General features: G+C 71.8%; 49 protein-coding genes (1 of these 49 running past the window's edge). 35 read left to right on the top strand and 14 right to left on the bottom strand.

Going from position 1 to position 57,671, the window contains the following annotated elements; all coding sequences use genetic code 11:
• The 3 genes from OG519_RS05815 (at nt 1) to mshC (ending at nt 2,804) form a co-directional block, all read left to right on the top strand.
• Nucleotides 1–591: a DUF3090 domain-containing protein gene (locus OG519_RS05815; protein ID WP_405579515.1), complete on the top strand. Its 591-nt coding sequence runs from the start codon at nt 1–3 to the stop codon at nt 589–591.
• Nucleotides 555–1,457, top strand: a complete 903-nt coding sequence (locus OG519_RS05810) for an SCO1664 family protein (protein WP_405579512.1) — start codon at nt 555–557, stop codon at nt 1,455–1,457. Before OG519_RS05815 ends, OG519_RS05810 begins: the two co-directional genes overlap by 37 nt.
• A gap of 117 nt (nt 1,458–1,574) precedes the next feature.
• Complete coding sequence (mshC, locus tag OG519_RS05805) at nt 1,575–2,804, top strand: cysteine--1-D-myo-inosityl 2-amino-2-deoxy-alpha-D-glucopyranoside ligase (RefSeq protein WP_405579510.1); 1,230 nt, start codon at nt 1,575–1,577, stop codon at nt 2,802–2,804.
• A gap of 110 nt (nt 2,805–2,914) precedes the next feature.
• On the opposite strand, the gene OG519_RS05800 is transcribed toward mshC, so the two are convergent.
• Nucleotides 2,915–3,757, bottom strand: coding sequence for a helix-turn-helix transcriptional regulator (locus tag OG519_RS05800; protein WP_405579508.1), 843 nt, complete (start codon nt 3,755–3,757; stop codon nt 2,915–2,917).
• 180 nt (nt 3,758–3,937) lie between these two features.
• Here OG519_RS05800 and OG519_RS05795 point away from each other — a divergent pair, with 180 nt between their 5' ends.
• Complete coding sequence (locus OG519_RS05795) at nt 3,938–4,960, top strand: aldo/keto reductase (RefSeq protein WP_405579506.1); 1,023 nt, start codon at nt 3,938–3,940, stop codon at nt 4,958–4,960.
• A 102-nt stretch (nt 4,961–5,062) separates the two neighbouring features.
• Here OG519_RS05795 and OG519_RS05790 read toward each other — a convergent pair whose 3' ends face one another.
• On the bottom strand, nt 5,063–6,172 hold the full coding sequence (locus OG519_RS05790; protein WP_405579503.1) for a PAC2 family protein: 1,110 nt from the start codon (nt 6,170–6,172) through the stop codon (nt 5,063–5,065).
• Nucleotides 6,173–6,553: 381 nt separating this feature from the next.
• Between OG519_RS05790 and OG519_RS05785 the strand changes: the two genes are divergently transcribed.
• The 7 genes from OG519_RS05785 (at nt 6,554) to OG519_RS05755 (ending at nt 14,486) form a co-directional block, all read left to right on the top strand.
• Nucleotides 6,554–7,870 (top strand): L-fuconate dehydratase, encoded by a 1,317-nt coding sequence (locus OG519_RS05785; protein WP_405579500.1) that lies wholly within the window; start codon nt 6,554–6,556, stop codon nt 7,868–7,870.
• The gene (locus OG519_RS05780) at nt 7,867–8,682 is read left to right on the top strand and encodes an SDR family NAD(P)-dependent oxidoreductase (RefSeq protein WP_405579497.1); all 816 of its coding nucleotides are present in this window, start codon (nt 7,867–7,869) and stop codon (nt 8,680–8,682) included. The genes OG519_RS05785 and OG519_RS05780 overlap by 4 nt, the downstream gene beginning before the upstream one ends.
• A 126-nt stretch (nt 8,683–8,808) precedes the next feature.
• Nucleotides 8,809–9,846, top strand: a complete 1,038-nt coding sequence (locus OG519_RS05775) for a sugar ABC transporter substrate-binding protein (RefSeq protein ID WP_405579495.1) — start codon at nt 8,809–8,811, stop codon at nt 9,844–9,846.
• 3 nt (nt 9,847–9,849) lie between these two features.
• Entirely contained in the window at nt 9,850–11,397 is a 1,548-nt protein-coding gene (locus OG519_RS05770; RefSeq protein WP_405579493.1) for a sugar ABC transporter ATP-binding protein, read from the top strand.
• Nucleotides 11,394–12,431: an ABC transporter permease gene (locus OG519_RS05765; RefSeq protein ID WP_405579491.1), complete on the top strand. Its 1,038-nt coding sequence runs from the start codon at nt 11,394–11,396 to the stop codon at nt 12,429–12,431. The genes OG519_RS05770 and OG519_RS05765 overlap by 4 nt, the downstream gene beginning before the upstream one ends.
• 142 nt (nt 12,432–12,573) lie before the next feature.
• Complete coding sequence (locus tag OG519_RS05760) at nt 12,574–13,644, top strand: aldo/keto reductase (RefSeq protein ID WP_405579488.1); 1,071 nt, start codon at nt 12,574–12,576, stop codon at nt 13,642–13,644.
• Nucleotides 13,641–14,486, top strand: coding sequence for an amidohydrolase family protein (locus tag OG519_RS05755; RefSeq protein WP_405579486.1), 846 nt, complete (start codon nt 13,641–13,643; stop codon nt 14,484–14,486). The genes OG519_RS05760 and OG519_RS05755 overlap by 4 nt, the downstream gene beginning before the upstream one ends.
• Nucleotides 14,487–14,512: 26 nt before the next feature.
• Here the strand turns inward: OG519_RS05755 and OG519_RS05750 are convergent, their stop codons facing one another.
• A complete protein-coding gene (locus OG519_RS05750) occupies nt 14,513–15,184 on the bottom strand; it encodes a FadR/GntR family transcriptional regulator (protein ID WP_405579484.1) in 672 nt (223 codons plus the stop codon).
• Nucleotides 15,185–15,405: 221 nt separating this feature from the next.
• On the opposite strand from OG519_RS05750, the gene OG519_RS05745 reads away from it, so the two are divergent.
• Entirely contained in the window at nt 15,406–16,167 is a 762-nt protein-coding gene (locus OG519_RS05745) for a hypothetical protein (RefSeq protein ID WP_405579482.1), read from the top strand.
• A 50-nt stretch (nt 16,168–16,217) separates the two neighbouring features.
• Here the strand turns inward: OG519_RS05745 and OG519_RS05740 are convergent, their stop codons facing one another.
• The 4 genes from OG519_RS05740 to OG519_RS05725 all read right to left on the bottom strand — a co-directional run bounded on the left by OG519_RS05740 (nt 16,218) and on the right by OG519_RS05725 (nt 21,428).
• Nucleotides 16,218–17,828 (bottom strand): FAD-dependent oxidoreductase, encoded by a 1,611-nt coding sequence (locus OG519_RS05740; RefSeq protein WP_405579479.1) that lies wholly within the window; start codon nt 17,826–17,828, stop codon nt 16,218–16,220.
• A gap of 8 nt (nt 17,829–17,836) precedes the next feature.
• The gene (gene glpK, locus OG519_RS05735) at nt 17,837–19,375 is read right to left on the bottom strand and encodes a glycerol kinase GlpK (protein WP_405592492.1); all 1,539 of its coding nucleotides are present in this window, start codon (nt 19,373–19,375) and stop codon (nt 17,837–17,839) included.
• Between the two features lie 140 nt (nt 19,376–19,515).
• Nucleotides 19,516–20,349: an MIP/aquaporin family protein gene (locus tag OG519_RS05730; RefSeq protein ID WP_405579477.1), complete on the bottom strand. Its 834-nt coding sequence runs from the start codon at nt 20,347–20,349 to the stop codon at nt 19,516–19,518.
• A 314-nt stretch (nt 20,350–20,663) separates the two neighbouring features.
• Nucleotides 20,664–21,428, bottom strand: coding sequence for an IclR family transcriptional regulator (locus tag OG519_RS05725; RefSeq protein WP_405579474.1), 765 nt, complete (start codon nt 21,426–21,428; stop codon nt 20,664–20,666).
• Nucleotides 21,429–21,657: 229 nt separating this feature from the next.
• On the opposite strand from OG519_RS05725, the gene metH reads away from it, so the two are divergent.
• The 3 genes from metH to OG519_RS05710 all read left to right on the top strand — a co-directional run bounded on the left by metH (nt 21,658) and on the right by OG519_RS05710 (nt 28,006).
• Nucleotides 21,658–25,209: a methionine synthase gene (metH, locus tag OG519_RS05720; RefSeq protein ID WP_405579471.1), complete on the top strand. Its 3,552-nt coding sequence runs from the start codon at nt 21,658–21,660 to the stop codon at nt 25,207–25,209.
• A 213-nt stretch (nt 25,210–25,422) separates the two neighbouring features.
• Complete coding sequence (locus tag OG519_RS05715) at nt 25,423–26,124, top strand: HAD family hydrolase (RefSeq protein WP_405579468.1); 702 nt, start codon at nt 25,423–25,425, stop codon at nt 26,122–26,124.
• A 283-nt stretch (nt 26,125–26,407) separates the two neighbouring features.
• Nucleotides 26,408–28,006 carry an ABC transporter substrate-binding protein gene (locus OG519_RS05710; protein WP_405579465.1) on the top strand — a complete coding sequence of 533 codons (1,599 nt, stop codon included), beginning with the start codon at nt 26,408–26,410 and terminating at the stop codon, nt 28,004–28,006.
• Nucleotides 28,007–28,141: 135 nt separating this feature from the next.
• Here OG519_RS05710 and OG519_RS05705 read toward each other — a convergent pair whose 3' ends face one another.
• Both OG519_RS05705 and OG519_RS05700 read right to left on the bottom strand, forming a co-directional pair.
• On the bottom strand, nt 28,142–28,813 hold the full coding sequence (locus OG519_RS05705) for a response regulator (RefSeq protein ID WP_405579462.1): 672 nt from the start codon (nt 28,811–28,813) through the stop codon (nt 28,142–28,144).
• Between the two features lie 13 nt (nt 28,814–28,826).
• The gene (locus tag OG519_RS05700) at nt 28,827–29,753 is read right to left on the bottom strand and encodes a RecB family exonuclease (RefSeq protein ID WP_405579460.1); all 927 of its coding nucleotides are present in this window, start codon (nt 29,751–29,753) and stop codon (nt 28,827–28,829) included.
• A gap of 181 nt (nt 29,754–29,934) precedes the next feature.
• On the opposite strand from OG519_RS05700, the gene OG519_RS05695 reads away from it, so the two are divergent.
• The 3 genes from OG519_RS05695 (at nt 29,935) to OG519_RS05685 (ending at nt 33,141) form a co-directional block, all read left to right on the top strand.
• The gene (locus OG519_RS05695; RefSeq protein ID WP_405579458.1) at nt 29,935–31,224 is read left to right on the top strand and encodes a site-2 protease family protein; all 1,290 of its coding nucleotides are present in this window, start codon (nt 29,935–29,937) and stop codon (nt 31,222–31,224) included.
• Between the two features lie 61 nt (nt 31,225–31,285).
• Complete coding sequence (locus OG519_RS05690; protein ID WP_405579455.1) at nt 31,286–32,197, top strand: tRNA (adenine-N1)-methyltransferase; 912 nt, start codon at nt 31,286–31,288, stop codon at nt 32,195–32,197.
• Between the two features lie 341 nt (nt 32,198–32,538).
• Entirely contained in the window at nt 32,539–33,141 is a 603-nt protein-coding gene (locus OG519_RS05685; protein WP_405579453.1) for a hypothetical protein, read from the top strand.
• Nucleotides 33,142–33,255: 114 nt separating this feature from the next.
• On the opposite strand, the gene OG519_RS05680 is transcribed toward OG519_RS05685, so the two are convergent.
• Complete coding sequence (locus OG519_RS05680; protein ID WP_405579452.1) at nt 33,256–33,546, bottom strand: ferredoxin; 291 nt, start codon at nt 33,544–33,546, stop codon at nt 33,256–33,258.
• A 240-nt stretch (nt 33,547–33,786) separates the two neighbouring features.
• Between OG519_RS05680 and arc the strand changes: the two genes are divergently transcribed.
• The 6 genes from arc (at nt 33,787) to prcA (ending at nt 39,438) form a co-directional block, all read left to right on the top strand.
• The gene (gene arc, locus OG519_RS05675) at nt 33,787–35,553 is read left to right on the top strand and encodes a proteasome ATPase (RefSeq protein WP_405579449.1); all 1,767 of its coding nucleotides are present in this window, start codon (nt 33,787–33,789) and stop codon (nt 35,551–35,553) included.
• Between the two features lie 105 nt (nt 35,554–35,658).
• Nucleotides 35,659–37,170, top strand: a complete 1,512-nt coding sequence (gene dop, locus OG519_RS05670; RefSeq protein ID WP_405579447.1) for a depupylase/deamidase Dop — start codon at nt 35,659–35,661, stop codon at nt 37,168–37,170.
• Nucleotides 37,171–37,302: 132 nt separating this feature from the next.
• Nucleotides 37,303–37,521, top strand: a complete 219-nt coding sequence (locus OG519_RS05665; RefSeq protein WP_405579444.1) for a ubiquitin-like protein Pup — start codon at nt 37,303–37,305, stop codon at nt 37,519–37,521.
• A gap of 119 nt (nt 37,522–37,640) precedes the next feature.
• A complete protein-coding gene (locus OG519_RS05660) occupies nt 37,641–37,817 on the top strand; it encodes an endonuclease domain-containing protein (RefSeq protein WP_405579441.1) in 177 nt (58 codons plus the stop codon).
• The gene (gene prcB, locus OG519_RS05655) at nt 37,769–38,614 is read left to right on the top strand and encodes a proteasome subunit beta (RefSeq protein ID WP_405579438.1); all 846 of its coding nucleotides are present in this window, start codon (nt 37,769–37,771) and stop codon (nt 38,612–38,614) included. The genes OG519_RS05660 and prcB overlap by 49 nt, the downstream gene beginning before the upstream one ends.
• A gap of 80 nt (nt 38,615–38,694) precedes the next feature.
• On the top strand, nt 38,695–39,438 hold the full coding sequence (prcA, locus tag OG519_RS05650; RefSeq protein WP_405579435.1) for a proteasome subunit alpha: 744 nt from the start codon (nt 38,695–38,697) through the stop codon (nt 39,436–39,438).
• 341 nt (nt 39,439–39,779) lie between these two features.
• On the opposite strand, the gene OG519_RS05645 is transcribed toward prcA, so the two are convergent.
• Nucleotides 39,780–40,781, bottom strand: coding sequence for a LacI family DNA-binding transcriptional regulator (locus tag OG519_RS05645; protein ID WP_405592490.1), 1,002 nt, complete (start codon nt 40,779–40,781; stop codon nt 39,780–39,782).
• A gap of 133 nt (nt 40,782–40,914) precedes the next feature.
• Here OG519_RS05645 and OG519_RS05640 point away from each other — a divergent pair, with 133 nt between their 5' ends.
• The 11 genes from OG519_RS05640 to OG519_RS05590 all read left to right on the top strand — a co-directional run bounded on the left by OG519_RS05640 (nt 40,915) and on the right by OG519_RS05590 (nt 52,061).
• A complete protein-coding gene (locus OG519_RS05640; protein ID WP_405579432.1) occupies nt 40,915–42,165 on the top strand; it encodes an MFS transporter in 1,251 nt (416 codons plus the stop codon).
• Nucleotides 42,166–42,174: 9 nt separating this feature from the next.
• Nucleotides 42,175–43,536, top strand: coding sequence for a Pup--protein ligase (gene pafA, locus OG519_RS05635; protein ID WP_405579430.1), 1,362 nt, complete (start codon nt 42,175–42,177; stop codon nt 43,534–43,536).
• A gap of 93 nt (nt 43,537–43,629) precedes the next feature.
• Entirely contained in the window at nt 43,630–44,649 is a 1,020-nt protein-coding gene (locus OG519_RS05630; RefSeq protein ID WP_405579428.1) for an FKBP-type peptidyl-prolyl cis-trans isomerase, read from the top strand.
• A 49-nt stretch (nt 44,650–44,698) separates the two neighbouring features.
• Nucleotides 44,699–45,070 carry an FKBP-type peptidyl-prolyl cis-trans isomerase gene (locus tag OG519_RS05625; protein ID WP_405579426.1) on the top strand — a complete coding sequence of 124 codons (372 nt, stop codon included), beginning with the start codon at nt 44,699–44,701 and terminating at the stop codon, nt 45,068–45,070.
• 192 nt (nt 45,071–45,262) lie between these two features.
• Entirely contained in the window at nt 45,263–46,204 is a 942-nt protein-coding gene (locus OG519_RS05620) for a helix-turn-helix transcriptional regulator (protein WP_405579423.1), read from the top strand.
• A gap of 13 nt (nt 46,205–46,217) precedes the next feature.
• Nucleotides 46,218–47,174 carry a helix-turn-helix transcriptional regulator gene (locus OG519_RS05615; protein WP_405579421.1) on the top strand — a complete coding sequence of 319 codons (957 nt, stop codon included), beginning with the start codon at nt 46,218–46,220 and terminating at the stop codon, nt 47,172–47,174.
• Between the two features lie 11 nt (nt 47,175–47,185).
• Entirely contained in the window at nt 47,186–47,440 is a 255-nt protein-coding gene (locus OG519_RS05610; protein WP_405579418.1) for a hypothetical protein, read from the top strand.
• A 36-nt stretch (nt 47,441–47,476) separates the two neighbouring features.
• The gene (locus OG519_RS05605) at nt 47,477–47,680 is read left to right on the top strand and encodes a hypothetical protein (RefSeq protein ID WP_405579416.1); all 204 of its coding nucleotides are present in this window, start codon (nt 47,477–47,479) and stop codon (nt 47,678–47,680) included.
• A 208-nt stretch (nt 47,681–47,888) separates the two neighbouring features.
• Complete coding sequence (gene tatA / locus OG519_RS05600) at nt 47,889–48,176, top strand: Sec-independent protein translocase subunit TatA (protein ID WP_405579414.1); 288 nt, start codon at nt 47,889–47,891, stop codon at nt 48,174–48,176.
• A 65-nt stretch (nt 48,177–48,241) separates the two neighbouring features.
• The gene (gene tatC, locus OG519_RS05595; RefSeq protein ID WP_405579412.1) at nt 48,242–49,174 is read left to right on the top strand and encodes a twin-arginine translocase subunit TatC; all 933 of its coding nucleotides are present in this window, start codon (nt 48,242–48,244) and stop codon (nt 49,172–49,174) included.
• A 64-nt stretch (nt 49,175–49,238) separates the two neighbouring features.
• Nucleotides 49,239–52,061, top strand: coding sequence for a DEAD/DEAH box helicase (locus tag OG519_RS05590; RefSeq protein ID WP_405592488.1), 2,823 nt, complete (start codon nt 49,239–49,241; stop codon nt 52,059–52,061).
• Nucleotides 52,062–52,158: 97 nt separating this feature from the next.
• Here the strand turns inward: OG519_RS05590 and OG519_RS05585 are convergent, their stop codons facing one another.
• The 3 genes from OG519_RS05585 to OG519_RS05575 all read right to left on the bottom strand — a co-directional run.
• Nucleotides 52,159–53,796: an allophanate hydrolase gene (locus tag OG519_RS05585; protein WP_405579409.1), complete on the bottom strand. Its 1,638-nt coding sequence runs from the start codon at nt 53,794–53,796 to the stop codon at nt 52,159–52,161.
• Between the two features lie 119 nt (nt 53,797–53,915).
• Entirely contained in the window at nt 53,916–57,620 is a 3,705-nt protein-coding gene (gene uca / locus OG519_RS05580) for an urea carboxylase (protein WP_405579406.1), read from the bottom strand.
• Nucleotides 57,617–57,671, bottom strand: the end of a protein-coding gene (locus OG519_RS05575; protein WP_405579404.1) for an urea amidolyase associated protein UAAP2. The gene runs 635 nt beyond the window's last position; only the last 55 of its 690 coding nucleotides appear in the window; the start codon falls outside the window, past its right edge; it ends in the stop codon at nt 57,617–57,619. The genes uca and OG519_RS05575 overlap by 4 nt, the downstream gene beginning before the upstream one ends.

Raw genomic sequence — 57,671 nt, 5'->3', positions numbered from 1 at the left:
GTGCCCCGTCAGGTCTTCTTCTACGAACAACCCGACCGTTTCGTGGCCGGCACGGTCGGCCAACCCGGTCAGCGGACGTTCTTCCTCCAGGCCACCGCGGCCGGCCGGACCACCAGCGTGGCGCTGGAGAAGACCCAGGTGGCAGCCCTCGCCGAGCGGGTCGACGAACTGCTGGACGAGGTGGTGCGCCGGACCGGCGGCAGCGCCCCGGTGCCGGCCGTCGCCCCCACCGAACTCTCCGACAGCGGGCCCCTGGAGGTGCCGGTCGAGGAGGAGTTCCGGGTCGGCACCATGGCGCTGGCCTGGGACGGCGCCCATGAGCGGATGGTCATCGAGGCGCAGGCACTGGTCGAACTCGCCGGTGAGGACGAGGAGGGCCTGGAGGCCGCCGAGGAAGAGCTGCTCCAGGACGACGAGAACGGCCCGCCGCTGCTGCGGGTGGTGCTCACCGGCGCCCAGGCCCGCTCCTTCGCCAAACGCGCCCTCGACGTGGTGTCGGCCGGCCGGCCGCCCTGTCCGCTGTGCAGTCTGCCCCTGGACCCGGAAGGACACGTATGCCCGCGTCAGAACGGGTACCGGAGGTCGGCCTGAACCCCGGGCCCGCCGCGGCCGGGCCCGGTGACCCGCTGGACACCGAGGCGCTGGCGCACGGCGAGCTGACCGTCAAGGGCCGGGTCCGGGACGCCTCCAACGCGGTGCTCTACTGCGAGAGCGTCCACCAGGGCCGTACGGTCGTCTGCGTCTACAAGCCGGTCGCCGGGGAGCGCCCGCTGTGGGACTTCCCCGACGGCACCCTGGCCCAGCGCGAGGTCGCCGCCTACCTGGTCTCGGAAGCCACCGGCTGGGGTCTCATCCCGCCCACCGTGCTGCGCGAGGGCCCGTACGGCCAGGGCATGGTCCAGCGCTGGATCGACCCGCCCGCGGTCCCCGGCGAGGGCGCCGAGGAAGGTTCCGGGACGCCGGACGGGGCCGGGGAACCGCCCCAACTGCTCGCGCTCACCGAGGAGATGGAGCCGGCCCCGGGCTGGAAGGCGGTGGTCGAGGCCGAGCTGGAGGAGGGCAGGACCGCCCTGTTGGTGCACGCCGACGACATCCGGCTGCGGCGGATAGCCGTACTCGACGCGGTGATCAACAACGCCGACCGCAAGGGCGGCCATCTGCTGCCCGCGGCCGACGGCCGGATCTACGGGATCGACCACGGAGTGACCTTCCACACCGAGGACAAGCTGCGCACCCTGCTGTGGGGGTGGGCGGGCGAGCCGCTGCCCGCCGAGGCGCTGACCGTGCTGGACAAGCTCGCCGCCGAACTGGACGGCGCGCTCGGCGACCGGCTGGCCACCCTGCTGACCACGGCGGAGACCGCCGCGCTGCGGGCCCGGGTGCGCAGGCTTCAGGCCACCGGCGCCCATCCGGCGCCCGGCGGGGAGTGGCCGTCCATCCCCTGGCCACCGGTCTGAGCCGCCGCCCCGCGCGGACGGGAGCGGCTACGCACGCGGGTACGCAAAGAGTACGAAAACGACGTTCGCCCTGCTCCCGCTCGTTTTGACGGTGACCGGCCCGGTTAATCTCATGACATGCATGCCTGGCCAGCTTCCGACGTCCCCGCCCTTCCCGGCACGGGACGCGTCCTCCGTCTCCACGACACCTCGACCGATGGCCTGGTGACCATCGACCCGGGTCCCGTCGCCCGCCTCTACGTCTGCGGAATCACCCCGTACGACGCCACCCACTTGGGGCACGCGGCCACCTACAACGCGTTCGACCTCGTGCAGCGCGTATGGCTCGACACGAAGCGCCAGGTGCACTACGTACAGAACGTGACCGACGTCGACGATCCGCTGCTGGAGCGGGCCGCGGCGAAAGGGGAGGACTGGGCGGCCCTCGCCGAGCGGGAGATCGCGCTGTTCCGCGAGGACATGACCGCGCTCCGGCTGCTGCCGCCGGCCCAGTACGTGGGGGTCGTCGAGGCCATACCGGGGATCGTGCCGGTCGTCGAGCGGCTCAGGGACGCCGGCGCCGCCTACGAACTCGATGGTGACATCTACTTCTCGGTGGAGTCCGACCCGCGCTTCGGCGAGGTCGCCCGGCTCGACGCGGAGACCATGCGGGCGCTGTCCGCCGAGCGCGGCGGCGACCCCGACCGCGAGGGCAAGAAGAACCCGCTGGACCCCAAGCTGTGGCTGGCCGCGCGGCCCGGCGAACCGAGCTGGGACGGCGGGTCGCTGGGCCGCGGCCGGCCCGGCTGGCACATCGAGTGCGTGGCCATCGCGCTCGACCACCTCGGTATGGGCTTCGACGTCCAGGGCGGCGGCTCCGACCTGGCCTTCCCGCACCACGAGATGGGCGCCTCGCACGCCCAGGTGCTGACCGGCGAACACCCGTACGCCAAGGCGTATGTGCACGCCGGGATGGTCGCGCTGGACGGCGAGAAGATGTCCAAGTCCAAGGGCAACCTGGTCTTCGTCTCCGAACTGCGCCGCGCCGGGGCCGACCCGGCGGCGATCCGGCTGGCGCTGCTCGCCCACCACTACCGGGCCGACTGGGAGTGGACCGACGCCGTACTGGAGGCGGCGGTGGAGCGGCTGGCCCGCTGGCGCGCCGCGGTGTCCCGGCCGGACGGGCCGTCGGCGGACGCACTGGTCGAGACGGTCCGCGAGGCGCTCGCCGACGACCTGGACGCCCCGCGCGCGCTGGCCGCGGTCGACGCGTGGGCGGTAGCCCAACAGGCGGCGGGCGGTACGGATCCGGGCGCGCCGGGACTCGTCTCCCGGATGGTGGACGCGCTGCTCGGCGTGGCGCTGTGAGCCGAGCCTGAGCTGACCGCGCCCCGCGGGCTCCCCGTGTGCGACGCGGCAGGGAGCCCGCGGGCCGCCGCCTGTGGCGCCGGTGAGGAGAGGCCGCCCGGCTGGGCGGCTCAGCCGCGGGTCAGATCCTGGAGGCCGACCACGCGCAGCAGTTCGAGCCGCTCCTGGGAGCTGCTGCCCGGACGGGCGGTGTGGATCACCAGCCGCTGGTCGTGCTCCGGGGTGAGCAGCACCTCGCAGTCCAGCTCCAACAGGCCGACGACCGGGTGCAGAAAGCGTTTGACGTCGGCGCGGCGGACGCCGACCCGGTGGGTGTCCCACAGCGCGGCGAACTCCTCGCTGCGGGCGCGGAGCCCGCGCACCAGCCCGGCCAGCCGCGCGTCGTCCGGGCGGCGGGCCAGGGTGGCGCGCAGATCCGCCACCGCCACCAGGGCGGCGCGGTCACGGTCCTCGGCCGGGAACAGTTCCCGCGCCGACGGGTCGGTGAAGTAGCGCCACACGATGTTGCGCTCCGCCTCGGGGCGGGCGGACGCGTCGCCGTGGAGCGCCTTGCCCATCGCGTTCTGCGCCAGGATGTCGCCGCGGTCGCTCAGCACCTGGGCGGGGGTGTCGGTCAGCCGGTCGAGGACGAGCAGCAGGCCGGGGCGGACGTGCTCCGTGGCCGGCCGGCCGCGCGGCGGCGCCTCGCCGGCCAGGTGGAAGAGGTGGTCCCGCTCGTCGCCGGTCAGCCGCAGCGCGCGGGCGACGGCGGCGAGCATCTGACGGGACGGGTACGACCCCCTGGCCTGCTCCAGCCGGGTGTAGTGGTCGGTGGACATGCCCGCGAGCTGCGCCACCTCCTCACGGCGCAGTCCCGGGGTACGGCGCCGCGGGCCCTGCGACAGCCCCACGTCCGCCGGAGTGACCCGGGCACGGCAGCGGCGCAGGAAGTCGGCAAGTCCGGTTCTGTCCACCCTCCCACCATGCTCCGGGCCGGCGGGCGCAGCCAGGGACAGCGCGTCCCCGGATAAGGACGTCTCTCCCGCCGGTGCCCGTACCGGCACACGCTGGAGACCGGCCCGACGGACCGGCGGCGCCCCGCCGGGGCGACCGTCCGGGCACCGGAGAGACCCCACAGGACAGGACGATCGCCCATGCGATACCGCACGCTCGGCCGGACCGGAATCAAGGTCAGCCCCTACGCGCTCGGCGCGCTGATGTTCGCCACGTCTGTCGGCAACCCCGACCCCGACGACTCCGCCCGCGTCATCCACAAGGCGCTGGACGCGGGGATCAACCTCATCGACACCGCCGACGTCTACGGCGACTCCGAAGAGGTCGTCGGCAGGGCGCTCAAGGGGCGGCGGGACGATGTCGTCCTGGCGACGAAGGTCGGCCGCCCCATGGGGGAGGACCCGAATCAGCAGGGCGGCTCGCGGCGCTGGATCGTGACCGCGGTCGAGAACTCGCTGCGCCGGCTGCGGACCGACCACCTCGACCTCTACCAGATCCACCGGCCGGACCCGGCCACCGACATGGAGGAGACGCTCTCGGCGCTCTCCGACCTGCTGCGCGCCGGAAAGGTCCGCGCGATCGGGACATCCGGGATGCCGGCGTCCGACATCGTCGACGCCCAATGGCTCGCCGAGCGGCGCGCTCTGGCCCGCTTCCACACCGAGCAGCCGCCGTACTCGCTGCTCAACCGAGGCGTCGAACGCGAGGTGCTGCCGGTCGCCCAGCGCTACGGGATGGGCACGCTGGTGTGGGGCCCGCTCGGGCAGGGACTGCTCACCGGCCGCGTCCGCAGGGGCGAACAGAACGAACTGCGCCGGGCCGGCCTCTTCAGGCACCTGCGCGACGAGCGCCGGCTCGACGTCGTCGAGCGGCTCATCGCGCTCGCCGGTGAGGCGGGCCTGCCGCTGACCCACCTGGCGCTGGCGTTCGCCATCGCCCATCCCGGCGTGACCAGCGCGCTCGTCGGGGTGCGCACGATGAGCCACCTCGATGACCTGCTCGCCGGCATGGACGTCGAGCTCACCGACGACCTGCTGGACCGGATCGACGAGATCGTCCCGCCGGGCACCGACGTCGGCACGCTCGACCAGGTGTACGTGCCGCCGGCGCTCCAGCAGGCGGGCCCGCGGCGCCGGCCGGCCGGGGAGCGCACCGCCGCCTGACGGGGGCCCGGGACCGGCGGGAGGGCCGCCGCGGGCTCCGGCGTACGCGTCGGGTGGCCGCGGCGGGTGGCCACGGAGGCCCCGAGCGGTTCCCGGGGCCGCTTACGTGACGGCGCCGTCGTCTCCCGGCTCGTCCCCTGCGTCGGGTGCGTCGGGCGCGTCGGGCTTTTTCTCGGCGGGCCCGGCTGGGCCGTCCGGGTCCTTGCCGCCGATCGCCTCCACACCGTCCCGGGTCCCGGGGGCGTCCCCGGCGTCCTTCGGGTCCGCGGCCTCCGGCGGATTCCGCCCGTCGTCCTCCCGCGCCTGCTGGGCGCGGTCCCGGAACTGGGGTACGCCGTCGCCGCCTTCGCTGGTGGCGTACCCGCCGAGCTGGGGGTCGCGGCGCCGCAGATACCGCTCGAACTCCTTGGCGATGGCCTCGCCGGACGCCTCGGGCAGCTCGACGGTGTCCCGGGCCTCCTCCAGAGTCTGGACGTACTCGGCGACCTCGGTGTCCTCGGCGGCGAGCTGGTCCACGCCGACCTGCCAGGCGCGGGCGTCCTCGGGCAGCTCGCCCTGCGGGATGCGCAGGTCGAGCAGGTCCTCAAGGCGGTTCAGCAGCGCCAGGGTGGCCTTGGGGTTGGGCGGCTGCGAGACGTAGTGCGGCACCGCCGCCCAGAGGCTCACCGCCGGGATGCCGGCGTGCGCGCACGCCTCCTGGAGGATGCCGACGATGCCGGTCGGGCCCTCGTAGCTGGACTCCTCCAGATTGAGCGCGGCGGCCAGGCCGGCGTCCGAGGTGACACCGGTGACCGGGACCGGCCGGGTGTGCGGGGTGTCGCCGAGCAGCGCGCCCAGCACCACGACCATCTCGACGCCCAGTTCGTGCGCGAAGCCGAGGATCTCGTTGCAGAACGAGCGCCAGCGCATGCTGGGTTCGATGCCGCGGACCAGGACCAGGTCGCGGGGCTTGGGCGAGGAGATACGGACCACGGACAACTGGGTGGTCGGCCAGGTGATCTTGCGCACACCGGCGTCCATCCACACGGTGGGCCGGTTGACCTGGAAGTCGTAGTAGTCCTCCGCGTCGAGCGTGGCGAAGACCTCTCCCTTGAACTCCCGGTCCATATGGCCGACCGCGGTGGACGCGGCGTCCCCGGCGTCGTTCCAGCCCTCGAACGCGGCCACCATGACCGGGTCGATCAGCTCGGGAACTCCCTCGAGCTCGATCACCCAGCGCCTCCTTCCGGCCGGACGGGGTGGTGCGGTCCCCCGGCCGGCTGCCGTTCCTTCTCGGTGCGGGACCAGCCTACGGCGTAGTGGGGGCGAGGGGGCGCCCCAGCCGGTCCGGTCGGCCACCTGGGGCATGTCCGCCGCCGGACCCGGTTCTGGCCGCCGCTGGACCGGATGGCCGACGCGGCCGACGCGGCCGCCCCGGCCGACCGGGCCATCTCGGCCACCCCGGGCCACCGCGGCAGGCCCTGGACCTGGGCGCGATGAGACATCCGATCTGTTATCCCGCAAATTCTGCCCAGCCTCTGGACGAATCCCATCCCCCGCCGCTATACATCGGATCATCGAAAAAAGATCCGATGTCTTCCGACGGGAGTGTGCATGAGTCCGACCATTACCGAGGTCGACGTCTACGACATTCGCTTTCCGACCTCGGAGCAGCTCGACGGCTCGGACGCCATGAACCCCGACCCCGACTACTCCGCCGCCTACCTCGTGCTCCGTACGGACGCGCCCGACGGCCTCGCGGGGTACGGCTTCTGCTTCACCATCGGACGCGGCAACGACGTGGTCGCCGCCGCCATCAAGACCCTGCGACCTTATGTGGTCGGCCGCCCGGTGGACAGCGTCACCGGCGATCTCGGTGCTTTCTACCGACTCCTCACCCATGACTCGCAGTTGCGGTGGCTCGGCCCGGAGAAGGGCGTGATGCACATGGCGGCCGGCGCGGTCGTCAACGCCGCCTGGGACCTGGCCGCCCGCCAGGCCGGCCTGCCGGTGTGGGAGCTGCTGGCCGCCATGGCGCCGGAGCAACTCGTCGACCTGGTCGACTTCCGCTACCTCAGCGACGCCCTCACCCGCGACGAGGCGCTGGAGATCCTGCGCCGCGCCGAGCCCGGCCGGGCCGAACGCGCCGCACGGCTGCGCCGCGAGGGATACCCCGCGTACACCACCGAGCCCGGCTGGCTCGGCTACGACGACGAGAAGCTGACCCGGCTCGCCAAGGAGGCCGTCGCGGCCGGCTTCGGGCAGATCAAGCTCAAGGTCGGCGCCGACCTCGACGACGACCTGCGCCGGATGCGGCTGGCCCGGCAGGCCGTCGGCCCCGACATCCGGATCGCGGTGGACGCCAACCAGCGCTGGGACGTCGCCGAGGCCATCGAGTGGATGCGCGCGCTCGCGCCCTTCGACCCCTACTGGATCGAGGAACCCACCAGCCCGGACGACGTGTTGGCGCACGCCGCCGTCCGCGCCGGGCAGCCCGTCCCGGTCGCCACCGGCGAACACGTCGCCAACCGGGTGGTGTTCAAGCAGCTCCTCCAGGCCGGCGCGGTGGACTTCGTGCAGATCGACGCGGCCCGGGTGGCCGGTGTCAACGAGAACATCGCCATCCTGCTGCTGGCCGCCAAGTTCGGCGTACCGGTCTGTCCGCACGCCGGCGGCGTCGGCCTGTGCGAACTGGTGCAACACCTGTCGATGTTCGACTACGTTGCCGTCTCCGGCCGTCTGGACGACCGGGTGATCGAGTACGTACCCCATCTGCATGAGCACTTCACCGACCCGGTGGTGATGAAGAACGGCCGTTACCAGGTGCCCGACGCACCCGGCTTCTCCGCCCGTATGGTCCCCGAGACCCTTGCCGACTACCGCTACCCCGACGGGCCGGTCTGGACCGCCCGACAGGAGCTCACCCGATGACCCGCACCCCCGAAGCCGCCGCTTCCCCCGTGGTCCAGCACCCGCGGGACTTCGCCGGACTGACCGCCCTGGTCACCGGCGGTGCCTCCGGGATCGGCGCGGCCACCGCGGCGCTGCTCACCGCCCGCGGCGCCCGGGTGGCCGTCCTCGACCGCGACCCGTCCGGTGCCCCCGAGGGCACCGTGCCGGTGCTCGCCGACGTCACCTCCGACGAGGCCGTACGGGCCGCCGTCGCCGAAGCCGTGGGCGAACTCGGCGGCCTGCACATTCTGGTGAGCAACGCGGGCATCGGCGCCGTCGGCAGCGTCGAGGACAACAGCGACGAAGAGTGGCTGCGGGTGCTGGACATCAACCTGCTCGGCATGGTCCGCACCGCCCGGGCCGCCCTGCCGCACCTGCGCAAGGCCGCCGCCGAGCGACCCGGCAGCGCCTCCATCACCCAGACCGGTTCCATCGCCGCCACCGCCGGGCTGCCCCAACGCGCCCTGTACAGCGCGAGCAAGGGCGCCGTGCTCGCGCTCACCCTGGCGATGGCCGCCGACCACGTACGCGAGGGCGTCCGGGTCAACTGCGTCAACCCCGGCACCGCGGACACCCCGTGGATCGGGCGGCTCCTCGATCAGGCCGACGACCCGGCCGCCGAGCGGGCCGCGCTCAACGCCCGCCAGCCGATCGGCCGGCTGGTCACCGCGGACGAGGTCGCGGCCGCGATCGTCTACCTCGCGGGACCCTCCGCCTCAAGCGTGACCGGCACCGCGCTCGCCGTCGACGGCGGCGTGCAGGGACTGCGCCTGCGCCCCGCCGCCGACTGACCGCACGACAGCAAGACTTCACCGGCAGCACCAGCGCCGGCACCACCCGGCAGCACCAGCGCCACCACAGAGCCTCGAACTCACCCGTACCGCCCACACTCACCACTGGAAGGGCAGGACTCGACGATGAGACTGCGTACGACGACCGTGGCCGCCTGCGCCGCACTCCTCGCGGTCACCGCGCTCGCGGGCTGCAACAGAGGAAGCGACAGCAAGGCCGGAAGCTCCGGCAAGGTCGGCATCGACCTGCCCCGCGCGGACAGCGACTTCTGGAACTCCTACAACGACTACATAGAGAAGGGTGTCAAGGCCGGCGACGTCTCCGCGCTGCCCCGCACCAACTCGCAGAACGACATCGGCAAGCTCGTCGCCAATGTGCAGAACTTCGCAAACCAGGGCGCCAAGGCGATCGTGATGGCGCCCCAGGACACCGGCGCCATCGCCTCCACCCTCGACCAGATGGCCAAGAAGCACATCCCGGTGATCAGCGTCGACACCCGTCCGGACAAGGGGCAGGTGTACATGGTCGTCCGCGCCGACAACAAGGCGTACGGCGAGAAGGCGTGCGAATACCTCGGCCAGCAGCTGGGGGGCAAGGGCAAGGTCGCCGAGTTCGAGGGCGCCCTCGACTCCATCAACGGCCGTGACCGCTCCGAAGCGTTCGCGTCCTGTATGAAGACCAAGTTCCCCGCCATCAAGGTGATCGCGCTCGCCACCAACTGGGAAGGCGACGTCGCCTCAGCCAAGTTGCAGACCACGCTCGCCTCCGACCCCGACCTGAACGGCATCTACATGCAGGCCGGCGGTGTCTTCCTCCAGCCCACGCTGGCGCTGCTCCAGCAGAAGGGGCTGCTCAAGCCGGCCGGCTCTCCCGGCCACATCACCATCATCTCCAACGACGGCATCCCCGAGGAGTTCAAGGCGATCAAGGCCGGCCAGATCGACGCCACCATCTCGCAGCCGGCCGATCTTTATGCCAAGTACGCGCTGTACTACGCGAAGGAGGCGCTGGCCGGGAAGAAGTTCGCGCCCGGGCCCACCGACCACGGCTCCAACATCATCGCCATCCCGAACGGCCTTGAGGACCAGCTCCCCGCACCGCTGGTCACCAAGGCCAATGTGGACGACGCGAGCCTGTGGGCCAACCAGCTCGGGAAGAGCTGACCCATGGGCGAGGCCGTACCGCCTGCCGCGGTCCACGCGGAGGGCATCGTCAAACGGTTCGGGGCCACCGTGGCCCTGGACCGGGTGGGCATCACCGTCGCGGCCGGCGACTCGCACGCGCTCGTCGGCCGCAACGGTGCCGGAAAGTCCACCCTGGTCTCCGTGTTGACCGGGCTGCACACGCCCGACGCCGGCCGGGTCTCCTTCCAGGGGGAGCCCGCGCCGGCCGCCGGCGACACCGCCGCCTGGCAGACCAAGGTGGCGTGCGTCTACCAGAAGTCCATGGTGGTCCCCGATCTGACGGTCGCCGAGAACCTGTTCCTCAACCGGTTCGACCAGGGCCGGATCCGCTGGTCCGCGCTGCGCCGGCGGGCCGCCGGCCTGCTCGCCGAGTACGGGGTGGACGTCGACCCCACCGCGCGCGCCGGTGACCTCACGGTCGAGCAGGGGCAGTTCGTGGAGATCGCCCGGGCGCTGTCCTTCGGCGCCCGGTTCATCATCCTCGACGAGCCCACCGCCCAGCTCGACGCGGCCGGCATCGAGCGGCTCTTCACCAAGCTGCGCGAACTCCAGGGGCAGGGCGTCGCCTTCCTCTTCATCTCGCACCATCTCCAGGAGGTCTACGACCTCTGCACCACCGTCACGGTCTACCGCGACGCCCGCCATGTGCTCACCGCGCCCGTCGCGGAACTCGGCAAGGCGGCGCTCGTGGAGGCCATGACCGGTGAGGCGGCGCAGGGCGAAGTGGCCTGGCACGCCAAGGGCGCCGGCCCGGTGGACGGCGCTGGGCCGGTGGCCGGCGGCGAGCCGGTACTGCGGGCCGACGGGCTGGCGCTCGACGGCGCCTTCGAGACCATCGACTTCGCCGTCGCCCCCGGCGAGGTGCTGGGGCTCGCCGGAGCCACCGCCAGCGGCAACACCGCGCTCGGCGAGACGCTGGTGGGCCTGCGCCGGGCCACCGGCGGCCGGACCCTGGTGGCCGGGAAGCCGGTGAAGCCCGGCAGTGTCCCGCACGCCCTCGGCGCCGGCATCGGCTACGTCCCCGAGGACCGGCACCGGCAGGGCCTGGTGCTCGGCCGCAGCGTCGCGGAGAACGCCACCCTCACCGTGACCGACCAGCTCGGCCCGTACGGCACCGTGCTGCCGTCCAGGACCCGGGCCTTCGCCCAACGCATGATCAGCTCGCTGGACATCAAGACCTCGGGGCCCGCGCAGCCGGTCGCCGACCTGTCCGGCGGCAATCAGCAGAAGGTGGTGATCGCCCGCGCGCTGGCCCGCGAACCGCGGGTGCTGGTGGCCATCAGGCCCACCGCGGGGGTGGACGTGAAGTCCAAGGACGCGCTGCTCGGCGTGGTCAGAGGAGTGGCCGACCACGGGAACGCGGCCGTCATCGTCTCCGACGAACTGGACGACCTGCGGGTCTGCGACCGGGTGATCGCGCTCTTCCACGGGCGGGTCGTCGCGGAGTTCGGCAGCGGATGGAACGACCGGGACCTGGTCTCGGCCATGGAGGGGCTGCCCACGGGTGGCGACGAGGGAGCCGAGGAATGAGCGACACCAGCCAGTTGACCACCGACCTGGCGATACCCGAGAACAGCCGGGGGGCGGCGCCGCGGCTGCGGCTCACCCGCTACCGGGACCTGTCCCTGCTGCCGGTGATCCTGCTGCTCGGGGTCATCGGCTTCATCGTGTCGCCGACCTTCCTCACCTCGGACAACCTGATCGGTGTCCTCCAGCAGTGCAGCGAGCTCAGCCTGCTGGTCCTCGGCGAGGCGATGATCCTCATCTGCGGCCGGATGGACCTGTCGCTCGAGTCCACCATCGGGGTGGCCCCGGTGATCGCCATGTGGCTGGTGATGCCGAGCAGCGGCTCCGCCACCTACCACGGCATCGGCCTGCTGCCCGGCTGGTCCTCGATCCCGCTGTGTCTGCTGGCCGGTCTGCTGATCGGCGGGTTCAACGGGTTCCTGATCCTGAAACTGAGGGTGAACGGCTTCATCGCCACCCTCGGCATGCTGACGATGCTCCGCGGCCTCCAGGACGGCATCTCGCAGGGCAAGTCCATCGTCGAGGTGCCCAAGTCCTTCTCCTACCTCGGCGGCGCGTCCTGGATCGGCGCGCCGGCCGCGGTCTGGATCTGCCTGGTGCTCTTCGTCCTCGGCGGCCTGGCCCTCGGTTATCTGCGGCACGGCCGGGCGCTCTACGCGATCGGCGGCAACAAGGAGGCGGCCCGCGCGGCCGGCATCCGGGTGGACCTGATCACCTGGAGCGTGCTGGCGATCGCCTCGCTGCTCGCCGCCTTCGCCGGTGTGCTCTACGTCGGCCACTATGGGGCGATCTCCTCCACCCAGGGAAACGGCTGGATCTTCCAGGTCTTCGCCGCCACCGTGATCGGCGGGGTCAGCCTCAACGGCGGCCGGGGCACTCTCTTCGGCGCCCTCACCGGTGTCGTGGCGCTGCAACTGGTGGTCAACGTCACCACTCTCGGCGGTGTACCGCCGCTGTGGGACAAGTTCCTCTACGGTGCGATCATCATCGTGGCGCTGATCATCTCCCGCTTCGCCAGCGGCGAGAAGCAGGACTAGCGCGTGACGGCGGCCTGGTCGGCCGGGCGGGGCACCCGGTGCCCCGCCCGGCCGACCAGGCCGCCCCGCACGGCGGTTGAAGCAACAAAAGCAGTGACGCAGTGACGCAGTGATGTATGAAGCAACGAGACAGGGACCCTCCATGCCCGTTCCGGCACTGCCCAGGCTCGGCCTCGGCTGCGCTCCGCTGGCCAACCTCTACCGCGCCATCACCGACGAGGAGGCCGAGGCCACCGTGGCGGCCGCGTTCGACACGGGCGCCACCTATCTGGACACCGCGCCGCACTACGGCCTCGGCCGTTCCGAGGAGCGTCTCGGCCGGGCCTTGGCCGGCCGGGACCGCGCCTCCTATGTGCTGTCCACCAAGGTCGGCCGGCGGCTGCGCGACCTCGACCCCGGCGAGTCGCCGGACGGGCAGGGGTTCACCGACACCCCGGCCAGGGCCCGGGTCTGGGACTTCTCGGCCGGCGGCATCCGGGCCACCCTGGAGGGGTCGCTGCGGCGGCTCGGGGTGGACGCCGTCGACATCGTCTATCTGCACGACGTCGAGGACCACCTGCGGGAGGTCTACGCCTCGGGCTTCCCCGCGCTCGCCGAACTCCGCGACCAGGGCGTGGTCAAGGCCATCGGCTTCGGGATGAACATCAGCGGCGCGATGGCCAAACTCGTCGCCGACCTCGATGTGGACGTGGTGCTCTGCGCCGGCCGCTGGACCCTGCTGGAGCGCACCGCCCTCGACGACCTGCTGCCCGAGTGCGAGCGGCGGGGCACCAAGGTCGTGGTCGGCGGGGTCTACAACTCCGGGCTGCTCGCCGACCCCAGGCCCGGCGCCCCCTACGACTACGCCGCCGCGCCCGAGGACCTGCTGCGCCGGGCCCTGGACATGGCGCGGGTCTGCGCCGAGTTCGGGGTGCCGCTGCGGGCCGCCGCGCTGCGCTTCCCGTTCGCCCACCCGGCGGTGGTCTCCGCCGTGGTCGGCGCCGCGAGCGCGGACGAGACCCGGGACAACGCGGCGATGTTCGGCTACGACATCCCCGACGACCTGTGGCACGCCCTGGTGGACCGCGGCCTGCTCGACGAGGACCTGCCGCTGCCGCTCGCGGCGACCGTGGCACGGAACGCCGCCGCCAACGCGGCCGCCGCTCCCGCCCGTCCGGCCGCCAACGCGGCCGCCGGCCGGACGACGGACGCCGTCCGGAGGACGGGGGAGTGACCATCCGCGTCGACGCCCACCACCACCTCTGGGACCTCGACCGGCGACCCCAGCCCTGGCTCACCGGCGAGGCGCTCGAACCCATCAACCGGACCTTCGGGCTAGCCGAGCTCGAACCGCTGCTCGCCGCGCACGACATCGACGCCACCGTGGTGGTGCAGTCGAGTTCCTCACTGGACGAGACCCGCGAACTGCTCGGCATCGCGGCCGGCTCCGGCGGCCGGATCGCCGGGGTCGTCGGCTGGGCGGACCTCACCGACCCCGGACTCGCGGACGTGCTGGCCGTACTGGCCGCGTCGCCGGGCCCGCTGGTCGGCATCCGCCACCAGGTCCAGGACGAACCCGACCCCTGGTGGCTGGGCCGCCCGTCGGTTCGCGCGGGGCTGCGCGCGGTGGCCGCGGCCGGGCTCGGCTACGACCTGCTGGTCACCCCGAGGGAGCTGACCGCGGCGGTGGCGACCGTACAGGCGCTGCCCGAGGTGGAGTTCGTGCTCGACCACGGGGGCAAGCCGCCGATCGCCGCCGGCCAGTGGGAGCCCTGGGCCGGACAGCTCGCCGCACTGGCCGCGCTGCCCAACGTGAGCTGCAAGCTCTCCGGGCTGATCACCGAGGCGGACCGGGAGGGCTGGCGCCCGCGGGAGGTGCTGCCGTACGCCCGGCACCTCCTGGACGCCTTCGGCCCCGACCGGGTGCTCTTCGGCTCCGACTGGCCGGTGTGCACCCTGGCCGGCCGCTACGCCGATGTGTACGCGCTCGCCGAGCAGGCCGTGGCGGCGCTCGACCCGGCCGAACGGGCCGCGGTGCTCGGCGGCAACGCGGCCCGGATCTACCGGCTGGGCTGAGCGCCGCCCGGGCCGCTCGCGGCGCCTCAGAGGGTGGAGCGCAGCCACTGCTCCACGCTGGCCACATGCACGGTCGCCCAGGAGCGCGCCGCCTCCGGGTCCCGGTCGCGCAGCGCGGTCAGGATCGCCCGGTGCTCGTGCAGGGTGCGGCTGACCGCGTCCTCCTGGGTCAGCCCGCGCCACACCCGGGCCCGGGTGGTCGGCCCGGACAGCCCGTCGAGCAGCGAGCAGAGCACCGAGTTGCCCGAGCTCTGCACGATGCCGCGGTGGAACTCCAGGTCGGAGGCGACCAGCTCCTCCACCGACGGCTCGGGACCGAGCGCGTCCAGCTTGCCGGAGAGGACGTCCAGGTCCGCCAGCGGGATGCGCAGTGCCGCCATCGCGGTCGCGGCCGGCTCCAGGATCCGCCGCACGGCGAGGAACTCCAGCACGGTGTCGTCGCGGTGGAAGTCCACCACGAAACTCAGCGCCTCCAGCAGAAGCTGCGGATCGAGGCTGGTCACGTAGGTGCCGTCGCCCTGGCGCACATCCAGGATGCGGATCAGGGACAGCGCCCGCACCGCCTCGCGCAGCGAGTTGCGGGACAGACCGAGCTCGGCGGCGAGCTCGCTCTCCTTCGGCAACCGGTCGCCGGGCCGGAGCGCCCCCGAGACGATCATCTCCTTGATCTTCTCGATGGCCTCGTCGGTGACCGCCATCAGCGCCCTCCCCATGCTCGGATGTGCTCGGATGTGCCTGGGTTCTTCGGTCGGCTCGGACCCTGCGGCCGCGATCGGGTGCCGCGGTGCGCGTGAGCACCGGTGCGCCGGCCAGACCTCCGATGTCTTGCGTTCATTATGGGCCAGATCGCGCGCGGCGCCCAAAAGTCCCGGAAACCCGCCCTGACCCGCCGCGTTCGGCCCGCCGCATACTGGGGCGCATGATCCAGCACCAACTCATCGTCCGGGTACGGGAGATGTGCGCCGCTGACGACCGGCTCGACGCGGCTTTGATGTACGGCTCCTTCGCGGCGGGGGAGGGCGACGAGCACAGCGACGTCGAGTTCTGGCTGTTCTTCCGCCCGGAGCGGTACGGCACGGTGGATCCGGCCGCCTGGTGCGCGGCCGTCGCCCCGGTCAACCTGGTGCTGCGCAATGAGTTCGGCACCCATGTCGCGCTCTTCCCCGGCCCGGTCCGCGGCGAGTTCCACTTCGCCCGCACCGACGACATCCCGTCGGTCGCCGACTGGCCGGCCAGGAGCGCCGCGGTGGACCGGATGCTGCTGGTGGACCGGCTCGGGCTGCTGCGGCCGGTGCTGGAGTCGCTGCCGGCGCGGCCCGCGCTGCCGGCCGGCCCCGGCGAGATCGCCGACCTCTGCGGCCGGTTCGCCAACTGGCTGGTGCTCGCCCTGCACGTCACCGCGCGCGGCGAGCGGCTGCGGGCCCGGGACGCGCTCGCCCACGCCGCCCGGCACCTGCTGTGGATGGCCCGCCTCGCGGAGGACAGCACCGCCCACTGGCTGACCCCCTCCCGCGCCGCCGAGGCGGAGCTGCCAGCCCGTACGGTCGCCGCCGTCGCCACCGGCGATCCCGCCGAGCTGTGGCGGGAGGGCCGCCGGCACTGGCGGACCCTGCTCGCCCGGCATGGCGGGGTGGAGCCCACCGCGCTCTTCGCCGAGCTGGACGCCCGCACGGCCCGCTGACGGGCCGCGGCCCCGAGTGGACACGGCGGTTCAGCACCGATCAGCACCGATCAGCGGCGGGACTTGAGCAGCCGCTCCACCCCGGCCCGTACCTCCGGGGTGTCCAGACCGCGGACCGTCAGCGTGGTCCGGCGGCGCAGCACGTCGTCGACCTCCTGCGCCCACTCGTGGTCGCGGGCGTAGACGACCTGGGCCCAGATCTCCGGCGCGTCCGGGTGGATCCGCCGGGCCAGCTCCGGGTCCTCGTTGGCCAGCCGGGCGATGTCGAAGGCGAGCGAGCCGTAGTGGGTGGCCAGGTGCCGCGCGGTGTCCGGGGCCATCTGCGAGCCGGGCAGTCCGCCGTCGGCGAGCAGCCGGTGGGTGACCGCGTCCGGGCTGGCGAAGCCGGGCAGCGGCGCCTTGCGCGGCAGGTCCGACATCGGCTCCATGTCCTGCGAGAGCGGATGCCCGGGCAGTTCGGCCAGCTTGTTCATCACCGTCCGGCCGATGTGCCGGAAGGTGGTCCACTTGCCGCCCGCCACCGACAGCATCCCGCCGCGGCCCTCGGTGACCACCGTCTCCCGCTTCGCCTTGGCGGTGTCGCCGGGGCCGCCGGGCAGCACCCGCAGGCCCGCGAAGGAGTACGTGATCAGATCGCGGGTGAGCTGCCGGTCCCGCACCGAGATGGACGCCTCGTCCAGGATCTGGCTGATGTCGGCCTCGGTGACCCGCAGGTCCGCCGGGTCACCCTCGTACGTCTCGTCGGTGGTGCCGAGCAGCAGCATGTCCTCCCACGGCAGGGCGAAGGTGATCCGGAACTTGTCGATCGGGGTGGCCAGCGCCGCCCGCCACGGCGCGGTGCGCTTCAGCACCAGGTGGGCGCCCTTGGACAGCCGGATCGACGGCGCCGCCCCCGGGTCCTCCATCCGGCGCAGGTGGTCCACCCAGGGCCCGGTGGCGTTGAGCACCAGCCGGGCGTCCACCCCGAACTCGGTGCCGTCCAGCCGGTCGCGCAGCTCCGCGCCGGTGACCCGGCCGCCGGTGAAGCGCAGCCCGGTGACATCGGCGTAGTTGAGCACGGTGGCCCCCGCGTCCACCGCGGCCCGTACCGTCATCACGGCCATCCGGGCGTCGTTCATCTGCCCGTCCTCGTAGACCGCGACCGCCCGCAGATTGTCGGTCCGCAGCTCCGGTACGGTCCGCGCGGCCTTCGACGGGCTGATCAGGTGGCCGACGCCGTCGCGGAAGGCGGACAGGCCCGAGTACGCGAAGACGCCGGCGCCCAGCTTGGCCGCGCCGTGCGGGCCGCCCTTGTAGACCGGCAGATAGAAGGTGAGCGGGGCCGACAGGTGCGGCGCGACGTCCTGGGAGACCGCGCGCCGCTCCGCGTGGTTCTCCGCGACGAGTTTCACCTCACCGGTCTGCAGATAGCGCAGGCCGCCGTGGAGCAGCTTGGACGAGGCGGAGGAGGTGGCGCCGGCGAAGTCGCCGCCCTCCACCATGGCCACGCGCAGCCCCGACTGCGCGGCATGCCAGGCCGTGGTGATGCCCAGGATGCCGCCCCCGATCACCAGGAGGTCGTACGAGGCGTGCCCGAGGAGTTCCCGGGTCTCGGCCCGCTCGGGGTTGGCGCCGGATGTCGGATGGGTCCCCAGGGCGGGGACACGCTGCAACGTGGTCATGATCTTTCTCAGTGCTCCTCTTCTATCCAGCCCATGGTCCGCTGTACGGCCTTGAGCCAGTTGCGGTACTCGCGGTCGCGGGTGTCCGCGTCCATCGCGGGCGTCCATTCGGCCGCCCGCTTCCAGTTGGCCCGCAGCGCGTCGGTGTCCGGCCAGAAGCCGACCGCCAGACCCGCCGCGTAGGCCGCGCCGAGGCAGGTGGTCTCGGCGACCATGGGCCGCACCACCGGCGCGTCCACGAAGTCGGCGAGCGTCTGCATCAGCAGGTTGTTGGACGTCATGCCGCCGTCGACCTTCAGCGCGGCGAGCTCGACCCCGGAGTCCTTGGTCATCGCGTCGGCGATCTCCCGGGTCTGCCAGGCGGTCGCCTCCAGGACGGCGCGGGCGATGTGCGCCTTGGTGACGTAACGGGTCAGGCCGGCGATCACCCCGCGGGCGTCGTCGCGCCAGTACGGCGCGAAGAGCCCGGAGAAGGCAGGCACGAAGTACGCGCCGCCGTTGTCCGCAACGGACGAGGCGAGCGTTTCGATCTCCGCTGCCGTACTGATCAGTCCCATTTGGTCACGCATCCACTGCACCAGTGAACCCGTAACGGCGATGGATCCTTCCAGCGCGTACACCGGAGCGTCCTCGCCGATGCGGTAGCCCACGGTGGTGATCAGGCCGTTGTAGCTGTTCACCGGGGTTTCGCCGGTGTTCATCAGCATGAACGTGCCGGTGCCGTAGGTCGATTTGGCCTCGCCCGTGGAGAAGCATGTCTGGCCGAAGAGGGCGGCCTGCTGGTCTCCGAGCGCGGAGGCCACCGGCACGTCCTCCAGGCCGCCGACGCTGGTGGTCCCGTACACCTCGGAGGAGGAGCGGATCTCCGGCAGCACCGAGGCGGGAACGCCGATGGAGGCGAGGATCTTCTCGTTCCAGTCTAGGCTGTGCAGGTTCATCAGGAGAGTCCGGGAGGCGTTGGTCACGTCGGTGACGTGGACGCCTCCGTCCACTCCGCCGGTGAGATTCCAGATCACCCACGAGTCCATGGTGCCGAAGAGGATGTCGCCGGCCTCGGCGCGTTCCCGCAGGCCCTCGACGTTGTCCAGCAGCCAGCGGATCTTGGGTCCGGCGAAGTACGAGGCCAGCGGCAGGCCGGTCTCCCGGCGGAAACGGTCCTGGCCGACGTTGCGGCCCAGCTCCCGGCAGAGCGCGTCGGTCCGGGTGTCCTGCCAGACCAGGGCGTTGTGCACCGGCTCACCGGTGTTCTTGTCCCACAGCAGGGTGGTCTCGCGCTGATTGGTGATGCCGATGGCCTTGACGTCGGCCGGGGTGAAGCCGGGGATGTCCTGCGCGGCCTTGCCGATGGCGCCCGCGACCACTTCCTGGACATTGGTCCATATCTCGGCGGCGTCGTGCTCCACCCAGCCCGGCTTGGGGAAGATCTGCTCGTGCTCCTTCTGGTCGACGGCCACGATCCGGCCGTCCCGGTCGAAGACGATGCAGCGGCTGGAGGTGGTGCCCTGGTCGATCGCGGCGATGAAGGGGCCGCTGCCGTGCGAGTTCAGGGGGGCGCCAGTGCCGGCGGGGGTGCCGGCGGGGGTGGCGGCGGGGGTGGCGGCGTCATGTGGGGTCGTACTCACGATGTGCTCCTCGGTGGGTCTGATGGCGTGACGTGTCCGGCGCGCCCCGGGGCGCGCCGAACGCTCTAGGTGAAGGCGAGCCGGTAGAGCCCGCCGGCTATCGCGGCGCCGACCAGCGGGCCGACCACCGGGATCCAGGCATAGCCCCAGTCCGAGCCGCCCTTGTTGGGCAGGGGCAGCAGCGCGTGCACGATCCGCGGGCCGAGGTCGCGCGCCGGGTTGATCGCGTAGCCGGTGGGTCCACCGAGCGAGAGGCCGATACCGACCACGACCAGCGCGGTCAGCAGGATGCCGAGCCCGTTGAGCGCCAGCCCCTTGGTCATGCCCTGGGTGAGGATGAACAGCACGAGCACCGCGGTGCCGACGATCTCGGTGAGCAGGTTCTGCACCGGGTTGCGGATCTCCGGGCCGGTGGAGAAGACGCCGAGCACCGGACCGCCGGGCTGCGCCCGGTTGCCGGTGGCCGGACCCGCCGGGTCGGCCTGCGGGACCGAACCGTCGGCGCCGCGCGGCGCCGGGTCGCCGACGCCCGCGCCGGCCAGCACCTCGGGATCGGTGAGATGCGCCTGGAACTGGCCCAGATACGTCACCCAGACCAGGAAGGCGCCGATCATCGCGCCCACGATCTGGCCGATCAGGTAGTAGGGCATGGTGCTCCAGTCGCCGGTCTTGATGGCCACACCGAGCGTCACCGCGGGGTTGAGCTGGCCGCCGGAGTAACCGTTGGCGATATACGCGCCGGCCAGGACGGCGAAGCCCCAGCCGAAGGAGATGGCGACCCAGCCGGCCCCGATGGCCTTCGACCGTTTGAGGGTCACGGCGGCGCAGACGCCGCCACCCAGCAGAATCAGGACGGCGGTACCGAAGATCTCGCCTATGACGATGTGGCCATTGGACACTGCGACTCCCTTGTCTTAGTCCAGGAGCGGCGACGTTCACCCCGTCCGTTGTTCGACATTGTCGACCGCTGAACGAAAGTTTCAGCCCGCGGCGGTGGGCAGGTCAAGGGGGGTGTGGCTGAAGACTCGCGCACAACGGGGCGTCCATGTCGTGAAAGCACCAGGTCGCGGCCGCGCCGGGTCACCGAACGGCTCCGGCGTGCGACAGCCGTTCGAGTCAGGTCCGTGACGGCTGGGACCGCGGCCTCCGGCGCTGCCCGGCCCGGAACCCGGCTCCGGAACCGGGCGCCGGAACCCGGCCCCCCGGCTCGCGCTCAGAACCGCCCGGCGCCCAGATCGCGGGCCACCGCGCGGGCGCAGTCGCGCACCGCCGCCACCAGCCGGGCGTGGACGCCCTCGGCGTCGCACATCCGCTCCACCGCGCCGGTGACACCGACGGCGCCCACCGGCATCCGCCGCCGGTCGTAGACGGGCGCCGCCACCGACGCCACGCCCTCCCAGGTCTCCTCCAGGTCCACCCCCCAGCCGCGGGCCCGGGTCAGATCGAGCACCTTCTCCAGCTCCGCCGGGTCGGTGACGGTCCGGCCGGTGAGAACGGGCCGCGCGCCCTCGGCGACCTCGTTGTGCGCCACCGGGTCGAAGGCCGAGAGCACCTTGCCGAGCGCGGTGCTGTGCAGCGGCTGCATGGCGCCCACCTCGAGCACCTGCCGGCTGTCGTCCGGCCGGAAGACGTGGTGCACGATCAGCACGCCCTGCTGGTGCAGCACCCCGAGGTAGGCGGCCTCGCCGCTGGACCTGGCGAGGTCGTCGGTCCACACCAGGGCGCGGGCCCGCAGCTCGTGCACATCGAGATAGCTGTTGCCGAGCCGCAGCAGTTCGGCGCCGAGCTGGTACTTGCCGGAGCCCGGCTCCTGCTCCACGAACCCCTCCTGCTGGAGGGTCCGCAGGATGCCGTGCGTGGTGCCCTTGGCCAGACCGAGGGAGGAGGCCACGTCGGACAGGCCCAGTCTGCGCTCGCCGCCGGCCAGCAGTCGAAGGATCGCCGCCGCTCGTTCGAGTGACTGGATGGGACCTGGCATCGCGAGCACTCCAAGGACGTGGGCACGCTGACCTGGCCGGTCTGACGCTGCGCCCTGGTCGACATTGTCGACCCTCATCATCGCAGAGGCGAGCCCCGCACCACCCGTCCGCCCGTCGGAATGGCTTCCGGGCATGTCCGCACCGCCGGTTACGCTGACCACGTGCGCGATCCGTCCCTTGGCCGGGTGGCGCATAGCCGACAGCCGTCGCATCCCAGGGAGCATCTCCATGGCCTCGTCATCCCCGTCCCCGTCCCAGCCGTCCTCCGCAGGGTCGAAACGCCAGGCCGGCGCCGTACCGGCCCAGGCGGCCCGAGCCGCCGCCCTCCGGGAGGCCCTCGCCTCCCGCGTCGTGGTCGCCGACGGCGCCATGGGCACCATGCTCCAGGCCCAGGAACCCACCCTGGAGGACTTCCAGCAGCTCGAAGGCTGCAACGAGATCCTCAACATCACCCGGCCCGACATCGTGCGCTCGGTCCACGAGGCGTATTTCGCGGTCGGCGTCGACTGCGTCGAGACCAACACCTTCGGCGCCAACCAGTCCGCCATGAGCGAGTACGACATCCCGGAGCGGATCCACGAGCTCTCCGAGGCCGGCGCCCGGCTCGCCCGCGAGGTCGCCGACGACTTCGCCGCCGACGGCCGCCCCCGCTGGGTGCTCGGCTCGATCGGCCCCGGCACCAAGCTGCCCACCCTCGGCCACACCGCCTACACCACCCTGCGCGACGGCTACGAGGCCAACGCCGCCGGACTGATCGCCGGCGGCGCCGACGCGCTCGTGGTGGAGACCATGCAGGACCTGCTCCAGGTCAAGGCCGCCCTCATCGGCTCCCGGCGGGCGATGGCCGCGGCCGGGGTGAGCCTGCCGCTGATCTGCTCGGTCGCCGTCGAGACCACCGGCACCATGCTGCTCGGCTCCGAGATCGGCGCCGCGCTCACCGCGCTCGAACCGCTGGGCATCGACATGATCGGCCTGAACTGCTCGACCGGACCGGCCGAGATGAGCGAGCACCTGCGCTATCTGACCCGGCACTCCCGTATCCCGCTCACCTGCATGCCCAACGCCGGCCTGCCGATCCTCACCAAGGACGGCGCCCACTACCCGCTCTCGCCGAGCGAGCTCGCCGACGCCCACGAGATGTTCGCCCGGGAGTACGGCCTCACCCTGGTCGGCGGCTGCTGCGGCACCACACCCGAGCACCTGCGGCAGCTGGTCGAGCGGGTCGGCGGCCAGGACCTCGTCCCGCGCAGCCCCCGCCCCGAGCCGGGCGCGGCCTCGCTCTACCAGACCGTGCCGTTCCGCCAGGACACCTCGTACCTGGCCATCGGCGAACGCACCAACGCCAACGGCTCCAGGAAGTTCCGCGACGCCATGCTGGAGGGCCGCTGGGAGGACTGCGTCGAGCTGGCCCGCGACCAGATCCGCGAGGGCGCCCACCTGCTCGACCTGTGCGTGGACTACGTCGGCCGGGACGGCGTCGCCGACATGGCCGAGGTGGCCGGCCGGTTCGCCACCGCCTCGACGCTGCCGATCGTGCTCGACTCCACCGAGGTGGACGTGCTGCGGGCCGGCCTGGAGAAGCTCGGCGGCCGGGCGGTGCTCAACTCGGTCAACTACGAGGACGGCGACGGCCCCGAGTCCCGCTTCGCCAAGGTCACCCAACTGGCCGCCGAGCACGGCGCCGCGCTGATCGCGCTGACCATCGACGAGGAGGGCCAGGCCAGGACCGTCGAGAAGAAGGTCGCCATCGCCGAGCGGCTGATCGACGACCTCACCGGCAACTGGGGCATCCGCGAGTCGGACATCCTCATCGACTGCCTGACCTTCACCATCTGCACCGGCCAGGAGGAGTCGCGCGGCGACGGCGTGGCCACCATCGAGGCGATCCGCGAACTCAAGCGCCGCCACCCCGAGGTGCAGACCACCCTCGGGCTCTCCAACATCTCCTTCGGCCTCAACCCGGCCGCCCGCACCGTGCTCAACTCGGTCTTCCTCGACGAGTGCGTCAAGGCCGGCCTGGACTCGGCGATCGTGCACGCCGCCAAGATCCTGCCCATCGCCCGGATCCCGCAGGAGCAGCGCGAGGTCGCCCTCGACCTGGTGCACGACCGGCGCCGCGAGGGGTACGACCCGCTCCAGCGGCTGATGGAGCTGTTCGACGGCGTCGACAGCAAGTCCCTCAAGGCGAGCCGGGCCGAGGAGCTGCTGGCGCTGCCGCTGGACGAGCGGCTCCAGCGGCGGATCATCGACGGCGAGAAGAACGGCCTGGCCGCCGACCTGGACGCGGCGCTGGCCGAACGCCCGGCGCTCGACATCGTCAACGACACCCTGCTGGCCGGCATGAAGGTGGTCGGCGAGCTCTTCGGCTCCGGCCAGATGCAGCTTCCCTTCGTGCTCCAGTCCGCCGAGGTGATGAAGACCGCGGTCGCCTATCTGGAACCGCACATGGAGAAGAGCGACGACGAGGGCAAGGGCACCATCGTGCTGGCCACGGTCCGCGGCGACGTGCACGACATCGGCAAGAACCTGGTGGACATCATCTTGTCCAACAACGGCTACACCGTGGTCAACCTCGGCATCAAGCAGCCGGTCTCGGCGATCCTGGACGCCGCCTCGGAGCACCGCGCCGACGTGATCGGCATGTCGGGGCTGCTGGTGAAGTCCACGGTGATCATGAAGGAGAACCTGGAGGAGCTCAACCAGCGCGGCCTGTCCGCCAAGTTCCCGGTGATCCTCGGCGGCGCCGCCCTCACCCGCGCCTACGTCGAGCAGGATCTGCACGAGATCTACCAGGGCGAGGTGCGCTACGCCCGGGACGCCTTCGAGGGGCTGCGGCTGATGGACGCCCTGATCGGGGTCAAGCGCGGTGTGCCCGGTGCCGCCCTGCCGGAGCTCAAGGCCCGCCGGGTGCCCCGGCGGGAGCAGCCGGTGGAGGAGCCGGTGGCCGAGCGCGGCCAGGTCCGCTCCGACGTAGCGGTGGACAACCGGGTGCCCACCCCGCCCTTCTGGGGCAGCCGGGTGGTCAAGGGCATCCAGCTCGCCGACTACGCCGCCTGGCTGGACGAGGGCGCGCTCTTCAAGGGCCAGTGGGGCCTCAAGCAGTCCCGGGCGGACGGACCCACGTACGAGGAACTGGTGGAGACCGAGGGACGGCCGCGGCTGCGCGGGCTGCTCACCCGCTTCCAGTCCGAGCACCTGCTGGAGGCCGCCGTCACCTACGGATACTTCCCCTGTGTCGCCAAGGGCGACGACCTGATCGTGCTGCACGAGGACGGCACCGAACGCACCCGCTTCACCTTCCCCCGGCAGCGCCGCGGCCGGCGGCTGTGCCTGGCCGACTTCTTCCGGCCCGAGGAGTCCGGCGAGACCGATGTGGTGGGCTTCCAGGTGGTCACCGTCGGCAACCGGGTCTCCGAGGCGGCCAACGAACTCTTCGCCGCCGACTCCTACCGCGACTACCTCGAACTGCACGGCCTCTCCGTCCAGCTCGCCGAGGCGCTCGCCGAGTACTGGCACGCCCGGGTCAGGTCGGAGCTGGGCTTCGCCGGCGAGGACCCGGCCGACGTCGAGGACATGTTCGCGCTGAAGTACCGCGGGGCCCGCTTCTCGCTCGGCTACGGTGCCTGCCCCGACCTGGAGGACCGGGCCAAGATCGCCGAACTGCTGGAGCCGGAGCGGATCGGGGTGAAGCTGTCCGAGGAGTTCCAGCTGCACCCGGAGCAGTCCACCGACGCCATCGTCATCCACCACCCGGAGGCGAAGTACTTCAACGCCCGCTGACCCGCCGATGCCCGCCCGCTGACCACCCCGGCGCCGCCCGCCGGACCCGAGGGGCGCGCGTTTGCGGACTGTTCGAGTGCTGTTCTCCGCTCGCAAGGCGCGCTGAACCCGCTCGAAGTAGACTGGCCGGTCCGGCAGAGGCCGGTTGCCTCCTCGCGCGAGCGGGGTGCGGCAACCGGCCTCTGTGTCCCCCAGAACCGAGGAGTGGGGCCAATGACCAGCAGCATCTTCGTCGCCGACACCCGCAAGGCGCAGGGTCCCGGACCTCGGGCCGTACTCCTGGACCTTGACGGCACCCTGGTGGACACCGAGGGCATTTGGTGGGCGGCGGAAGCCGAGGTCTTCGCGGACCTCGGCCATGTGCTGGACGAGGTGCACCGCTCGGTGGTGGTGGGCGGCCCGATGGCCCGCAGCGTCGGCCACCTGATGGCGGTGACCGGCACCACGGCCACCCTCGCCGAACTGATGGTGGCCATCAACACCCGCTTCGAGCGGCTGATCATCGACGGCGCCCCGTTGATGCCGGGCGCCCGCCGGCTGCTCGCCGAACTCGCCGCGCACGGTGTGCCCACCGCGCTGGTCTCGGCCTCCCACCGCCGCACCATCGACGCCATGCTGCGCACCCTCGGCGCGGAGAACTTCCACTTCACCCTCGCCGGCGACGAGGTGCTCCGCACCAAGCCGCACCCCGACCCGTATCTGACCGCCGCCGCCCGGCTCGGCGCCGACCCGGCCCACTGCGTGGTGATCGAGGACACGCTCACCGGTGTCGCCTCCGCCGAGGCGGCCGGCTGCGTCGTGGTCGCCGTGCCGTCGCTGGTGCCGATCGACCCGGCCCCCCGCCGTACCGTCGTGGCGTCGCTGGAGGAGCTGACCGTGCCGTTTCTGCGCTCCTTGAGTACACGCATTCACTGAGCGTGCCTGTTCAGGGCTTTCCGGACTCGGGTCGATGAAGTTTGGCATCCCGTTGGTGCCGATCACATCCAATCTCGGTATCGTCGCCGGAGCATGCGCGCGGGATGTGCTCAAATTGCTGCCGCGACCCACGCGGCGAGGCACGGACAGCGGAGCGCGTAAGGTTTCCCGAGTCCCGACCCGGCTCGGATCCTGGTGCCCGGGCGGCCTGTTCGGCTTCGGTGGAGCCGTTGCGACGCGAGCACGCAGGCAGATGCGCAGTCACAAGAGGAGAACGACGACGATGAACCGCAAGCTTCTGGTGCTGCCCGCCCTGCTGGGCGTCTTGTCACCCGTGATCACCGGGTGCGGCGGCTCCGGCGGGGGGAGCGGCGGCAGTGGCGACCCCATCGTCGTCGGCACCACTGACAGCATTGTGAAGACCAGTGACAACCCGGCGCCGCTCGACCCGGCCACCTCGTACGACACCGCCACCTGGAACGTCTTCTACAACACCTTCCAGGAACTGCTCGGTTACACCCGGGGCAGCACCACGCCCACCCCGGACGCGGCCAAGGAATGCCACTACGCGGACAGCTCCGGTCTGACGTACCAGTGCACCATGCGGGACGGCCTGAAGTTCTCCAACGGGCACGACCTCACCGCGCAGGACGTGAAGTTCTCCATCGACCGGATGAAGAAGGTCAACTGGCCCACCGGCCCGTCGTCCCTCATATCCGACGTGACGTCGGTCAACGCACCGGACGACAAGACGGTGGTCTTCCACCTCAAGGCGCAGGACGCGACCTTCCCCGCCAAGCTCGCCACCCCGGCCGCGGCGATCGTGGACAGCAAGGTCTACGACCCGGGCAAGCCGCTCGACGGCTTCAAGCTCGTCGGCTCCGGCCCCTACGTGCTCGACTCGTGGGTCCAGGGCAAGCAGGGCGAGTTCAGCAAGAACTCGCACTACCAGGGCCTGGACAAGATCAACAACAGCAAGGTCGAGCTGAAGCTCTTCGACGACTCCGTCAAGATGGAGGCCGCGCTCAAGGCCGGCACCATCGACGTGATGTCCAGGACGATCGCGCCGTCCCAGATCACCGAGCTCCAGAACAGCACCGACCCGAACATCAAGCTCACCGAGGCGCCCGGCGGCGAGACCCGCTACCTGTTCCTCAACACCACCTCGCCCGGTCTGAAGGACAAGGCGGTCCGGCAGGCCATCGCCGAGGTCATCGACCGGCAGGACATCACCAAGACGATCTACCAGCGCACCGCGGACCCGCTCTACTCCGTGGTCCCGCAGGGCATCACCAGCCACACCAACTCGTTCTACAACATCTACAAGGACCCCAGCGTCGCGCGCGCGAAGGCGTTGCTGGAGTCCGCCGGCATCACCTCCAAGGTGCCGTTGACGATCAACTACCGGCAGGACACCGGCGGTACCGTCAACAAGCCGGAGGCCGAGGAGATCAAGAAGCAGCTCGACAACAGCGATCTCTTCGACGTGCAGGTGAAGAGCGAGGAGTGGAGCGCCTTCCTGAAGGCCGCCTCCCAGCGCAAGTACCAGATCTTCGCGATCAGTTGGCTGCCGGACTTCCCGGACCCGGACAACTACATCGCGCCGTTCTTCGACAAGGACAACTTCCTCAACCTGCCGTACAACAACAAGGCGATCCAGGACACGATCCTGCCGGAGACCCGCCGCCAGTCCGAGCGCAGCTCGGCGACCACCGCCTTCGGCCAGGCCCAGGACCTCATCGCGCAGGACGTCCCGATGCTGCCGCTGTGGCAGGGCAAGCAGTACATCGCCTCGCGCAGCAACATCACCGGTGTCGAGTGGGCGCTGAACTCCTCGACCACCACGCAGTTCTGGGAGCTGGGCCGCGGCGTCAGCGGCTGACCCCGGTCCGCCCTCGACCGGCCCGCTCGGCGTTCCGACGCCGGGCGGGCCGGTCGCGCGTTTCCGGTGATATCTCTCCGGGCCGGCGCGGGGTCGCGCCGGGCTTCGCACGCCGTTCGGGGCCGCGGGGCGGGCTCAGCCGGCCCCGGGGCGCACCAGCCCGCTCTCGTAGGCGTAGACGGCGGCCTGCACCCGGTCCCGCAGCGCCAGCTTGGTCAGCACGTGCCCCACATGGGTCTTGACGGTGGTCTCGCTGACGAAGAGCTCGGCGGCGATCTCCGCGTTGGACAGACCGCGGGCCACCAGCTTCAGCACCTCGATCTCCCGCTCGGTCAGCGCGTGCAGCGGCTGCGGCACCGTCTCGTCGCCAGAGGGCAGCCGGTCCGCGTACTTGTCCAGCAGCCGCCGGGTGATGCTCGGCGCCAGCATCGCCTCGCCGGCCGCGACCACCCGGATCGCCTGCACCAGCTCGGCGGCCGGCGCGTCCTTGAGCAGAAAGCCACTGGCACCGGCCCGCAGCGCCTCCACCACGTACTCGTCCAGGTCGAAGGTGGTCAGCACCAGCACCTTCGCCGGGCCCGAGCGGTCGGGGCCGGTGATCTGCCGGGTGGCCTCCACCCCGTCCATCCGCGGCATCCGGACGTCCATCAGCACCACATCCGGTTGCAGCGCCCGCACCTGGTCCAGCGCCTGCTGGCCGTCACCCGCCTCGCCCACCACCGCCAGATCGGGCTCGGCCTCCAGGATCATCCGGAAACCGGTACGCAACAGGGGCTGATCGTCCACCAACAGGACGCGGATCGCCACGGGTACTCCTTCGCTAGACCGCACCATTCTGGCCCACCACCGGCAGCGCTCCGGCGCCATCCGTCAGCGGATAGGGCGGGGGAGTCCCGCCGAATTCGGGACAGAGCGCCTGGTGGTCGCACCATCCGCAGAGCGGGCCGCGGCGCGGGCGCCACTCGCCGCTGGCGGTGGCCGAGCTGATCGCCTCCCACAAGGCCAGCAGCTTGCGCTCGGTGGCCCGCAGGTCCTGCTCCGACGGGTCGTAGGTGAGCACGTCCCCACTGCCCAGATAGACGAGCTGGAGCCGCCGCGGCACGACCCCCCGCAGCCGCCACAGCACCAGCGCGTAGAACTTCATCTGAAAGAGGGGCTCTTCGGCGTACTCCGGGCGAGGGGCCTTGCCGGTCTTGTAGTCCACCACGCGGAGATCACCGGTGGCCGGCGCGATGTCGAGCCGGTCCACATAGCCGCGCAGCGTCAGCCCCGACTCCAGCACCGTCTCCACATAGAGCTCGCGCTCGGCGGGCTCCAGCCGGGTCGGGTCCTCCAGCGCGAACCACCGGTCCACCAGCCGCTCGGCGCTCTCCAGCCAGGCGGCGAGCGCCGCCGGGTCCGCCGCGCCCTCGGCCGCGCTGAACAGCGCGGCCAGTTCGGGCCTGGCCGCCCGCAGCCGCTCCCACTCGCCGGCCACCATGGCGCGCGCCCGGTCCACCGTCCGCTCGGCGGCCGGCGCGTCGAAGAGCCGCTCCAGCACCGCGTGCACCACGGTGCCGCGGGTCGCCGCCTCGCTGGGCTTCTCCGGCAGCCGGTCGATCACCCGCAGCCGGTACAGCAGCGGGCAGCGCATGAAGTCCGCGGCCCTGGACGGCGAGAGCGACACGGGCGCGGACGGAGTGACACGCCGGGCGCCCGGCGGCGCGGCGACGGTACGTGGCGGTGGAATCTCGGCGGGGGTCCCCATGGCAGACGACCCTAAGGCCTGCCACCGACAGCCTCTCCCGCCGTCCGGCCCGCCCCGTTCCGCGGCCGGCCGCCGCGGACGCCCGGGCGTCAGCCCGTGGAAAGGAGCCGGTACCTGTCCGGGGGAGCAGGGCAATAGCATGGGCGGTTGAGCCCCTCGTCCCGCATGATCGGTACAGGGTATGTATTCAGCACGAGGGGAACCTGTGAGCGAGAGCGGTGGGCCGCCGTCCCAGACGACCCGTGACCCAGGCCAGGACGGCGGCGGTGGCGACGGGGGCGACGGCGGCGACGACGGCGAAACAGCCAAGCCCTCGCGGGGCCCGGGCGGCGGCCTGCTGATGGGGCGGTTCTTCGGCGTCCCGATCTACGTGGCACCGAGCTGGTTCCTCGTCGCCGCGCTGATCACCTGGGTCTTCGGCGGCCAGCTCGACACCGTACTGCCGGAGCTCGGCGGCCTGCGCTACCTGGTCTCGCTCTTCTTCGCCGTCGCCTTCTACGCCTCCGTGCTGATCCACGAACTCGCCCACACCGTCGCCGCGCTGCGCTTCAACCTCCCGGTCCGCCGGATCCAGCTCCAGTTCTTCGGCGGGGTCTCGGAGATCGAGAAGGAGTCCGAGACCCCGGGCCGTGAGTTCATCCTCGCCTTCGTCGGGCCGCTGCTCTCCCTGGTGCTCGCGGCGGTCTTCTTCGGCGGACTCCAGTTCGTCGACCGGGGCACGGTGCCCGGGGTGCTGCTGGCCGGACTCATGGTCAGCAACCTGATCGTCGCGATCTTCAACTTCCTGCCCGGACTGCCGCTGGACGGCGGCCGGATGCTGCGGGCCGTGGTCTGGAAGATCAGCGGCCGGCCGATGACCGGCACGGTCGCCGCCGCCTGGGTGGGCCGCGGACTGGCGCTCGCGGTGCTCATCGGACTGCCGCTGCTCTCCTACGCCGGCGGCATCAACGGCGACAGCTCGGGCAGCAGCGCCGACTCGCTCACCAACGCGCTGCTCGCCGCCGTGCTGGCCGCCATCATCTGGACCGGCGCGGGCAACAGCCTGCGGATGGCCCGGCTGCGCGAACGCCTCCCCGGCCTCCAGGCCCGCACCCTGACCCGGCGGGCGGTGCCGGTCGCCTCCGACACCCCGCTCTCCGAGGCGCTGCGCCGGGCCAACGAGGCCGGCGCCCGCGCACTGGTCGTGGTGGACGGCCAGGGCGACCCGACGGCACTGGTCCGCGAGTCCGCGATCGTCTCCATCCCCGAGCACCGCCGCCCCTGGGTCGCCGTCAGCGGGCTCGCCCAGGAACTCACCCCCGGGATGCGGGTCTCCGCCGAACTGGTCGGCGAGGAACTCCTCGACCAGCTCCGCGCCCACCCCTCCACCGAATACCTGGTGGTCGAGCCCACCGGCGAGATCTACGGCGTGCTGTCCACCGCCGACGTGGAACGCGCCTTCCTCGCCGCCATGTCGCGCCCCGCCCCGTAACCGCACACGGGGACATACGCGCCCGTCAAACGGCGTCGCGCTGAGCCGGTAGGGTGATCCCATGTCCGAACCGACCGGTGCCGCCCGCCGACGCGGGCCCTTCAAAGTCGGGGACCAGGTCCAGCTCACCGATCCCAAGGGACGCCACTACACGTTCACGCTCGAAGCCGGAAAGCAGTTCCACACCCACAAGGGCGCTTTCCCGCACGACGAGCTGATCGGTGCCCCCGAGGGCAGTGTGGTCAGAACCACGGGAAACGTCGCTTATCTCGCGCTGCGCCCGCTGCTCCCCGACTACGTCCTGTCCATGCCCCGCGGCGCCGCCGTGGTCTACCCCAAGGACGCGGGGCAGATCCTGGCGATGGCCGACATCTTCTCCGGCGCCCGCGTCGTCGAGGCCGGGGTGGGCTCCGGCTCGCTGAGCAGCTTCCTGCTCCGGGCCATCGGCGACCAGGGCATGCTGCACAGTTACGAGCGCCGGGCGGACTTCGCCGAGATCGCCACCCAGAACGTGGAGCGCTACTTCGGCGGTCCGCACCCCGCCTGGCAGCTCACCGTCGGTGACCTCCAGGACAATCTCTCGGACACCGACGTCGACCGGGTGATCCTGGACATGCTGGCGCCCTGGGAGTGCCTTGAGGTGGTCGCCAAGGCCCTGGTGCCCGGCGGCATCCTGTGCGCCTATGTGGCCACCACCACCCAGCTCGCCCGTACCGTCGAGGCGATCAGGGAGTTCGGCAGCTTCAACGAGCCGGCCGCCTGGGAGACCATGGTGCGCACCTGGCACGTGGAGGGCCTCGCGGTCCGGCCCGATCACCGGATGATCGGCCACACCGGCTTCCTGCTCACCGCCCGCCGGCTCGCCGACGGGGTGGAGCCCCCGCTGCGCCGCCGCCGGCCCGCCAAGGGTGCCTACGGCGAGGACTACACCGGGCCGGGAGGCACCGGCGGGGAGTCCGCCGGCGCGGAGTGACCCGCCCCCGGGGCGGCTGCTGCGGCTAAAACCGGCCAACTTCGGCCAACTCCACCGGACCGCCGCTGTTTTGTCCGGTCGGCCCTGCCGCCCGGACATCCGGGGCGTTCCCGGATGTCTTGGACATCCCGGACGTCCCGGTCGATGGGTGGCGGCTCTCCCCGCGTCCCTCCCCGTCTCTCCGCGCCTCTTCGCGCACAGCCCCCCGTATCGCCGGGGCGCCCCCACCGCCCGCCCGTCGTACGCCCGGCGCGCCGCGGGGCCCCCGGCGTTCCGCCCCCGGTGTGACCTGTGGCACGATGCTGGCCATCCCCGCCGTTTCGAGCCCAGGAGACAGGCGCGTGCAGCCGTCCGCAGGCCCCGCTCTTCCGCATACCCGCAGCCGTTCCGTGCACTGGATCACCACCGCCGCGACCCTGGGCGCGATAGTGGCCCTCGTCGCCCTGGTGGAGCCCGCCGACGCCTCCCAGAGTGCCTCCCGGGCCGCCTCGGGCCCCGTGCCCCGTCCGTCGAACGGCTCGGTCCGTCCCACCGCCCCGGCCGCCCCGCCGAACCCGGCGGCCGTCACGTATCCGCTGGACTGCCCGCCGGGCGCGAAGGTGGACGTCGTGTCCAAGGTCAGCGGGGACCTGGACGGTGACGGGCGGCCGGAGACCGTCGTGGTGGTGCGCTGCGACTCCGGCGCCGGCACCCCGCCGAGCGGCGTCTTCGTGCTCTCGGCGGCGGGGGCCGCGCCGCGGATAGCGGAAACCCTGGTCAGGCCGAAGGACGACCGGCAGATCAGCGACTTCCGGCTGGACGGCCGGACCGTCCGGGCGACGGTGCTGGGCTTCTCCAGCGCCGCCACGCCGCGCTGCTGCCCCGACATGCGGCGCGGCTACGCCTGGGAGTGGCGCCACGACCGCTACGTGGCCATCCCGGGACCGGCCGGCAACAGCGTCTGAGCGGCCCGCCGGCGCCGTTCCCCGACCTTCCCCGACCTTTCCCGGCAGTCCCCAGCGCCTCCCCGCGTCCCTGTGGCGCCGGGCCGGCCACTCTTACGGCCCTGGGGCCCGGCGCTAGTCCGCGTCGGGGCCGTAGACCTCGACCCGGTCCGCGGCCCTGCGCACATGGATGCAGTCCCCGGGGCACTCCTTGGCGGAGTCGGCCACATCCCTGATCAGGGTCAGCGGCACCGGCACAGTGGCCCCGGGGGTCTGCCGCAGCTCGTCGTCGGCGCCCTTCACATAGGCCAGCCCGTCGATGTCCAGCTCGAAGACTTCGGGCGCATACTGCACACAGATCCCGTCACCCGTGCACAGGTCCTGGTCGATCCAGACTTCGAGTGCCTCAGCCGTCTCGTTGCTCACGGAAACCCTCGCCTAGCGTTGTTCGTTCGGGAAGAGACCACCGTCGAAGGCGGTTGACCAAACGAAGATACAACCGGCGGCTTCCGGATGGAGATCGGCGGGTATCCCAGTGGCGGAGGGACGTACGCAAGGGTGAAGATCGGACACACCGCGATCGTCTTTGTGATCTAGGGGTTTCAACCCCTACCGGTCCAGGTAGGGTCTGGAAACGTCCAGCTCCCCTTGGAGGAGGTGAGGACCGTGGCGGCCCACGACGACGACATCAACCGTGGCGGCCGACCCGCTCGTGGATCGGAAGATCCCATGAGCCAGGTCGCCTTTCTTGAGCAGGAGATCGCCGTCCTGCGACGCAAGCTCGCCGACTCTCCGCGGCACACGAGGATTCTCGAGGAGAGAATCGTCGAGCTGCAGACCAATCTGGCGGGCGTGTCCGCGCAGAACGAACGGTTCGCGAACACGCTGCGAGAGGCCCGCGACCAGATCGTGGCTCTCAAGGAGGAGGTCGACCGGCTCGCGCAGCCGCCGGCCGGCTTCGGTGTGTTCCTTCAGTCAAACGAGGACGGTACGGCGGACATCTTCACCGGCGGGCGCAAGCTCCGGGTGAACGTCAGCCCTTCCGTCGAACTCGACGAGCTCCGGCGCGGCCAGGAGCTGATGCTCAACGAGGCGCTCAACGTGGTCGAGGCCATGGAGTTCGAGCGCGTCGGCGACATCGTCACCCTCAAGGAGATCCTCGAGGACGGCGAGCGTGCCCTGGTCATCGGGCACACCGACGAGGAGCGGGTGGTGCGGCTCGCCGAACCGCTGCTCGACGGGGCGCTGCGCGTCGGTGACGCGCTGCTGCTCGAACCCCGTTCCGGCTACGTCTACGAGCGGGTGCCCAAGAGCGAGGTCGAGGAACTCGTCCTCGAAGAGGTCCCCGACATCGATTACCGCCAGATCGGCGGTCTCGGCAACCAGATCGAGCAGATCCGCGACGCGGTGGAACTGCCCTATCTGCACGCCGAGCTCTTCAAGGAGTACGAGCTGCGTCCGCCCAAGGGCGTACTGCTCTACGGCCCGCCCGGCTGCGGCAAGACGCTCATCGCCAAGGCGGTGGCGAACTCGCTGGCCAAGAAGGTCGCCGAGGTCACGGGTCAGCCCCAGGGCAAGAGCTACTTCCTCAACATCAAGGGCCCTGAGCTGCTCAACAAGTTCGTGGGCGAGACCGAGCGGCAGATCCGCCTGGTCTTCCAGCGCGCCCGCGAGAAGGCCTCGGAGGGCACTCCGGTCATCGTCTTCTTCGACGAGATGGAGTCCCTGTTCCGCACCCGTGGTTCCGGTGTCAGCTCGGACGTGGAGAACACCATCGTCCCGCAGTTGCTCGCCGAGATCGACGGTGTGGAGGGCCTGGAGAACGTCATCGTGATCGGCGCCTCCAACCGCGAGGACATGATCGACCCGGCGATCCTGCGGCCTGGCCGGCTGGACGTGAAGATCAAGATCGAGCGGCCGGACGCCGAGGCGGCCAAGGACATCTTCTCCAAGTACCTGGTTCCCACCCTTCCGCTGCACGGGGAGGACCTGGCGGAACACGGCGGGTCGACCGCCGGAACCGTGGAAGCCATGATCCAGTCTGTGGTGGAGCGGATGTACTCCGAGAGCGAGGAGAACCGCTTCCTGGAGGTCACCTATGCCAATGGTGACAAGGAGGTCCTGTACTTCAAGGACTTCAACTCCGGGGCGATGATCCAGAACATCGTGGACCGGGCCAAGAAGATGGCGATCAAGGACTTCCTCGACCACGACCAGCGCGGTCTCCGCGTCTCCCACCTGCTCGCCGCCTGTGTGGACGAGTTCAAGGAGAACGAGGACCTGCCCAACACCACCAACCCCGACGACTGGGCGAGGATCTCCGGCAAGAAGGGCGAGCGGATCGTCTTCATCCGCACACTGGTGACCGGAAAGCAGGGGGCGGACACCGGACGCTCCATCGACACCGTGGCGAATACCGGACAGTATCTCTAAGCAATCCGTAAGCACTACCCCTCCGGCTGCGGGTCCCGACAGCGGGTACCCGCAGCCGGTGTGTTTTCCGGCCCGGACGGGCCGGAGCCGGGCAAGGAGGGCCGCATGACCGTACGGCGAGTAATGGGCATCGAGACCGAGTACGGCATCTCCGTGCCCGGCCACCCCAACGCCAATGCCATGCTCACCTCGTCCCAGATCGTCAACGCCTACGCGGCGGCGATGCACCGGGCGCGCCGCGCCCGCTGGGACTTCGAGGAGGAGAATCCGCTGCGGGACGCCCGCGGCTTCGATCTCGCCCGGGAAGCTGCGGACTCCACCCAGCTCACCGACGAGGACATCGGCCTGGCCAATGTGATCCTCACCAACGGGGCCCGGCTCTACGTGGACCACGCCCACCCCGAGTACTCCTCGCCCGAGATCACCAATCCGCGCGACGCCGTCCTCTGGGACAAGGCCGGCGAGCGGATCATGGCCGAGGCGGCGCTGCGGGCCGGCCAGATCCCCGGCGCCCAGCCCATCCACCTCTACAAGAACAACACCGACAACAAGGGCGCGTCCTACGGCACGCACGAGAACTACCTGATGCGGCGGGAGACCCCGTTCTCGGACATCGTGCGGCACCTGACGCCGTTCTTCGTCTCCCGGCAGGTCGTCACCGGCGCGGGCCGGGTCGGCATCGGCCAGGACGGCCGTGAGCACGGCTTCCAGCTCAGCCAGCGGGCGGACTACTTCGAGGTCGAGGTCGGCCTGGAGACCACCCTCAAGCGCCCCATCATCAACACCCGCGACGAACCGCACTCCGACGCCGAGAAGTACCGCAGGCTGCACGTCATCATCGGTGACGCCAACCTCTCCGAGCTGTCCACCTACCTCAAGCTGGGCACCACCGCGCTGGTGCTCTCCATGATCGAGGACGGCTTCATCAAGGTCGACCTCGTGGTGGACCAGCCGGTCCGCACGCTGCACGAGGTCTCCCACGACTCCACCCTGCACCAGCTCATCACGCTGCGTAACGGGCGCACTCTGACGGCGGTCCAGCTCCAGATGGAGTATTACGAGCTGGCCCGTAAATACGTCGAGGAGCGGTACGGGGCCGACGCCGACGAGCAGACCCAGGACGTGCTCAGCCGCTGGGAGGACGTGCTCAACCGGCTGGAGCGGGATCCGATGACCCTGGCGGGCGAGCTGGACTGGGTGGCCAAGAAGGAGCTGCTGGAGGGGTACCGGCGCCGCGACGGCCTCGGGTGGGATGCCGCCCGGCTGCACCTGGTGGACCTCCAGTACGCCGACGTGCGGCCCGACAAGGGCCTCTACAACCGGCTGGCGGCCCGCGGCCGCATCAAGCGCCTGCTGGCCGAGCCCGATGTGCTCAGGGCCGTGAACAAGCCTCCGGAGGACACCAGGGCCTACTTCAGGGGCCGCTGCCTGGAGCAGTACGCCGATGACGTGGCCGCCGCCTCCTGGGACTCCGTGATCTTCGATCTGCCCGGCCGCGACTCGCTTCAGCGGGTTCCCACCCTGGAGCCGCTGCGGGGCACCCGCAAGCACGTCAAGGAGCTGCTCGACCGTTGCCGCACCGCCGAGGACCTGGTCCGGATCCTGTCCGGCGGGTAACCGGGGGCTGAAACGGACCGGAAGCGGGAAACAACCCGATAGCACTCGGACGTTCCATTAATCCAGAGCCGGAGTCGGACCCTGCTTGTAGGGTCGGATCTTGTAGGCACGCAACCGAGCGGGGTGAGGGACATGGCTACCAAGGACAGCGACGGCGGACAGCAGAAGGCGACGCGTTCCACGGAGGAGGTCGAGGAGACCCAGCAGGACTCCCAAGCGGCCGACGACCTCAAGGAACGCCAGGAGAAGCTCTCGGACGACGTGGACTCCGTCCTGGACGAGATCGACGACGTCCTGGAGGAGAACGCGGAGGACTTCGTGCGCTCCTTCGTGCAGAAGGGCGGACAGTAGTCACGGCGGTCACGCCCATCACTGGCGGTGACTGGCGGTCACTTCCGACGGGGCCGTCGGCGCGTCGACCAGGCGCGCCGTGGCCGGGAAAGACGAGTGTCCACGGGGAAACACGGTATGTGGATGACTGCCATGAAACGGGTAGGGTCCGGGGCGTACCGTACGTCAACTGCAAGTCGGTCATTGGCGTGTTGGGAAACGAACCCGACAGGATTCGTCGGGCGATCGCTCACCTGGAGGGAAACGCGTGGAAGCCAACACTCGTAACACCGGGCATCTACCTGCTGCCTTCCTGACGCCGGGCTCGTCCTCGTTCATGGACTTCCTCGGAGACCACGCGCCCCATCTGCTGCCGGGAAACCGGACGCTTCCGCCGCTGAAGGGTGCCATCGAGCTGCCGCACGGCACCACGATCGTGGCGGCGGCCTTCGAGGGCGGGGTGGTCCTCGCCGGCGACCGCCGGGCCACCATGGGCAACATCATCGCTCAGCGCGACATCGAGAAGGTCTTCCCCGCCGATGAGTTCTCGGCCGTCGGCATCGCCGGCACCGCCGGGCTGGCGGTGGAGATGGTGAAGCTCTTCCAGCTCGAGCTGGAGCACTACGAGAAGATCGAAGGGGCGACCCTGTCCCTGGAGGGCAAGGCCAACCGGCTGTCCACCATGATCCGCGGCAACCTGGGCATGGCCCTCCAGGGCCTCGCCGTGGTGCCGCTCTTCGCCGGATACGACACCGAGCGGGCCAAGGGCCGCATCTTCTCCTACGACGTGACCGGTGGGCGCAGCGAGGAGCACGGCTTCGCCGCCACCGGCTCCGGCTCCATGTTCGCCCGCGGCGCCCTCAAGAAGCTCTACCGCAGCGATCTGACCGAGCAGCAGCTGGTCACCGCCGTTGTCCAGGCGCTCTACGACGCGGCCGACGACGACTCCGCCACCGGGGGGCCCGACCTCTCCCGGCGGATCTTCCCGATCATCACGGTGATCACCGAGGAGGGGTTCCGGCGGCTCGGTGAGACCGAGGTCGCCGAGATCGCCCAGTCGGTGGTCGACGGACGCCGGGACCGCCCCGACGGCCCCCTGGCACAGGTGCTGTGACGGCCGGTCGGCCGACAGGCCGTCACGTGACGTTTTCCCAGACCACGACAGCGCCGACAGCAGAAAGGCACGGTTAGCCGGTGTCCACGCCCTTTTATGTCTCGCCGCAGCAGGCCATGGCGGACCGCGCCGAGTACGCCCGCAAGGGAATCGCCCGCGGTCGCAGCGTGGTCGTACTGCAATACACCGACGGAATCGTTTTCGTCGCCGAGAACCCGTCCCGAGCCCTTCACAAGGTCAGCGAGATCTATGACCGGATCGCCTTCGCGGCGGTCGGCAAGTACAACGAGTTCGAGAACCTGCGGATCGGCGGCGTCCGGTACGCGGACCTGCGCGGCTTCACGTACGACCGTGAGGACGTGACGGCCCGCGGCCTGGCCAATGTCTACGCCCAGACGCTCGGCACCATCTTCTCCAGCGTCGGGGAGAAGCCCTATGAGGTGGAGCTGATCGTCGCGGAGGTCGGCTCGGCCCCCGAGGACGACCAGATCTACCGGCTGCCGCACGACGGCTCGATCGTCGACGAACACGGCGCGGTCGCCGTGGGCGGCAATTCCGACCAGATCGGCAGCTATCTCGACCAGCGGCACCGGGACGGGATGACGCTGGCGGAGGCGCTGGCGCTCGCCGTCGAGTCCCTCAGCCGGGACACCAACGGCAGCGACCGGCAGCTCACCGCCGAGCAGCTCGAAGTCGCGGTGCTCGACCGGACCCGCCCGCAGGCACGGAAGTTCAAGCGGATCCTGGGCCGCCAGCTTTCCCGCCTGCTGGACACGGAGAGCGCCGCCACCGCCCAGACCGACGACCCCTCCGACGAGGAATAGCCTCCGGCTCGGACCCCCGATACCCCGCCGCTACCACCACCTCTACTTCCGGTACCTCTGGTACCTCTGGTACCTCCGGCCTGTACCTCACTCCGGCACCCACGATGCCCCGGCTCCCGCCGGGGCATCGCCGCGTTCTGGGTCTCTTGGGGGCGGGGCGAGGGCGGGCGGCCCCGCCGACGCGCCGGGGCTTCGCCCGTGGTGCGGGGCGGGGAGGGGGAGCGGCTGGTGGCAGCGCGGCGGGCTGACTGGCTCGCCGGCGGATCGCCGCGATTGGGAGGGCTCGAACGGAGCGGCCCCGCCCGGGGTGTGGGCCGGGTGCACCCGCCGACGCGGCGGGGTCAGGGGGGCGGGGCGGTGGAGGTGCGGGGGATGAGGTGGACGGGGAGGGTGCCGCCGGGGGCGTCCATGCCGTTGAGCAGGGCGAGGAGGGCGGTCATGCCGGCGGCGCCGACCTCCTCGGCGGGCAGCCGTACCGTGGTCAGCTCGGGGTCGATCGCGGTGGCCAGCGAGAGATCGTCGAAGCCCGCCACCGAGAGCCGGCCCGGGACGTCAAGCCCCAGCCCCCTGGCGGCCTTGCAGGCACCGGCGGCCAGCACGTCGGAGTCGCAGATCAGCGCGGTCGGGGCCGGCCCCGGCCGCGCCAGCACCCGCGCCGCCGCCGCCCGGCCCGCCGCCACGTCCAGCGCGCACCGCTCGGTGCCCAGCAGTACCGCGCCCGGCACCCGTGCCAGCTCCGCCGCGACCGTCTCGGCGCGTACCCGGAAGGTCCAGGCGTCCACCTCGCCGGCGATATGCGCGAACCGGCGGTGGCCGAGCGCCAGCAGATGCCGCACCACCTGCCGGATGCCGTCGGCGACCGCCAGATTGACCGTCGGGGCGCCGCCGGGCGCCGCCGGATCGCTGTCCAGCATCACCAGCGGCAGCCCGCCGTCCTCGGCCGCGCCGCTCGTGGCGCCGGCGATCCCGGCCAGCGCGTCGGCCGCCATCGAGGACGCGATCACCCCGTCGATCGCGGCCCGCGCCGAGCCGAAGGGGTCCCGGGCCCGCCCGACCCCCGCCGGGGACGGATAAAGCACCACCCCGAAGCCGTGTTCCGCCGCGACGGCGGCGGCCCCGGAGTAGACCCGGGCGAAGTACTCATGGGTGATCGCCGGCACCACGAGCAGCGCGGTCCTGGTCCGGCCGAGCCGCAGATTGCGGGCCGCGAGGTTCGGCAGATACCCCAGCGAGCCGGCCGCCTCCCGGACCGCCGCCGCGGTCCGCTCCGACACCCGCCCGCGCCACTTCCCGCCGAGCACCAGCGACACGGTCGCCTGCGACACGCCGGCCACCCGCGCCACATCCCGCGATGTCGGCCGACCCCCACCGCTCACGCCCCACCTCCCAGCAGCGCGACCCACCGGGTGGACCGCCGACCCCGGACATGGTACGTATGACGCCGATACGTTATACGTAACACTCGAAGGGGGAAGCATGACGAGCGCGGGATACGCGGACCTGCTGCGGGCACGCCACGCCGGGCGGCTGCTCGGCGGCACCCTGCTGGGGCGGCTGCCCAACGCCATGGCCGCGCTGGCCATCGTGCTCTTCCTCCGCTCCCAGGGCGCCGGCTACGGGCTGGCCGGCACGCTCTCCGCGGTCTTCGGGCTGGCCGTCGCGGTCGGTCAGCCGCTGCTCGGCCGGACGGTGGACCGGCGCGGACAGCCCCGGGTGATGACCGCCGCCGCACTGCTCTCGGCGGCCGGCTTCGTGCTGCTCGCCGTCAACGGCCCGCGGCCGCTGCCCGTCGCGGTCGCCGCCGTCCTGCTGGCCGGCCTCGCCACCCCGCCGCTGGAAGGCGGCCTGCGAGCGCTGTGGCCCGCGGTGCTGGCGCGCGAGGAGCAGGTGCTGAAGGCGTACGCGCTGGACGCCGCCGCCCAGGAGGTGCTCTTCACGGTGGGCCCGCTGCTGGTCACGCTGGCCGTCGCCACCGCCTCGGAGGCCGCCGCCGTGGTCCTCACCGGCCTGCTCGGCGTGGCCGGGACGCTGGTCGTCGTCACCTCCCCGCCCTCCCGGCGCTGGCGGGCGGCGCCCCGCGAGGCCCACTGGCTGGGCGCGCTGCGCTCCCGTGGCCTGGCCGTACTGCTCGGCGCCTGCCTCTTCATCGGCGTCGCGCTCGGCGCCTTCTCGCTGGCCGCCGTGGCCTACGGCGACGCGCACGGCGGCGACTCGGCCACCGCGTACGTGCTCGCCGCCAACGGCGCCGGCGCCCTGGCCGGCGGCCTCGGCTACGGCGCCCGCGCCTGGGCCGGCGTTCCCGAGCGCCGACTGCGGCTGCTGTCGCTGGGACTCGCCGCCTGCTACCCGCCGCTGCTGCTCGCGCCGGCCCTCGGCTGGATGCTGCCGCTCGCCGCGCTCGCCGGATTCTTTCTCGCCCCCACCCTGGCTTGCGGCTTCCTCGTGGTGGACCGGCACGCGCCGGCCGGCACCGTCACCGAGGCCTTCTCCTGGGTGGTGACCGCCATGGGCGTCGGCGCGGCCCTCGGCACCGCGCTGGCCGGCCTGGTCGCGCAGCACGGCGGAACCACCGCCGGATTCGGTGTCAGCGCCGTGAGCGGGGTGGTCGCCATGCTCGTCCTGCTGCTCACCAGCCGAATCCTCACCGTTCCAAACCTCGAAAGCCGGCCGGAAAAAGATCGAAACGGTGCGGTCGAACCTCGTTTCAGCACCACGCATCAGGCGTAATGTTCAGACATGGACCGCCGCATTTTCGGGCTGGAGAACGAGTACGGCGTCACATGCACGTTCAGGGGACAGCGGCGTCTGTCCCCTGACGAGGTGGCGCGGTACCTCTTCCGCCGTGTCGTGTCATGGGGACGAAGCAGCAATGTTTTCCTCCGCAACGGGGCCCGCCTCTATCTCGACGTCGGCTCGCACCCGGAGTACGCCACTCCCGAGTGTGACAACGTCACCGAACTCGTCACGCACGACAAGGCCGGGGAACGCATCCTGGAAGGCCTTCTGGTGGACGCCGAACGCCGGCTCCACGAAGAGGGCATCGCGGGCGATGTGTATCTGTTCAAGAACAACACCGACTCGGCCGGCAACTCCTACGGATGCCACGAGAATTACCTGGTGGCCCGGCACGGGGAATTCTCCCGGCTGGCGGACATCCTGATTCCGTTCCTGGTCACCCGGCAGCTCCTGTGCGGCGCGGGCAAGGTGCTCCAGACCCCGCGGGGCGCCGTCTTCTGCGTCAGCCAGCGCGCCGAGCACATCTGGGAAGGCGTCAGCTCGGCCACCACCCGCTCGCGCCCCATCATCAACACCCGCGACGAGCCGCACGCCGACGCGGAGCGCTATCGGCGGCTGCACGTCATCGTCGGCGACTCCAACATGTCCGAGACCACCATGCTGCTCAAGGTCGGCGCCACCGACCTGGTGCTGCGGATGATCGAGGCCGGCACGGTGATGCGCGACCTCACCCTGGAGAACCCGATCCGGGCGATCCGCGAGGTCAGCCACGACATCACCGGCCGCCGCAAGGTGCGACTCGCCTCCGGCCGGGAGGCGTCCGCCCTCGACATCCAGCAGGAGTACTACTCCAAGGCGGTGGAGTTCTGCGAGCGCCGCGGCATCCGCAGCGGCGTCATCGAGCAGGTGCTGGAGCTGTGGGGCCGCACCCTGGAGTCGATCGGCAGCGGCGACCTCGGCAAGATCGGCACCGAGATCGACTGGGTGATGAAGTACCAGCTCATCGAGCGCTACCGGAACCGGGACAACATCACCATGTCCCACCCCCGGGTCGCCCAGATAGACCTCGCCTATCACGACATCCACCGCCGCCGCGGGCTCTACTACCTGCTGGAACGCAAGGGGCAGGCCAAGCGGATCTGCAGCGATCTGAAGATCTTCGAGGCCAAGTCGGTCCCGCCGCAGACCACCAGGGCCAGGCTCCGCGGGGACTTCATCCGCCGGGCCCAGGAGCAGCGCCGGGACTTCACCGTCGACTGGGTGCACCTCAAACTCAACGACCAGGCGCAGCGCACGGTGCTGTGCAAGGACCCCTTCCGGTCGGTCGACGACCGGGTGGAGAAGCTGATCGCCGGGATGTGACCGGCGGAGCGCACGCCGTAGGGTGTGGGGCGGCGGATTCCGATCCCCCGGCTGCCCGCCGGCCCCACCCCGACGAACCGAACGAGGAACCCCGTGCGCCGACGTTCCGTACTGCTCGCTGTGCCCGCGCTCCTGCTCACCGCCGCCGGCTGCGGCAGCAAGGACGACAAGAGCGACGCGGCCTCGTCCCCGTCGGGCTCGCCATCGGGCAGCAGCGCTCCGTCCGGCTCGCCGTCCGCCACCCCCGGGACCAAGATCGTCGGCGGTCCGGTCCCGGAGATCACCGCGGGCAGCGCCTTCAACCAGAAGCCGACGATCGCCAAGGGCGCCGGCACCCCCGCCAAGGACCTCGCCGTCAAGACCGTCATCCCGGGCAGCGGCCCCACGATCGCCTCGGGTGACTACGTTCAGGTGAATTACGTCGGTCAGGTCTACGACACCGCGAAGGTCTTCGACACCTCCTTCGGCCGCGGCCCGTACACCAATGTCATCGGCCAGGGGAAGGTCATCCCCGGCTGGGACCGGGGCCTGGTCGGCCAGAAGGTGAAGAGCCGGGTGGAGCTGGCGATCCCGCCGGCCCTCGGCTACGGCAGCGCGGGCAACTCCCAGGCCGGCATCAAGGGCACCGACACCCTGGTCTTCGTGATCGACGTCCTCCAGCGCTTCAACGGCAAGAGCTCGGCCACCGGCGCCGCCGTACCGCAGAAGGACGCGAGCCTGCCCAAGGTCGGCACCAACACCGACGGCAAGGCCCCCTCCATCGACGTGCCCAAGGGCGCCAAGGGCAAGGCGCCCACCAAGCTGGTCTCCGAGTACATCCTCGAAGGCGACGGCGCCGTGGTGAAGGCCACCGACAACCTGCTGCTCCAGTACAAGGGCGTGCTCTGGGACACCGGCAAGGAGTTCGACTCCACCTACGGCCGGGGCGAACTGGCCGCCTTCCCGCTCGCCCAGCTCATCAAGGGCTGGCAGCAGGGCCTGGCGGGCAAGAAGGTCGGCAGCCGGGTGATGCTGGTGACGCCGCCCGACGTGGCCTACGGCAACAAGGCCAACAACGGCATCCCGGCCAACTCCACGCTGGTCTTCACGCTGGACATCCTGGCTCTTCTGTGAGGTCTGCAAGACTGTCCGGGTTGCCCGCAACAGCACAAGGAGCACCGAAGTGAGCATCGAGAAGCCCGAGATCGACTTCCCGGGCGGCGAGCCGCCGGCCGACCTGGAGATCAAGGACATCTGGGAGGGCGACGGACCCGTCGCCAAGGCCGGGGACACCGTCTCCGTCCACTACGTCGGGGTGGCCTTCTCCTCCGGCGAGGAGTTCGACGCGAGCTGGAACCGCGGCGCTCCGCTGCGCTTCCAGCTCGGTATCGGCCAGGTCATCGCCGGCTGGGACCAGGGCGTGCAGGGCATGAAGGTCGGTGGGCGCCGTCAGCTCACCATTCCCGCGCACCTCGCGTACGGCGACCAGGGCGCCGGCGGCGCCATCAAGCCGGGCGAGACGCTGATCTTCGTCTGTGACCTGGTCGCCGTCTGACCTGCCGCTGAGCTGTGCCGAGGGCCCCGCCGTCCGGCGGGGCCCTCGGCTTCGGCCGCGGCCGGGCCCGGGTCCCGGTCCTGGACCGGGGCCGAGACCCGCGTCCCGGAGCCGGTCCAGGATTGGGTCCCGCGCCACCGGGAGCGATAGGTTCGGCGGGCGGGCGCGAAGGCGTGAAGGAAGGGTGCGGGGATGGCGATTGCCAAGGCGGAGCGGCTGATGAACCTCGCGCTGTGCCTGATGAACACCCGGCGCCCGGTCAGCAAGCGTGAACTGCGCGCGTCCGTCGAGGCGTACCACGAGGTCACCTCGGACGAGTCGTTCAACCGGATGTTCGAACGCGACAAGGACGACCTGCGGGAACTCGGCCTGGTCATCGACACGGTGGAGAGCGTCGACGGCGAGTTCGGCTATCTCGCCCGCAGTGACCGCAACCGGCTGCCGGACATCGCGCTCGACCCGGAGGAGGCCGCCGCCCTCGGGCTGGCCGCCAAGGTCTGGCAGCAGGCCCGCCTCGCCGAGGCGGCCAGCGGCGCCCTGCAGAAACTCCGCGCGGCCGGTGTGCCGTACGAGGACACCAGCAGCGTGCTCGAACCGCGCATCCCCGCCCCCGAGCCCGCCTTCGAGGCGCTGATGCTCGCCACCCGGGAGCGGCGCGCGGTCGCCTTCGACTACCGCAAGGCCAACGCGGTGCGGCCCGAGCCCCGGGTGGTCGAACCCTGGGCACTGGAGTGCTGGCGCGGCCACTGGTACGCCGCCGGGTACGACCGGGACCGCGGCGCCGTCCGGGTCTTCCGGCTCTCCCGGATCAGCGGCAAGGTCCGTACCCGTGGCGCCTTCACCGCGGAGGTGCCCGACCACGTGGACGTCCGGGAGACCGTCGCCCGCTGGGCCGGCGAGGGCGCCACCGCGGCCACCGCCCGGATCCGGCTGCGGCGCGGCAGCGGCTACCCGCTGCGTTCCCGGGCCGTCGTCACCAGCCCGGTCGACGCCGACTGGGACGAGCTGGACATCCCCTACGGCCACGGCCTGGAAGCCTGGCTCGCCGAGTTCGGCCCCGACGTGGTCGTGCTGGCACCGGAGGAGTTGCGCGCCGAGGTGCTCGAACGGCTGCGCGCGGTGGCGAAGGGCTGAAGGGTCTCATTTCATGAGCAACGCGATCGACCAGACCCGGCGGATGCTGTCCCTGGTCACCTATCTGCGGGAGCGGCCCGGGGCGCGTGTCAGCGAGGTGGCGCGGGCCTTCGGGGTGACCGAGGCCGAGCTGATCGGCGACCTCAATGTGCTGCCGCTGTGCGGCACCAGCTTCCGCGGCGGCGACCTGCTGGACATCGACACCGACGGCGAACGTATCTGGTGGCACAACCCCGGCACCGCCGACGACGTGGCGCAGCCGCTGCGGCTGGCCGCCGACGAGGCCACCGCCCTGCTGGTCGCCGCCCGCGCGGTGGCCAATCTGCCGGGTCTGCGGGACCGGGACCGCCAGGCTTTGCTGCGGGCCTGCGCCAAGCTGGAGACCGCGGCCGGCGAGGTGGCGGGGCCCAGCGCCCAGCTCTCGGTGACCTTCGAGGCCGAGGGCAGCGTCTTCGCCACCGTGGACCGCGCCATCACCGAACGACGGCTGCTGTGGATGCGCTACTACTCTCCGGCCCGTGACACCCTCAGCGAGCGCCGGGTGGACCCGATCCGGCTCTTCTCCGTCGGGCACACCTACTTCGAGGGCTGGTGCCGGCTCTCGGAGGACCGCCGTACCTTCCGGCTGGACCGGGTGGCCGAGATCAGGCTCCTCGACGAACCCTCCGATCCGCCGCGGCTCGAACCGCGCGACCTGTCCCAGGGGCTGGTGCAGCCGGCCGGCGACGACCCGGAGGTGGTGATCGAGGTCGGCGCGGGCGGCCGCTGGGTCGCCGAGTACTACCCGCACGACAGCGCCGAGGAGCTGCCCGACGGCGGCCTGCGGATCACCCTGCGCACCCCCGACCCGGGCTCGCTGCGGCGGCTGGCGCTGCGGCTCGGCCGGGACGGCCGGATCGTGGCCCCGGTCGAACTGGCCGAGCAGGCGCGTGAGGCGGCCGTGCTGGCCCTGGCCGCCTACGGGGAATGAGGGGACCGGCCATGACCACCACCACCCGTCCGCCGTTCCCCGAGACCGGTCCCGTGCTGTTCCGGGCCGGCTGCCCGCACTGCCGGGAGAGCTTCGAACTGGCCGCGGGCGCGCTGCGGCTGGCCATCGGCGGCTCGGCCCGCACCACCTACTACTCCTTCACCTGCCCGGCGTGCGACGAGGCGGTCCGCAAACCGGCCGGCGAGCGGATCGTGGAGCTGCTGACGACCGGCGGCGTCCGCGCCGTACGGCTGCGGGCCCTCTGACCCTCCCGGCCGCGGGGACCGGTAGGCTCGCGGGCCATGTGGCTGCTCATTGTCTCCGTCGGCCTGGCGACCGCGGGGCTGCTGATCCTCGGCGTACTGGCGATCCGGGTCTTCCTGGCGGTACGGGAGCTGGCCCGGCAGGTCGCGGCCGGCACCGAGGCGCTGACCAGGGCGAGCGACCGGCTCCAGCGCGCCGCGCGGCCGATGGCCGGGCGCGCGGGCGAGATCTCGCGGCACTGAGCCTGCCACCCCGGCGCGACGGGAGGGTAGTCTGGCCGGGCGGCCCCACGAGGAGCGCGGCAGGGCCGCAACCAGGTGGCTTCCGGTGCATTCCCGGGTGTTCACCGGTGCACGCTACGATCACAGCCTGCGCGGCGACCGGACATCCGTCCGAGAGCCGGGCTTCCGGTCAAGGACAACGCCGCCTCGGTGAGAAGGTAGACCTTTCATGCTCGGCAACCTCAAGCCCCTCGAGATCGCCCTCATCCTTCTCGTCATCGTCGTTCTCTTCGGTGCGAAGAAGCTTCCCGACCTCGCCAGGTCGCTCGGCAAGTCGGCCCGCATCCTCAAGAGCGAGGCCAAGGCGATGAAGAACGACAGCGGCCCCGCGGAGCACACCCCGCAGGAGCAGCCGGCGTCGGCGGGGACCGCCCGCACCATCCAGGCCGCCCCCGGTGACACCGCCAGCGCCCGCCCGGTGGCCGAGCCGGCCGACCGCACCACCACGCAGGCCTGATCCCGAAGCCGAAGAACGAAGCCGGAGCGCGTCGCTGACGGCTGCCGTACGAGACGAGGACGTGGGTGCTCAAGACTGCCCGCAAGCAGGAGAAGGATCCCGAGGGACGGATGCCCCTCGCGGAACACCTGCGTGAGCTGCGCAACCGGCTGATGAAGTCGGTCCTGGCGATCATCGTGGTGACCGTCGTGGCGGCGTTCTTCTACAAGGACATCATCCAGCTCCTCCAGCACCGCATCCCGGACACGGTGCGGTGTGTCAACGGCGCCACCCATCAGAAGAGGGACGCCCCCTGCGCGCAGATGACCGTCAGCGGTCTGCTCGGCGGTTTCTCGATCGCGCTCAAGGTCTCACTGATGGCCGGCGTCGTCATCTCCTCACCCGTCTGGCTCTACCAGCTCTGGGCATTCCTCGCGCCCGGCCTGCACCGCAACGAGAAGCGCTACACCATCGGCTTCGTCGGCGCCGGTGTGCCGCTCTTCGTGGCCGGCGCCTGGCTGGCGTACGCGATCCTGCCGCAGACCGCCCGGATCATGATCGGCTTCGTGCCGAACGACACCACCAACCTGCTGGCGCTTGACGACTTCCTGGACCTGGTGGTCCGGATGATCGTCGTCTTCGGCCTCGCCTTCGAGCTGCCGCTGGTGCTGGTGCTGCTGAACTTCACCGGGATCGTCACCGGCCGCCGGATGCTTGGCTGGTGGCGCGGCATGGTGATCGGCATCACCGTCTTCGCCGCGGTCGCCACGCCCACCGGCGACCCGCTCACCATGTGCCTGCTGGCCGCGCCGATCGTCTTCCTCTACTTCGTCGCCATGGGCGTCTGCTTCTTCAACGACGGGCGCAAGCGGCGCCGGCTGGCCGCCGACCCCGACTTCGGGCTCGACCCCGACGAGGCGTCCTCGCTGAGCCACATCCCCGAGCAGATCTCCAGCCAGCCCTTCGACGCGGCGGAGCGGCACCGCGACGGCGACGACGGCTACGACGACGCCACCTGAGCGTGCATCCGGGCCGATAAGATCACGCGCCGTGTCGGTGCCGCCAGGTAGGCTCTTGGACGAGATGACCGAAGAGATGTCCCCCGCCGAGCGCTACGCCGCCAGCCGTCTGCGCGCCCAAGAGAACGCCACCGCACTCGCCCAGTTCCGCGAGCTGTACGAGTTCGGTCTCGACCCGTTCCAGATAGAGGCGTGCCAGGCCCTTGAGGCCGGCAGCGGTGTGCTGGTCGCCGCGCCCACCGGCTCCGGCAAGACCATCGTCGGCGAGTTCGCCGTCCACCTCGCCCTCGCCGAGGGCCGCAAGTGCTTCTACACCACGCCCATCAAGGCGCTCTCCAACCAGAAGTACAACGACCTCGCCAAGCGGTACGGCGCCGAGAAGGTCGGCCTGCTCACCGGCGACAACAGTGTCAACGGCGACGCCCCGGTGATCGTCATGACCACCGAAGTGCTGCGGAACATGCTCTACGCGAACTCCCCGGCACTCGAAGGCCTCGGCTATGTGGTGATGGACGAGGTGCACTACCTCTCCGACCGCTTCCGCGGCGCCGTCTGGGAGGAGGTGATCATCCATCTGCCGCCGTCGGTGACCCTCGTGTCGCTCTCCGCGACCGTCTCCAACGCGGAGGAGTTCGGCGACTGGCTCGACACCGTGCGCGGTGACACCCAGGTGATCGTCTCCGAGCACCGGCCGGTGCCGCTGTGGCAGCACGTGATGGCCGGCCGCCGGATGCACGACCTCTTCGAGGAGCGGGCCGGCGCCACCGACAGCCGTGGCCGGCGCGAGGTCAACGCCGACCTGCTGCGGCTGGCCCGCGAGGAGAACCAGCGCAGCTTCCACCCCCGGGCCAAGCGGGGCCGGGAGGCCGACCGCGAGCGTGAGCGCCGGGCCCGCAGCCGGACGTGGACACCCAGCCGCGCCGAGGTCATCGACCGGCTCGACTCCGACGGCCTGCTGCCCGCGATCACCTTCATCTTCAGCCGGGCCGCCTGCGAGGCCGCCGTACAGCAGTGCCTGCACGCGGGGCTGCGGCTCAACAGCGACGAGGCACGGCTGCGGGTGCGGGCCATCGTCGAGGAGCGCACCCGGGCCATCCCCGACGAGGACCTCAACGTCCTCGGGTACTTCGAATGGCTGGAGGGCCTGGAGCGCGGTATCGCCGCCCACCACGCCGGCATGCTGCCGACCTTCAAGGAAGTGGTGGAGGAGCTCTTCGTCCAGGGCCTGGTCAAGGCGGTCTTCGCCACCGAGACGCTGGCGCTCGGCATCAACATGCCGGCCCGCTCCGTGGTGCTGGAAAAGCTCGTCAAGTGGAACGGCGAGACCCACGCGGACATCACCCCCGGCGAATACACCCAGCTCACCGGGCGTGCCGGGCGGCGCGGCATCGACATCGAGGGCCACGCGGTGGTGCTCTGGCAGCGCGGCTTCGACCCGGGCGCGGTCGCCGGACTGGCCGGCACCCGGACGTATCCGCTCCGGTCCTCGTTCAAGCCGTCGTACAACATGGCGGTCAACCTCGTCGGCCAGTTCGGCCGGCACCGGTCGCGGGAACTGCTGGAGACCTCCTTCGCCCAGTTCCAGGCGGACCGGTCCGTCGTCGGCATCTCCAAGCAGGTGCAGCGCAACGAGGAGGGCCTCGACGGCTACAAGGGCTCGATGACCTGCCACCTCGGCGACTTCGACGAGTACATGCGGCTGCGCCGCCAGTTGAAGGAACGCGAGGCCGAACTCTCCCGGCAGGGCGCGACGCTGCGCCGCGCGGCCTCCTCCGAGGCGCTGGAGAAGCTCAAGCCCGGCGACATCATCCATGTGCCCGCCGGGAAGTACGCCGGCCTGGCGCTGGTCCTGGAACCCGGCGTCCCGGCCGGGCGGTCCACCGGCCACCGGCACGGCGAGGAATACCACGACGGGCCCCGGCCGCTGGTGCTCACCGCCGAGCGGCAGGTCAAGCGGCTCGCCGAGATCGACTTCCCGGTGCCGGTCGAGGCGCTCGACCGGATGCGCATCCCCAAGTCGTTCAACCCGCGCAGCCCGCAGTCCCGCCGCGATCTCGCCTCCGCCATGCGCAGCAGGGCCGGCACGGCCGGCTGGGCGGCACCCTCGCACCACCGCAAGCAGCGGTCGGCCGCCGCCGACGACAGCGAGATCTTCCGGCTGCGGTCGGCGATCCGCACGCATCCCTGCCACGGCTGCGACGAGCGCGAGGACCACGCCCGCTGGGCCGAGCGCTACCACCGGCTGCGCCGCGACACCCAGCAGCTCGAACGGCGGATCGAGGGCCGGACCAACACCATCGCCCGTACCTTCGACCGGGTGTGCGCGGTGCTCACCGAACTCGACTACCTCGAAGGCGACAAGGTCACCCCGGAGGGCCGCAGGCTCGCCCGGCTCTACGGTGAACTCGACCTGCTGGCCAGCGAATGCCTGCGGCACGGCGTCTGGGACGGCCTCGGCCCGGCCGAACTCGCCGCGTGCGCCTCGGCGCTGGTCTACGAGTCCCGGCAGTCCGACGACGCGGTGACGCCCAAGCTGCCGACCGGTAACGCCAAGGCGGCGCTCAACGAGATGGTCCGGATCTGGGGCCGGCTCGACGCCCTGGAGGAGGACCACCGGATCAACCAGACCGAGGGCGTCGGCCAGCGGGAACCCGACTTCGGCTTCGCCTGGGCCGCTTATCGCTGGGCGTCCGGGCACGGCCTGGACTCGGTGCTCTCCGACGCGGACATGCCGGCCGGTGACTTCGTCCGGTGGTGCAAGCAACTCATCGACGTACTCGGCCAGATCGGCAACGCCGCGCCGGAGAAGAGCCCGGTGCGGGGCAACTCCCGCCGGGCCGTGGACGGTCTGCTGCGGGGCGTGGTGGCGTACTCGTCGGTGGGGTGAGGTCCTGGGGGCGGCGCGGGCCAGGTGTGGCCCGGCCGGCCGCCTGAGCGGGGCCGCTGGGGCGCCTTGGGGTTTGGCGCGCCGTCAGCGCCTGCCGTCAGTGGCCGAGGGCGGCCAGGTAGCCGCGCCAGCCGCCGTGGTCGGTGATGTCCTTCGCGTCTTTCAGGGCCCCGGGTTCGCAGAGGAAGCCGGGCGCGTCGGTGCCGTCGGCGAGTTCGACGCTGCCGAGCACCATGGGCCGGGGGAGCGCGGCGAGGAAGCGGCCGAGCGCGGCGGCCGGGAGCGCCCAGACCTCCGCCTCGATGGCCGCGCCGCCTTCCGCCACCCTGACCAGTCCGGGCTTACGCGGTGTGGTGTCCAGGGCGTAGAGGCGGTACGCGGGTGCGGTCGTGGTGGCCAGATGGAGCTGTGCGCCGAGGTCGCGGAGCTGGTGGTTCAGCGGCTGCCCGGTCAGATGCGCGCCCACCACGGCGACGCGCAGCGGTGGTTCGAGGAGCGCGGCGATCTCGGCGATCCGGTCGTCGCAGTGCGCCGGCCCGAGAAGCATCACCCCGAAGGGCAGCCCCGCGAGCTGTCCGGCCGGCACCGCGATCGCGCACAGGTCCAGCAGATTGGCCGAGTTGGTGAATCTGCCGAGCCGGGTGTTGGCGCCCACCGGGTCACCGGCCACGTCCGCGAGGGTGGGATGTCCTGGCGCGGTCGGCAGCAACAGGGCGTCCGCGTCGGCGAGTTCGGCGGCGGCCCGGGTCCGCAGCTCGGCCAGCCGCCGCTGATCGGCGAAGAGGCGGTGGGCGGGCAGTCCACGGGCGGCCGTGATGATCCGGGCGACGGTCGGATCGAGATCGGCGGCGCCCACGTGGCTGTCGATGAAGTCACCCACCGCGGTGTAGCGCTCGGCGACGAACGCCCCCTCGTAGAGCAGGGCGGCGGTGTCCGAGAAGGGCGCGAGATCGATCGCCTGGACCTCCGCGCCCGCGGCGGTCAGCCGGGCCGCCGCCCGCTCGTACGCCTCGGCCCAGCCCGGGTCCAGCTCGCCGAGGTCCGCCCGGCGCGCGACGGCCACCCGCCAGGGTCCTGGCCGGCGCGGTGGGGGCGTGGGGCTCGCCAGCAGGGCCAGTGCGCGGCGCGCCTCGGGAATCGTACGGGCGAAGACGGAGACGCAGTCGAGGCCGGCGCACGCGGGGACGACACCCTCGGTCGGCACCAGGCCGCGGGTCGGCTTCAGCCCCACGACGCCGTTGAAGGCGGCCGGCACCCGTCCTGATCCCGCGGTGTCCGTGCCGAGGGCGAGGTCGGCGATGCCCAGCGCGACGGCCACGGCGGAGCCGGCGCTGGAACCGCCGCTCACCCGCTCCGGGGCGACCGCGTTGCGCACGGCGCCGTAGGGGCTTCTGGTGCCGACCAGGCCGGTCGCGAACTGGTCCATGTTGGTGGTGCCCAGCACGACCGCGCCCGCGGCCCGCAGCGCGGCGACGGCGGGCGCGTCGGCCGCCGGCCGATAGGCGTAGGCCGGGCAGCCGGCCGTGGTGTCCAGTCCGGCCACGTCGATGTTGCCCTTCACGGCGAGGGTCAGCCCGGCGAGCGGGAGCGGCTCACCGGCCGCCGCCCGGGCGTCCGCCTCCTCGGCGTCGGCGGCCACCTCGTGCTCGGGGCGCAGCGCGATCCACACCTCGGGCCGGTCGACCTCGGCGATCCGCCGGTAGGCGGCCCGCACCCTGGTCCGCGCTCTGTCCATCCGCGGCTCACCTCTCATCAGAGCTCACCGGCTCTCCTCGGCTCTCATCGGCCCTTCCCGGCTCTCACCGGTTCCCATCGGATCCCGGCGCGTTGCGGGAGCTTCCGCCGGTCCGCCGCTCACAGCGGGGCCAGCGTCAACAGCGGCGTGCCCGGGAGCACTTGGGAGCCGGGGGAGACCAGGATCTCCGCCACCCGGCCGGCGGTGGGGGACAGGACGGGGGACTCCATCTTCATGGCCTCCAGGACGAGCAGTTGCTGTCCCGCGGCCACCGTTTCGCCGGGGCGGACGGACAACTGCCAGACACCGGCGGCGAGATCGGCCTCGACGGTCCGGCCGCCCGGGGGGACGGCGACGGCCGGGGCGGCTGTCGGGGGCGGCGCCGGGACATCGCCGCGGGTGAACTCGCCGGCTGCCTCCCAGGCGTCGCGTTCGGCGCCGAAGGCGGCGGCCTGCCGGGCGCGGAAGGCGGCGATGGAGCCGGCGTTGGCGGCCAGGAAGCGCTGGTGGTCGGCGAGGGCGAAGTGGCCGTCCTCGACCTGGAGATCGAGGCGGCCCGCGGCCATGTCGGCCCGCAGATCGAGGAGTTCCTCGGCGCCGACCGGATACCACCGGATGCGGTCGAAGAAGCGCAGCAGCCAGGGCCGGGGCGTGCGGTTTCCCGACCAGACCTGGACGGTCCGGCCCACGAACTGGTAGCCGCCGGGCCCCTCCATGCCGTAGACGCACAGATAGGCGCCCCCGATGCCGACGGAGTTCTCCGCGGTCCAGGTGCGGGCCGGGTTGTACTTGGTGGTGACCAGGCGGTGCCGGGGATCGAGCGGGGTGGCGACCGGGGCGCCCAAGTACACGTCGCCGAGGCCGAGCACGAGGTATTCGGCGTCGAAGACGGTGCGGCGGACCTCGTCCACCGAGTCGAGTCCGTTGATCCGGCGGATGAACTCGATGTTCCACGGGCACCAGGGGGCGTCGTCCCTGACCCCGGCCATGTAGCGGGCGATGGCCTCGCGGGTGGCGGGGTCGTCCCAGGACAGCGGCAGCCGCACGGTCCGGCTCGGCACCACCAGCTTGTCGGTGGGTGGCAGCCGGTCCTCCACCTCCCGCACCAGGCCGAGGAGTTGACCGGTGGGGAGCACGGCCGGGTCGACATGGATCTGCAACGACCGGATGCCGGGGGTCAGATCGACCACCCCGGGCAGCCGCAGCGCGGCCAGGTGCTCGGCGAGCGCGTGCACCCGCATCCGCAGCGCCAGATCGAGCCGCATCGGGCCGTACTCGACGAGGAGGTTGTCGTCACCGCCGCGGCGATAGGTCACCGCAGGGCGTGTCGGGCTCTCCTCGGCGCGCCCCAGGACACCCCCGTCGGCGATGACCGGGCGGGAGGCGTGCGCGGGGGCGGCCGGGGTGGCCCGCAGCCCGGCCGCCGCGTCCTCGCTGACCGGCACGAAGCGTACGGTGTCGCCCGGCCGGAGCTGGCCCAGCTTCCAGCGCTGCCCGGTGACGACGGTCGCCGGACAGACGAAACCGCCAAGGGAGGGGCCGTCCGGGCCGAGCAGCACCGGCATGTCGCCGGTGTAGTCGACCGCGCCGACCGCGTACGGCGTGTCGTGGATGTTGGACGGATGCAGGCCCGCCTCGCCGCCGTCGGTACGGGCCCAGCGCGGTGTGGGGCCGACCAGCCGCACCCCGGTCCTGGCCGAGTTGAAGTGGACGGCCCAGTCGGCCTCGTAGAAGGCCCGGATGTCGTCCTCGGTGAAGAACTCCGGTGCGGCGTGCGGTCCTTCGAGCGCGCCGATCCGCCACTCGCGGCTGATCGCCGGCCGCCGGGTGGCGGGGACGGGGGCGGCGGACGCTCTGGCCGCCGCGCCGCCGTGCAGGACGTCGCCGGCCAGGAGCGCGCGGCCGCCGTGACCGCCGAACCTGCCGAGGGTGAAGGTGGCCGCGCTGCCCAGGTACGGGGGGACGTCGAGGCCGCCGGCCACGAGGACATAGGTACGCAGGCCGGCCGCTTCCGGCGCGGCCACGTCCAGCGTCCCGCCGGCCGGCACGGTCACCGGCTCCCACTGCGGCGCCGTCCGGCCGTCGACCGTGACCTGGGCCGGGGCGCCGGTGACGCACACGGTGGTGGCGTGGCTGAAGCTCAACGCCGGTCCCAGCAGGGTGCATTCGAGGCCCGCGGCACCTTCGTCGTTGCCGAGCGAGGTGTTGCCGAGCCGGAAGGAGAGATCGTCCATCGGGCCGCTCGGCGGCACACCGACGTGCCACAGACCGGTACGGCCCGGCCAGTCCTGGACGGTGGTGAGGGTGCCGGCCCTGACCACGTCGATCCGGCGGGAGGAGTCGTGGACAGCGTCGAGGGTGGCGGTGTGGTGGGTCGCCCGGCGCAGGTCGCCGTCGGTGAGGGCGGCCCGCAGCAGGCCGAGGTTGGTCTCGACGCCGTCGATCCTGGTCGCGGCGAGGGCGCCCGCGAGGCGGGCCATCGCCTCGGTCCGGTCGGCGCCGTGCGCGATCACCTTGGCGAGCATCGGATCGTAGGAGGTGCCGACCTCGGTGCCGGTCTCCACCCAGGTGTCTACTCTGACACCGGGCGGGAAGGTGACCCGGGTGAGCCGGCCGGCGCTCGGACGGTGGCCCCGGCCGGGATCTTCGGCATAAATCCGGGCTTCTACGGCGTGTCCGACTCGCCTTGTCGACAAGGTGACCGGCGTGTCCCAGGCGTTCGGCCGATCCCGGCCGCCCTGGGCGAGCCGCAGCATCCACTCCACGAGATCGATGCCGAGGATCTCCTCGGTCACCGGATGCTCCACCTGGAGCCGGGTGTTGACCTCCAGGAAGTACGCCTCCCGGCGCACGGCGTCGTACACGAACTCCACGGTGCCCGCCGAGCGGTAGTCCACCGAGGCGCACAACGCCTGTGCGCTGGAAGCCAGTTGATGCCGAACCGGGGCGGGCAGGCCGGGTGCCGGGGCCTCTTCGAGCACCTTCTGGTGGCGGCGTTGCAGCGAGCAGTCGCGGTCCCCGAGGGTCAGCACCCGGCCGCGGCCGTCGCCGAAGACCTGTACCTCCACATGGCGGGCGCGCGCCACCAGTCTTTCCAGGAACACCCCCGCCGAGGAGAAACTGGCGGCGGCCACCCGCCGTACCGGCTCCCAGGCGGCGGTGAGTTCGGCGGGGGAGTGGCAGGCGCGCATACCGATGCCGCCGCCACCGCCGGTGGCCTTGAGCATCACCGGGTAGCCGAGCTCGCGGGCGGCGTCGAGGGCGGCGCCGAGATCGGGCAGCAGGCCGGTGCCGGGCAGCAGCGGCACGCCCGCCGCCCCGGCCGCGGCGCGGGCGGTGTGCTTGGCGCCGAAGAGGTCGATCTGTTCGGGTGTCGGGCCGACGAAGGCCAGGCCGCGGGCCTCGCAGCGGCGGGCGAACCCGGCGTCCTCGGAGAGGAATCCGTAGCCCGGGTGGATCGCGCCGGCCCCGGTCTCCAGGGCTGCTTCGAGCACCGCGTCCATGGCGAGATAGCTGGCGCGGGCGGGTGCGGGGCCGAGCCGTACGGCGGTGTCGGCGAGGCGGACGTGCGGGGCGGCCCGGTCCGGGTCGGAGAAGACCGCGACCGTGCGCAGGCCCAGCCGCCGGGCGGTGCGGATGATCCGGACGGCGATCTCACCGCGGTTGGCGATCAGCAGGGTGTCGAACGGCGCGGTGGGGGTGGGTGGTTGGGGTCGTCCCGGGGTGGGGCCGGCGGCGGCGTCCGGGTCGGTGCTGGGGGGCCCGGCGGGCAGCGGGTGCGTCGGCCGGAGCGGGTCGGCGTCGGAGCGCGGGCCGGGGGTCATGGCCGGGCCGCCGGGGCGGGCGGGGGCGCGGGAAGGTGTGCCGGTTCGCCC

Source organism: Streptomyces sp. NBC_01190 (assembly GCF_045039895.1).
GTDB lineage: Bacteria > Actinomycetota > Actinomycetes > Streptomycetales > Streptomycetaceae > Actinacidiphila.
This window is presented reverse-complemented; position numbering and strand designations above follow the sequence as displayed.

What these genes read in the sequence shown, in the direction of transcription:
- OG519_RS05725 (WP_405579474.1), bottom strand. Translation starts at nt 21,428, where the DNA reads ATGCCAGGTCCCATCCAGTCACTCGAACGAGCGGCGGCGATCCTTCGA.
- OG519_RS05780 (WP_405579497.1), top strand. Translation starts at nt 7,867, where the DNA reads ATGACCCGCACCCCCGAAGCCGCCGCTTCCCCCGTGGTCCAGCACCCG.
- OG519_RS05585 (WP_405579409.1), bottom strand. Translation starts at nt 53,796, where the DNA reads ATGGACAGAGCGCGGACCAGGGTGCGGGCCGCCTACCGGCGGATCGCC.
- OG519_RS05740 (WP_405579479.1), bottom strand. Translation starts at nt 17,828, where the DNA reads ATGACCACGTTGCAGCGTGTCCCCGCCCTGGGGACCCATCCGACATCC.
- OG519_RS05605 (WP_405579416.1), top strand. Translation starts at nt 47,477, where the DNA reads ATGTGGCTGCTCATTGTCTCCGTCGGCCTGGCGACCGCGGGGCTGCTG.
- OG519_RS05690 (WP_405579455.1), top strand. Translation starts at nt 31,286, where the DNA reads ATGTCCGAACCGACCGGTGCCGCCCGCCGACGCGGGCCCTTCAAAGTC.
- pafA (WP_405579430.1), top strand. Translation starts at nt 42,175, where the DNA reads ATGGACCGCCGCATTTTCGGGCTGGAGAACGAGTACGGCGTCACATGC.
- dop (WP_405579447.1), top strand. Translation starts at nt 35,659, where the DNA reads ATGACCGTACGGCGAGTAATGGGCATCGAGACCGAGTACGGCATCTCC.
- OG519_RS05620 (WP_405579423.1), top strand. Translation starts at nt 45,263, where the DNA reads ATGGCGATTGCCAAGGCGGAGCGGCTGATGAACCTCGCGCTGTGCCTG.
- tatA (WP_405579414.1), top strand. Translation starts at nt 47,889, where the DNA reads ATGCTCGGCAACCTCAAGCCCCTCGAGATCGCCCTCATCCTTCTCGTC.
- OG519_RS05765 (WP_405579491.1), top strand. Translation starts at nt 11,394, where the DNA reads ATGAGCGACACCAGCCAGTTGACCACCGACCTGGCGATACCCGAGAAC.
- mshC (WP_405579510.1), top strand. Translation starts at nt 1,575, where the DNA reads ATGCATGCCTGGCCAGCTTCCGACGTCCCCGCCCTTCCCGGCACGGGA.
- OG519_RS05700 (WP_405579460.1), bottom strand. Translation starts at nt 29,753, where the DNA reads ATGGGGACCCCCGCCGAGATTCCACCGCCACGTACCGTCGCCGCGCCG.
- OG519_RS05745 (WP_405579482.1), top strand. Translation starts at nt 15,406, where the DNA reads ATGATCCAGCACCAACTCATCGTCCGGGTACGGGAGATGTGCGCCGCT.
- OG519_RS05750 (WP_405579484.1), bottom strand. Translation starts at nt 15,184, where the DNA reads ATGGCGGTCACCGACGAGGCCATCGAGAAGATCAAGGAGATGATCGTC.
- OG519_RS05610 (WP_405579418.1), top strand. Translation starts at nt 47,186, where the DNA reads ATGACCACCACCACCCGTCCGCCGTTCCCCGAGACCGGTCCCGTGCTG.
- OG519_RS05770 (WP_405579493.1), top strand. Translation starts at nt 9,850, where the DNA reads ATGGGCGAGGCCGTACCGCCTGCCGCGGTCCACGCGGAGGGCATCGTC.
- OG519_RS05810 (WP_405579512.1), top strand. Translation starts at nt 555, where the DNA reads ATGCCCGCGTCAGAACGGGTACCGGAGGTCGGCCTGAACCCCGGGCCC.
- OG519_RS05715 (WP_405579468.1), top strand. Translation starts at nt 25,423, where the DNA reads ATGACCAGCAGCATCTTCGTCGCCGACACCCGCAAGGCGCAGGGTCCC.
- OG519_RS05695 (WP_405579458.1), top strand. Translation starts at nt 29,935, where the DNA reads ATGTATTCAGCACGAGGGGAACCTGTGAGCGAGAGCGGTGGGCCGCCG.
- OG519_RS05710 (WP_405579465.1), top strand. Translation starts at nt 26,408, where the DNA reads ATGAACCGCAAGCTTCTGGTGCTGCCCGCCCTGCTGGGCGTCTTGTCA.
- OG519_RS05590 (WP_405592488.1), top strand. Translation starts at nt 49,239, where the DNA reads ATGACCGAAGAGATGTCCCCCGCCGAGCGCTACGCCGCCAGCCGTCTG.
- metH (WP_405579471.1), top strand. Translation starts at nt 21,658, where the DNA reads ATGGCCTCGTCATCCCCGTCCCCGTCCCAGCCGTCCTCCGCAGGGTCG.
- OG519_RS05615 (WP_405579421.1), top strand. Translation starts at nt 46,218, where the DNA reads ATGAGCAACGCGATCGACCAGACCCGGCGGATGCTGTCCCTGGTCACC.
- OG519_RS05775 (WP_405579495.1), top strand. Translation starts at nt 8,809, where the DNA reads ATGAGACTGCGTACGACGACCGTGGCCGCCTGCGCCGCACTCCTCGCG.
- OG519_RS05665 (WP_405579444.1), top strand. Translation starts at nt 37,303, where the DNA reads ATGGCTACCAAGGACAGCGACGGCGGACAGCAGAAGGCGACGCGTTCC.
- OG519_RS05760 (WP_405579488.1), top strand. Translation starts at nt 12,574, where the DNA reads ATGCCCGTTCCGGCACTGCCCAGGCTCGGCCTCGGCTGCGCTCCGCTG.
- OG519_RS05785 (WP_405579500.1), top strand. Translation starts at nt 6,554, where the DNA reads ATGAGTCCGACCATTACCGAGGTCGACGTCTACGACATTCGCTTTCCG.
- uca (WP_405579406.1), bottom strand. Translation starts at nt 57,620, where the DNA reads ATGACCCCCGGCCCGCGCTCCGACGCCGACCCGCTCCGGCCGACGCAC.
- OG519_RS05640 (WP_405579432.1), top strand. Translation starts at nt 40,915, where the DNA reads ATGACGAGCGCGGGATACGCGGACCTGCTGCGGGCACGCCACGCCGGG.
- OG519_RS05795 (WP_405579506.1), top strand. Translation starts at nt 3,938, where the DNA reads ATGCGATACCGCACGCTCGGCCGGACCGGAATCAAGGTCAGCCCCTAC.